General features: G+C 59.9%; 51 protein-coding genes and 6 pseudogenes (1 of these 57 running past the window's edge). 37 read left to right on the forward strand and 20 right to left on the reverse strand.

Going from position 1 to position 57671, the window contains the following annotated elements:
* The 11 genes and pseudogenes from KHO31_RS33155 to speB all read left to right on the forward strand — a co-directional run.
* A pseudogene (locus KHO31_RS33155) lies at positions 1-280 on the forward strand (ABC transporter substrate-binding protein); the annotation flags it as partial.
* The gene (locus tag KHO31_RS33160) at positions 277-1203 is read left to right on the forward strand and encodes an ABC transporter permease (protein ID WP_201074211.1); all 927 of its coding nucleotides are present in this window, start codon (positions 277-279) and stop codon (positions 1201-1203) included. The pseudogene KHO31_RS33155 and the gene KHO31_RS33160, both read left to right, overlap by 4 nt.
* Complete coding sequence (locus KHO31_RS33165) at positions 1200-2069, forward strand: ABC transporter permease (protein ID WP_201074213.1); 870 nt, start codon at positions 1200-1202, stop codon at positions 2067-2069. Before KHO31_RS33160 ends, KHO31_RS33165 begins: the two co-directional genes overlap by 4 nt.
* Positions 2070-2126: 57 nt before the next feature.
* Positions 2127-3200, forward strand: coding sequence for an ABC transporter ATP-binding protein (locus tag KHO31_RS33170; protein ID WP_211625244.1), 1074 nt, complete (start codon positions 2127-2129; stop codon positions 3198-3200).
* 34 nt (positions 3201-3234) lie between these two features.
* Positions 3235-4056: a transporter substrate-binding domain-containing protein gene (locus KHO31_RS33175; protein ID WP_201074216.1), complete on the forward strand. Its 822-nt coding sequence runs from the start codon at positions 3235-3237 to the stop codon at positions 4054-4056.
* 7 nt (positions 4057-4063) lie between these two features.
* Positions 4064-4723: pseudogene (locus tag KHO31_RS33180) on the forward strand (amino acid ABC transporter permease); the annotation flags it as partial.
* Between the two features lie 5 nt (positions 4724-4728).
* The gene (locus tag KHO31_RS33185) at positions 4729-5385 is read left to right on the forward strand and encodes an amino acid ABC transporter permease (protein ID WP_211625246.1); all 657 of its coding nucleotides are present in this window, start codon (positions 4729-4731) and stop codon (positions 5383-5385) included.
* Positions 5386-5463: 78 nt separating this feature from the next.
* Positions 5464-6189, forward strand: coding sequence for an amino acid ABC transporter ATP-binding protein (locus KHO31_RS33190; RefSeq protein WP_211625248.1), 726 nt, complete (start codon positions 5464-5466; stop codon positions 6187-6189).
* Positions 6190-6277: 88 nt separating this feature from the next.
* On the forward strand, positions 6278-7813 hold the full coding sequence (locus KHO31_RS33195) for a methyl-accepting chemotaxis protein (RefSeq protein ID WP_201107787.1): 1536 nt from the start codon (positions 6278-6280) through the stop codon (positions 7811-7813).
* Positions 7814-8090: 277 nt separating this feature from the next.
* Complete coding sequence (locus tag KHO31_RS33200; RefSeq protein ID WP_201074224.1) at positions 8091-8966, forward strand: LysR substrate-binding domain-containing protein; 876 nt, start codon at positions 8091-8093, stop codon at positions 8964-8966.
* Positions 8967-9116: 150 nt separating this feature from the next.
* Positions 9117-10043, forward strand: coding sequence for an agmatinase (gene speB, locus KHO31_RS33205; protein ID WP_201074339.1), 927 nt, complete (start codon positions 9117-9119; stop codon positions 10041-10043).
* Positions 10044-10133: 90 nt separating this feature from the next.
* Here the strand turns inward: speB and KHO31_RS33210 are convergent, their stop codons facing one another.
* Positions 10134-11282, reverse strand: a complete 1149-nt coding sequence (locus tag KHO31_RS33210) for a porin (protein ID WP_201074225.1) — start codon at positions 11280-11282, stop codon at positions 10134-10136.
* Between the two features lie 452 nt (positions 11283-11734).
* Between KHO31_RS33210 and KHO31_RS33215 the strand changes: the two genes are divergently transcribed.
* The 3 genes and pseudogenes from KHO31_RS33215 (at position 11735) to KHO31_RS33225 (ending at position 14810) form a co-directional block, all read left to right on the forward strand.
* Entirely contained in the window at positions 11735-12517 is a 783-nt protein-coding gene (locus KHO31_RS33215) for an ABC transporter substrate-binding protein (RefSeq protein ID WP_201074226.1), read from the forward strand.
* 281 nt (positions 12518-12798) lie between these two features.
* Positions 12799-13689 (forward strand): annotated as a pseudogene (locus tag KHO31_RS33220) (LysR family transcriptional regulator); the annotation flags it as partial.
* Positions 13690-13937: 248 nt separating this feature from the next.
* The gene (locus KHO31_RS33225; protein ID WP_201074228.1) at positions 13938-14810 is read left to right on the forward strand and encodes a type 2 periplasmic-binding domain-containing protein; all 873 of its coding nucleotides are present in this window, start codon (positions 13938-13940) and stop codon (positions 14808-14810) included.
* Between the two features lie 31 nt (positions 14811-14841).
* Here the strand turns inward: KHO31_RS33225 and KHO31_RS33230 are convergent, their stop codons facing one another.
* On the reverse strand, positions 14842-15150 hold the full coding sequence (locus tag KHO31_RS33230) for a hypothetical protein (RefSeq protein WP_201074229.1): 309 nt from the start codon (positions 15148-15150) through the stop codon (positions 14842-14844).
* 365 nt (positions 15151-15515) lie between these two features.
* On the opposite strand from KHO31_RS33230, the gene KHO31_RS33235 reads away from it, so the two are divergent.
* Together KHO31_RS33235 and KHO31_RS33240 are read left to right on the forward strand one after the other, a co-directional pair.
* A complete protein-coding gene (locus KHO31_RS33235) occupies positions 15516-15794 on the forward strand; it encodes a hypothetical protein (RefSeq protein WP_321207304.1) in 279 nt (92 codons plus the stop codon).
* Positions 15787-15996, forward strand: a complete 210-nt coding sequence (locus KHO31_RS33240) for a hypothetical protein (protein ID WP_201074231.1) — start codon at positions 15787-15789, stop codon at positions 15994-15996. Before KHO31_RS33235 ends, KHO31_RS33240 begins: the two co-directional genes overlap by 8 nt.
* Positions 15997-16407: 411 nt before the next feature.
* Here KHO31_RS33240 and KHO31_RS33245 read toward each other — a convergent pair whose 3' ends face one another.
* The 4 genes from KHO31_RS33245 to KHO31_RS33260 all read right to left on the reverse strand — a co-directional run bounded on the left by KHO31_RS33245 (position 16408) and on the right by KHO31_RS33260 (position 20682).
* On the reverse strand, positions 16408-16785 hold the full coding sequence (locus KHO31_RS33245) for a BON domain-containing protein (RefSeq protein WP_201074232.1): 378 nt from the start codon (positions 16783-16785) through the stop codon (positions 16408-16410).
* A gap of 142 nt (positions 16786-16927) precedes the next feature.
* Complete coding sequence (locus tag KHO31_RS33250) at positions 16928-18094, reverse strand: porin (RefSeq protein ID WP_201074233.1); 1167 nt, start codon at positions 18092-18094, stop codon at positions 16928-16930.
* Positions 18095-18252: 158 nt separating this feature from the next.
* Complete coding sequence (locus KHO31_RS33255; protein ID WP_211625255.1) at positions 18253-19554, reverse strand: MFS transporter; 1302 nt, start codon at positions 19552-19554, stop codon at positions 18253-18255.
* Between the two features lie 87 nt (positions 19555-19641).
* On the reverse strand, positions 19642-20682 hold the full coding sequence (locus KHO31_RS33260; RefSeq protein ID WP_236071635.1) for an alpha/beta hydrolase: 1041 nt from the start codon (positions 20680-20682) through the stop codon (positions 19642-19644).
* Positions 20683-20785: 103 nt separating this feature from the next.
* Here KHO31_RS33260 and KHO31_RS33265 point away from each other — a divergent pair, with 103 nt between their 5' ends.
* From KHO31_RS33265 to KHO31_RS33280, 4 genes and pseudogenes are all read left to right on the forward strand, one after another.
* A complete protein-coding gene (locus KHO31_RS33265) occupies positions 20786-21823 on the forward strand; it encodes an AraC family transcriptional regulator (RefSeq protein WP_236071636.1) in 1038 nt (345 codons plus the stop codon).
* A 379-nt stretch (positions 21824-22202) separates the two neighbouring features.
* Entirely contained in the window at positions 22203-23165 is a 963-nt protein-coding gene (locus KHO31_RS33270; RefSeq protein WP_211625259.1) for a TauD/TfdA dioxygenase family protein, read from the forward strand.
* Positions 23166-23272: 107 nt separating this feature from the next.
* Complete coding sequence (locus tag KHO31_RS33275; RefSeq protein WP_201074238.1) at positions 23273-23752, forward strand: 2,4'-dihydroxyacetophenone dioxygenase family protein; 480 nt, start codon at positions 23273-23275, stop codon at positions 23750-23752.
* Between the two features lie 343 nt (positions 23753-24095).
* Positions 24096-25758, forward strand: a pseudogene (locus tag KHO31_RS33280) (3-(methylthio)propionyl-CoA ligase).
* A gap of 560 nt (positions 25759-26318) precedes the next feature.
* On the opposite strand, the gene KHO31_RS33285 reads toward KHO31_RS33280, so the two are convergent.
* The 11 genes and pseudogenes from KHO31_RS33285 to KHO31_RS33330 form a co-directional block, all read right to left on the reverse strand.
* Positions 26319-28712 (reverse strand): mechanosensitive ion channel family protein, encoded by a 2394-nt coding sequence (locus tag KHO31_RS33285; RefSeq protein WP_407945975.1) that lies wholly within the window; start codon positions 28710-28712, stop codon positions 26319-26321.
* A 488-nt stretch (positions 28713-29200) separates the two neighbouring features.
* A pseudogene (locus tag KHO31_RS39585) lies at positions 29201-29395 on the reverse strand (IS5/IS1182 family transposase); the annotation flags it as partial.
* Between the two features lie 15 nt (positions 29396-29410).
* Positions 29411-29617, reverse strand: coding sequence for an HU family DNA-binding protein (locus tag KHO31_RS33290; protein WP_201074243.1), 207 nt, complete (start codon positions 29615-29617; stop codon positions 29411-29413).
* A 101-nt stretch (positions 29618-29718) separates the two neighbouring features.
* A complete protein-coding gene (locus KHO31_RS33295) occupies positions 29719-29988 on the reverse strand; it encodes a hypothetical protein (RefSeq protein WP_201074245.1) in 270 nt (89 codons plus the stop codon).
* A 404-nt stretch (positions 29989-30392) separates the two neighbouring features.
* Positions 30393-30872, reverse strand: a complete 480-nt coding sequence (locus tag KHO31_RS39915) for a recombinase family protein (protein ID WP_328822748.1) — start codon at positions 30870-30872, stop codon at positions 30393-30395.
* A gap of 214 nt (positions 30873-31086) precedes the next feature.
* Entirely contained in the window at positions 31087-31950 is an 864-nt protein-coding gene (locus tag KHO31_RS33305) for an ion transporter (RefSeq protein WP_201074247.1), read from the reverse strand.
* A 1249-nt stretch (positions 31951-33199) separates the two neighbouring features.
* A complete protein-coding gene (locus tag KHO31_RS33310; RefSeq protein WP_201074248.1) occupies positions 33200-33943 on the reverse strand; it encodes a TerC family protein in 744 nt (247 codons plus the stop codon).
* A 300-nt stretch (positions 33944-34243) separates the two neighbouring features.
* On the reverse strand, positions 34244-34828 hold the full coding sequence (locus KHO31_RS33315; RefSeq protein ID WP_201074249.1) for a PqiC family protein: 585 nt from the start codon (positions 34826-34828) through the stop codon (positions 34244-34246).
* The gene (locus KHO31_RS33320; protein ID WP_201074250.1) at positions 34825-36447 is read right to left on the reverse strand and encodes a PqiB family protein; all 1623 of its coding nucleotides are present in this window, start codon (positions 36445-36447) and stop codon (positions 34825-34827) included. Before KHO31_RS33320 ends, KHO31_RS33315 begins: the two co-directional genes overlap by 4 nt.
* Entirely contained in the window at positions 36440-37708 is a 1269-nt protein-coding gene (locus tag KHO31_RS33325) for a paraquat-inducible protein A (protein WP_201074251.1), read from the reverse strand. Before KHO31_RS33325 ends, KHO31_RS33320 begins: the two co-directional genes overlap by 8 nt.
* Positions 37709-38091: 383 nt before the next feature.
* Positions 38092-38853 carry a bestrophin-like domain gene (locus tag KHO31_RS33330; protein WP_201074252.1) on the reverse strand — a complete coding sequence of 254 codons (762 nt, stop codon included), beginning with the start codon at positions 38851-38853 and terminating at the stop codon, positions 38092-38094.
* Positions 38854-39290: 437 nt separating this feature from the next.
* Between KHO31_RS33330 and KHO31_RS33335 the strand changes: the two genes are divergently transcribed.
* Genes KHO31_RS33335 through KHO31_RS33345 form a run of 3 tightly spaced genes read left to right on the forward strand, consistent with a single transcriptional unit; the run spans position 39291 to position 41298 of the window.
* Positions 39291-39590, forward strand: a complete 300-nt coding sequence (locus KHO31_RS33335; RefSeq protein ID WP_201074253.1) for a hypothetical protein — start codon at positions 39291-39293, stop codon at positions 39588-39590.
* Between the two features lie 44 nt (positions 39591-39634).
* On the forward strand, positions 39635-40498 hold the full coding sequence (locus KHO31_RS33340; protein WP_211625263.1) for a DUF2092 domain-containing protein: 864 nt from the start codon (positions 39635-39637) through the stop codon (positions 40496-40498).
* A gap of 11 nt (positions 40499-40509) precedes the next feature.
* Positions 40510-41298 (forward strand): hypothetical protein, encoded by a 789-nt coding sequence (locus KHO31_RS33345; RefSeq protein ID WP_211625265.1) that lies wholly within the window; start codon positions 40510-40512, stop codon positions 41296-41298.
* Between the two features lie 230 nt (positions 41299-41528).
* Here the strand turns inward: KHO31_RS33345 and KHO31_RS33350 are convergent, their stop codons facing one another.
* Positions 41529-41906, reverse strand: coding sequence for a hypothetical protein (locus KHO31_RS33350; RefSeq protein WP_211625267.1), 378 nt, complete (start codon positions 41904-41906; stop codon positions 41529-41531).
* A gap of 221 nt (positions 41907-42127) precedes the next feature.
* On the reverse strand, positions 42128-42688 hold the full coding sequence (locus KHO31_RS33355) for a lipid-binding SYLF domain-containing protein (protein ID WP_211625270.1): 561 nt from the start codon (positions 42686-42688) through the stop codon (positions 42128-42130).
* 805 nt (positions 42689-43493) lie between these two features.
* Here KHO31_RS33355 and KHO31_RS33360 point away from each other — a divergent pair.
* The 5 genes from KHO31_RS33360 (at position 43494) to KHO31_RS33380 (ending at position 47772) form a co-directional block, all read left to right on the forward strand.
* Positions 43494-43823, forward strand: coding sequence for a hypothetical protein (locus KHO31_RS33360; protein ID WP_211625291.1), 330 nt, complete (start codon positions 43494-43496; stop codon positions 43821-43823).
* 60 nt (positions 43824-43883) lie between these two features.
* Complete coding sequence (locus KHO31_RS33365; RefSeq protein ID WP_201074264.1) at positions 43884-44042, forward strand: hypothetical protein; 159 nt, start codon at positions 43884-43886, stop codon at positions 44040-44042.
* A gap of 46 nt (positions 44043-44088) precedes the next feature.
* Positions 44089-45381, forward strand: coding sequence for an LssY C-terminal domain-containing protein (locus KHO31_RS33370; protein WP_201074265.1), 1293 nt, complete (start codon positions 44089-44091; stop codon positions 45379-45381).
* A complete protein-coding gene (locus tag KHO31_RS33375; protein ID WP_211625294.1) occupies positions 45378-46631 on the forward strand; it encodes an LssY C-terminal domain-containing protein in 1254 nt (417 codons plus the stop codon). The genes KHO31_RS33370 and KHO31_RS33375 overlap by 4 nt, the downstream gene beginning before the upstream one ends.
* 250 nt (positions 46632-46881) lie before the next feature.
* A complete protein-coding gene (locus KHO31_RS33380) occupies positions 46882-47772 on the forward strand; it encodes a lipase family protein (RefSeq protein WP_236060748.1) in 891 nt (296 codons plus the stop codon).
* Here KHO31_RS33380 and KHO31_RS39590 read toward each other — a convergent pair.
* Positions 47700-47912: pseudogene (locus tag KHO31_RS39590) on the reverse strand (transposase domain-containing protein); the annotation flags it as partial. The gene KHO31_RS33380 and the pseudogene KHO31_RS39590 sit on opposite strands and share 73 nt — an antisense overlap.
* A gap of 541 nt (positions 47913-48453) precedes the next feature.
* On the opposite strand from KHO31_RS39590, the gene KHO31_RS33390 reads away from it, so the two are divergent.
* From KHO31_RS33390 to KHO31_RS33430, 9 genes are all read left to right on the forward strand, one after another.
* Positions 48454-48783, forward strand: coding sequence for a hypothetical protein (locus tag KHO31_RS33390; protein WP_211625297.1), 330 nt, complete (start codon positions 48454-48456; stop codon positions 48781-48783).
* Positions 48784-48843: 60 nt separating this feature from the next.
* Positions 48844-49404 (forward strand): lipid-binding SYLF domain-containing protein, encoded by a 561-nt coding sequence (locus KHO31_RS33395; protein ID WP_201074268.1) that lies wholly within the window; start codon positions 48844-48846, stop codon positions 49402-49404.
* 314 nt (positions 49405-49718) lie between these two features.
* The gene (locus KHO31_RS33400) at positions 49719-50822 is read left to right on the forward strand and encodes an AI-2E family transporter (protein WP_201074269.1); all 1104 of its coding nucleotides are present in this window, start codon (positions 49719-49721) and stop codon (positions 50820-50822) included.
* Between the two features lie 18 nt (positions 50823-50840).
* Entirely contained in the window at positions 50841-52397 is a 1557-nt protein-coding gene (locus KHO31_RS33405; protein WP_201074270.1) for a TolC family protein, read from the forward strand.
* Positions 52390-53517 (forward strand): HlyD family secretion protein, encoded by a 1128-nt coding sequence (locus KHO31_RS33410; RefSeq protein WP_211625299.1) that lies wholly within the window; start codon positions 52390-52392, stop codon positions 53515-53517. The genes KHO31_RS33405 and KHO31_RS33410 overlap by 8 nt, the downstream gene beginning before the upstream one ends.
* The gene (locus KHO31_RS33415) at positions 53517-54539 is read left to right on the forward strand and encodes a DUF2955 domain-containing protein (protein WP_201107786.1); all 1023 of its coding nucleotides are present in this window, start codon (positions 53517-53519) and stop codon (positions 54537-54539) included. The genes KHO31_RS33410 and KHO31_RS33415 overlap by 1 nt, the downstream gene beginning before the upstream one ends.
* Positions 54540-54686: 147 nt before the next feature.
* On the forward strand, positions 54687-55067 hold the full coding sequence (locus KHO31_RS33420; RefSeq protein ID WP_201074275.1) for a potassium channel family protein: 381 nt from the start codon (positions 54687-54689) through the stop codon (positions 55065-55067).
* Positions 55068-55280: 213 nt separating this feature from the next.
* Positions 55281-56702, forward strand: a complete 1422-nt coding sequence (locus KHO31_RS33425; protein WP_211625301.1) for a DUF2252 domain-containing protein — start codon at positions 55281-55283, stop codon at positions 56700-56702.
* 708 nt (positions 56703-57410) lie between these two features.
* Positions 57411-57671, forward strand: partial view of an ATP-binding protein gene (locus tag KHO31_RS33430; RefSeq protein WP_236071638.1) — the beginning only. Its footprint extends 981 nt past the window's final position; the window shows 261 of its 1242 coding nt (coding positions 1-261); the start codon lies at positions 57411-57413; its stop codon lies off the right edge, out of view.

Consider the following 57671-nt stretch of genomic DNA (forward strand, 5'->3'; position numbering starts at 1 on the left):
ACAGCTCATGTTCACGGTGATCCCGAAGTCGCATCCCGCTGACAGCGATCTGATCCACGCCTTCATTAACCATTCGCTTGATGCCGGCGTGCAAGGCCGCATGGCTGCCGACGTGCTGAACGGCCCGGTCAATTCGAAGGCGGTGATTCCCGCCGAGAGCCGCGCGTTCGTGCCGAGTCCGAAGCAGATCGCCGAAAAGGCTGTCCTGCACGACGACAAGTCCCTCGCCGCGGTTCAAGCTGCGTGGATCAAGCGCTACACCGAGATCTTCGCAGCATGACCACGATGCCCGCGCTCTCCTCGCGGCGCGCTTCCGGTGCGCCGGACGAGCCGGCATCCGCCGCGCCCGGCGCCGCGTTGGCAAACGCGCGGCCGTGGTTGCTGCTGACGCCGATCCTCGTGTTTCTTGCTGTGCTCGCGGCGGCTGCGCTCGTGGTGTTGCGGATGAGTTTCGGCACCACCGGCAACGAGTGGCACGGCTTCACCTTGCAGAACTACGCGGATCTGGCCGACAGCTACTTCATGAAGTCGCTTTGGATCACGCTCAAGCTCGCGTTTCAGAGCATGGTCTACGCGGTGCTGCTGGCGATCCCGGTCGCGCTCGCGATGGCGCGCACCGAGTCGCGCCTCGCGCGGCGGCTGCTGTTGGCCGGCGTGCTGTTGCCGCTCCTCGTCAATCTGCTGTTGCAAGGCTATGGCTGGCTGGTGATTCTGGGTCCGGCCGGGTTGCTCAATCACGCACTGCTCGCAGCCCGGCTGATCGACCGGCCGGTGCTGTGGCTGTATCGCGAGCACGGCGTGTTGCTCGGCTTGATCCAGACTGCGTTTCCGCTGGCCGTGCTGCCGCTGTCGAGCGCGATGCGCGCCGTGTCACGCTCGTACGAAGAAGCCGCGGCGACGCTGGGTGCGACTCGCTGGCAAACCCTGCGCCACGTCCTGTTACCGCTCGCGATGCCCGGTCTGGTGTCGGGCGCACTGCTGGTGTTCGCCTACAACGCCAGCGCATTCGCCGTGCCGCTGCTGCTTGGCGGACGCCGTGTGCCGATGCTCGCCGTGCTGGTGCACGACCAGGTCGCGCCGCTTCTGAACTGGCCCGCCGCGTCGGCATCCGGCGTCGTGCTCATGGTCGCGACGCTGACCGTGATGACAATCTCGCAGCGCCTCGTGCGTCGCACGCAACATCTCGAGGAGACTTCCGCATGAGCACGCCCGCCGCTTCCCTCAGGTTGCGCTCGCCACGTTTGCCCACCACGATGCCGGGCCAGCTTGGCAAGCCCGCCGCGTTGCTCGCCGCGATCGTCCTGTTCCTCGCCGCGATGCCGATCCTGACGATGATCACGATGTCGTTCAGTGCCTCGGACACGCTCGAATTTCCACCGTCCGGCTACAGCCTGCAGTGGTATCGCGCGGCGTGGCACAACTTCGTCTCACCCGAGGCGAGCGATGCGTTGTCGATGGGCAGCGCGCTCAGTACCAGCCTGATCGTCGCCGTCTCGACGATGATCATCGCCACACTCGTCTCCGTGCCGGCCGCGTATGCATTGAGCCGTTATCGCTTTCGCGGCAAGTCGGCGGTCGAACAACTGGTTGCGCTGCCGCTCGTCTATCCGCTGGTGATGCTCGGGCTGTCGCTGCTACTGGTGTTTAACGTCCTGCCTGTCGAGCTGGGCGTGTTTCGCCTGATCATCGCGCATGTGATTCTCGCGCTGCCGTTCACGGTGAAGAACTGCGCGGCTTCGGTGGCCGCGATTGGCCCGGAGTTCGAGGAAGCCGCCTGCGTGATGGGCGCAAGCCCGCGCCGAGCGCTCTTTGACGTCGTGTTGCCGTTGATGCGTCCGGGCATCCTCGCCGGCATGTTGTTCGCCTTCATCATCTCGTTCAACGAATTCACGGTGACGTTCTTTCTCTACGGCATCAACACGATGACGCTGCCAGTGTGGCTGTATAGCCGCACCGTCTCGTCGCTCGATCCGACTGTGTTTTCGTTCGCGGTATTTATCGTCGCGATCGACTTCGCACTGATCTGGCTGCTCGAGAAGTTGATCGGCGATGAAGGCGTTGCTCTCTGATTCCGTTTTGATTGCGCTTCGATTCCGTGGCGATACTGGTTCAAGCAGGAAATCTTCATGACTCATTTGACATTGCAGGCCGTGACCAAGCGCTTTAATGCCGCGTATGCCGTCGACCACGTCGACCTGAGCGTGCCGGACGGCAAACTGGTTTGCTTCCTCGGCCCGTCGGGCTGCGGCAAGACCACTTTGCTGCGCATGATCGCGGGACTCGAAACGCCAAGCTCCGGCAGCATCAATTTTGCCGGCCGCGACATCACGCATCTGCCGGCCAACCAGCGCGACTTCGGCATGGTGTTTCAGTCGCTTGCGCTGTTTCCGCATATGACGGTTGCGCAGAACGTCGCGTATCCGCTGCGATTGCGCAAAACGGACAAGGCGGCGCAAAGCCGCCGCGTCACGGAACTGCTTGAGTTGATCCAGTTGCCGCATATGGCAAACCGGCAGGTCACCCAGCTATCCGGCGGCCAGCGTCAGCGCGTGGCGATTGCACGCGCGATTGCTTCATCGCCGAAACTGCTTTTGCTCGACGAACCGCTCTCCGCGCTCGACGCCAAGCTGCGCGAAGCGATGCAGGTCGAGATCCGTCTGCTGCAACAACGCCTGGGCATCACCACAATCATGGTCACGCACGACCAGCGCGAAGCAATGACGATGGCCGACGAAATCGTCGTCATGGAAAAGGGCCGTATTGCGCAGGTGGGCAAGCCGCTCGATATCTACCGCGATCCAGTCAGCGAGTTCGTCGCGGACTTTATCGGCCTGGGCAACATCCTGCCGGTCACCCACGATGGGCGCGGCGGTGTGAGCTTGCCTGGTGGCCAGCAGATCGTCGTCACCCAATCGGAGCGGAAAGCGGACGCCACCTCGGACGTCCGTCTGCTGATCCGTCCTGAAGACGTTTGCGTCAAGACCGCGTCGGCTGAAGCCGGCCCGAATCGGCTGAGCGGCACCGTGACTTTCATCCGCGACGTGGGCGCTTCGCTCGAAGCGACCATCGACTGTTCCGGTTTCTCACTGACAGTCGCAACGACGTCCCGGGAGACACCGGGTCTTGCTCTCGGCATGCCCGTACTTGCGGAATTGCCGGCTCACGCGTGCAAGCTGGTTGCCGCGCGCCAGATACATTGAATTCAACACAAAACTATCCATAGAGGAGCACACCATGAATGCTTTATCCCTTTCCAGCGTCGCGAATCGCCTTTTCGGCAACACGGTCTTTACGCTGTCGGTCACCTGCGGCGCTGTGCTGACGATGCTGGCGCCTGTTGCGCATGCCGATGCGCTCGATTCGATCGCCAAATCGGGTGTCGTTCGAATTGGCGTTTTCGAAGACTATCCGCCGTTCGGCTCGATCGGTCCTGATATGAAGCCGGTTGGCTACGACATCGAAATGGCCGACCTGATCGGCAAGGGGCTGAACGCGAAGGTGGAACTCGTTCAGGTGACGGGCGACAACCGCATGGCGTACCTCGCCGATCACAAGGCAGACATGCTGCTATCCGTCGGCCAAACGCCGGAGCGCGCGAAAGTGATCGATTTCTCGCAGCCCTACGCGCCGTATTACCTGGCCGTGTTCGGTCCGAAGAATCTGCCCGTCAAGAGCGCGGCAGACCTTGCAGGCAAGACCATCTCGGTTGCGCGCGGCACGCTTGAAGACCTGAGCATCTCAAAGGTTGCGCCGGCGAGCGCGACGATCAAACGATTCGACGATCCGAACGGCGCAATCTCGGCGTTTCTTTCTGGTCAGGTGCAGCTGATGGTGGTGGGCAACGACGTCGGCGCGACTATTCTCGCGCGCCACCCGGCCATTGAACCCGAGCAGAAATTCGAATTGTTCAGCTCGCCCGACCACGTTGGCCTGAATAAAAACGAAGTGCGACTGATGCAAAAGGTTGACGCGACGATTGATCACGCAAAGAAGGACGGCTCGCTGAACGCAATCTCGCAGAAGTGGCTGAAGACCTCGTTGCCGGCGAACCTGTGAGTACGTAATGAGTTATGCATTCAATTTCAGTGATCTGCACACTTACACAGAAGTCCTTGTGCGAGGTGTCGCGGTAACGCTGGGACTCACGGCAGTCTCGACGGTGCTCGGCGGCGTAGTTGGCGTTGCCGGTGCTGCCGTCGGTGCGGCTGGCCCTCGTTGGGCGCGTGCGCTCGTCGGGGCCTATGTCGAGTTGATCCGGAACACGCCGTTTCTGGTGCAGCTATTCTTCGTGTTCTTCGGATTGCCAGGGCTCGGTATTCATATCGACGAAATGCAGGCAGCGGTGCTCGCCATGACCGTCAACCTGGGCGCGTACGCGATTGAAATAGTCCGTGCGGGGATCGACTCGATTCCGCGCGGGCAGGTCCAGGCGGCGGTCGCGCTTGGCTTGCCTGGGCGGCAGGTGTTTCGCTATATCGTGCTGCCGCAGGCGCTCGCGAACGTGTTCCCCGCGTTACTCGGGCAAGTCATGATCGTCATGCTCGGATCCGCCGTCGTATCGCAAATCTCGGTGCCGGATCTCACTTACGCGGCCAACTTCATCCAGTCGCGCAACTTCCGGTCGTTTGAAATCTATCTGGTGATCACGGCGATCTATCTGGGCCTGGCAATCGTGTTGCGACGCATGTTGAACCAGCTTGGCTCCGGTCTCTTTGCGGGGCGTAAGCGATGAGCGATTTCACTCTATGGGACATTGCGCGCAATCTGATTATCGGCGCGCGCTGGACTGTCCTGCTTTCCTTTATCGCCTTTGTCGGCGGTGGGGCCGTTGGCATGGTGCTGCTGGCGATGCGCGTATCGAAAAGCACTGCGCTTCAGCACGGTGTTGCGTGGTATGTCGAACTCTTCCAGGGTACACCGCTGGTGCTGCAACTGTTTCTTGGTTTCTTCGGCCTGCCTTTGCTCGGCGTCGATGTGTCTCCGTGGAGCGCCGCAGCAGTGACGCTAACGCTCTATACGAGCGCTTATCTTGTCGACATCTGGCGAGGTTGCGTCGATGCCGTGCCGCGAGGCCAGTGGGGTGCGGGCGCCAGTCTCGGCATGACATATGGCCAGCAGCTGCGATACATCATTTGGCCCCAGGCGCTGCAGATCGCAGTGGCGCCGACCGTCGGGTTTCTGGTGCAAGTCGTTAAGAGCACTTCGTTGACGTCGATTATTGGCTTTGTCGAATTGACGAAGACGGGGTCGATGATCACCAATACAGCGTTTCGTCCGTTTCCGATTTATGGAATGGTTGCGGTGCTGTACTTCGCGATGTGTTTTCCACTGACCCGGTACGCCCGCTTGCTCGAAAACAGGTATCAGGTCGCGCGGCCCCGCTGATGTGGCCATCAGACGCGACCGACACACAGCGCTCAATAGAGCAGTGGATGCGGTGGCATAACGTTGACAGGTGTAGAAATGATTTCCATCAATGAAGTTTCGAAGTGGTACGGGCAGTTTCAGGTGTTGACCAACTGCACGACCGAAGTAAAGAAAGGTGAGGTGGTCGTGGTGTGCGGCCCGTCGGGTTCGGGCAAGTCGACGCTCATCAAGACGGTGAATGGCCTGGAACCGTTCCAGAACGGGCAGATTTCGATCAACGGCCAGTCAGTCGGTGACAAGAAGACCAATCTGTCGAAGTTGCGCGCGAAAGTCGGCATGGTGTTCCAGCATTTCGAGTTGTTCCCGCATCTGTCGATCACCCAGAACCTGACGCTTGCCCAGGTCAAGGTGCTGGGTCGTTCGAAGGATGAGGCGGCCGGGAAGGCGCTGAAACTGCTTGATCGAGTCGGCCTGCGTGCGCATGCGGACAAGTTTCCCGCGCAATTGTCCGGCGGTCAGCAACAACGTGTGGCGATTGCACGTGCTCTCTCGATGGACCCGATCGCGATGCTATTTGACGAGCCGACCTCGGCGCTCGACCCCGAGATGATCAACGAGGTGCTCGACGTGATGGTCGAACTCGCGCAGGAAGGCATGACGATGATGTGCGTCACGCACGAAATGGGTTTCGCAAAGAAGGTCGCGCACCGTGTGATCTTCATGGACAAAGGGCTGATTGTGGAAGACGACCGCAAGGAAGACTTCTTCGCCAATCCGAAGTCCGCTCGGGCCAAGGATTTTCTGGCGAAGATCCTGCACTAGTCAGGCTTTGTCACAGCGTCGCGCAACCGGGGCGCCGCGGGCGGGAAAGCGTTTAACAGCCAGGCCGCAAGCACACGGGCACAGAAAAATGAACTTGACGATTAGGGCGCGCCTTGGTGTTGCCATGCTGTTTCTGGGCGGGCTTCTGTTGCTCGTGGGAGCGCTTGGGCAGGTGGGCATGGATCAGGCAATCAGCGCAAATAGCCAGACTTACGCCGTTCAGTTGCCGGGTGCAATAGCCATTGCCAACGCGGACCTGTACTCGTCGCGCTCACGCACGGCACTCGATCGAGCGGCAATGGTTGTCGGTACGCCGCAAGTGGCCTCTTTCCTGAATACCTCACATTCCATGAGGGCGCTGTCTGACGAATGGTGGAAAAAATATCTCGATATGCCGCGTGATGCGGAAGAGAATCGTCTTGCGCAGAGTCTCGCCGCCAGACGAGGTGACATGCAACATGCGTTGGACGCGCTCGAGGTGGCGGTCCGGAGCAGCGATTACGGCAGGATAGGCGAGAGCGAGACCGCAGTCTCGGCGGTTGCCGCGGCGATGGGCGCGAGCGGCGATGCGCTGAAGCGATTCCAGGACGAGGCAGCGAAACAACGCAACGACGCCGCACAGAAGATGTTCAGGACATCCCGCCTCGTTAGTCTGGTAGCGATCACGCTGGGACTCGTAGCCGCCTGCTACGCCTGGTTTGCATTGGATCGGGCGATCGGACGGCCACTCGACATTGCGCTCGGCCACTTCAGCGACATCGCTGCCGGTGACCTGCGCAAGCTGGTCGTGGTGTCGTCGCGGGATGAAATGGGGCGCTTGCTGAATGGACTCGCAAAGATGCAACGCGGTCTCGTCGAGACGGTGAAAACCGTGCGCGCCGGCAGCGAGTCAATCGCGGCGGCGACACGGCAAATCGCGGCTGGCAACATCGATCTGTCGTCCCGTACCGAGCAGCAGGCGGCCTCGCTTGAAGAGACCGCGGCCGGCATGGACGAGCTGAGCGGCACGGTCAGACAGAATGCCGACAATGCGAATCAGGCCAGTGGGCTGGTGTCGAAAGCGTCTGAGATCGCGTACAGAGGCAACGAAGTGGTGAGCCGGGTCGTCGAGACGATGGCCGAGATAAGCCATAGCTCGACGAAGATCGTCGACATCATTGACATCATCGAAAGTATTGCGTTTCAAACCAATATTCTCGCGCTGAACGCTGCCGTGGAGGCGGCTCGCGCGGGCGAGCAAGGGCGCGGGTTCGCGGTGGTGGCAAGTGAGGTGCGCGGCCTTGCACAACGATCGTCGTCCGCGGCGAAGGAAATCAGGGAGTTGATCGGCGACTCGGTTCAGCGCGTGCAACGCGGCTCGCAACTAGCCGATCAGGCGGGCCAAACGATGAACGACATTATCGGGGCAGTGCAGCGCGTCACCGACATCATGGCCGAGATCGGCGCGGCGTCGATGGAACAGAGTATGGGGATAGATCAGGCTTCCCGCGCCGTCGTGCAGATGGACGAAGCGACGCAACAAAATGCTGCGCTCGTAGAGCAGGCCGCAGCTGCGGCGCAATCGCTGCAGGATCAAGCGCTCAAGTTGCAAGGCGCGGTCGCTGTGTTCCGTATTGACGCTTAGCATTCACTGAAGCCGTTACCCGAATTTACGAAGATCTGGTGGCCTGTATGGACGGGTTCTACGTTCTTGTACTTCCGGCGCAGGTGGGTGCGCATCAGCGCTGCGGACCCATCACACCATTTCAACTGCCGGGCGGAATTGGATTGCATGGCTTGCGGGCAAGTCCGCATCGCGTAATCCCATTTACCGGCGTATCTTGATAGCCTGCACGCGTTACGTCCGCCTGAGCGGCCGGCGGTGCGCGACGGCTGATTCCAAATTTCGTTTCTGGAACACCATGCGACGACTTCCACCCTTGAACGCGCTGCAGGTCTTCGAGACCGTCGCGCGGCACCGCAGCTTCACGCGCGCGGCGGAGCATCTGTGTCTGACGCAAGGCGCGGTCAGTCGGCAGATCCTCACACTTGAGGAATATTACAAGTTCCCGCTCTTTAAGCGGCACGCGAAGGGGCTCACGCTGACTGCAGAAGGTGAACTGCTGCTGCCGGCGGTGAAGGAAAGCTTCGCGCGAATCGAAGAGATCTCGCTGCGCCTCACCCGTCAGCGCACGGATCTCGCACTGAAGGTGCCGACCTGCGTCATGCGCTGGATGTTGCCGAAGATCATGCGCTTTCAAGGCGGCCACCCAGGCGTCCAGGTGCAAATCACGACGACATGGCAGCACGACGTCAATTTCGAGTCCGAGCCGTTCGATGCGGCGATCATTTATGGCTCGTCGCCCGGCGCCAACGTGCGTGCGGTGCCGCTCTTTGAAGAGCGGCTGACTCCCGTATGCGCGCCCGATCTTCTGAAAAACAAACCGCTCGCCAGCGCGGCCGACTTGATCGAGCACACGCTGCTGCATCCGACTCGCGATCATCGTGACTGGAAGCTATGGCTCGACCGTGTCGGCGCGCAGGCAATCGACGCCAACCTCGGCGCGAGCTTCGACACCCTCGATATGGCGACCAATGCCGCTATGCAGGGCTTTGGCGTTGCGATCAGCGACCTGACTCTGGTCGGTGAAGACATTGCGGCGAAGCGTCTGACGATGCCGTTCGATACCGTGATAGGGACAGGCTCGCGTTATTACCTGGTGTACCCCGAGTGCCTTGCGGACCAGCATAAGGTAAAGCTCTTTAGCGAGTGGATCGCGGAACATCGCGACGAATGAAATTGCATCGATAAGTGCTGACGTGAACATCCCGAAATCGTTATTTCACTTTCCTTTGAAGTACGTATAAATACGATCAGAGTCGTAGCGGATGGGACGGCCGGAACAATTCAAGTGGAGAAATCAATCGTGTCGGAATACTTTCAACCAATGGGCGGCAATGAGATGCCGCGCTGTGGCGGCATCGCAACTATGATGCGTCTGCCGAATGTTGCGTCGGCCGAAGGGCTCGACGCATGTTTCGTCGGCGTGCCATTTGATCTGGGGACGTCGAATCGCACCGGTGCGCGGTTCGGGCCGCGCCAGATTCGCAACGAATCGGTGCTGCTGCGGCCTTACAACATGGCAACGCGCGCCGCGCCATTTGATTCGCTGCAGGTCGCCGATATCGGCGATGTTGCGATCAATCCCTACAATCTTCTCGATTCGATCAAGCGCATCGAAGTGGCGTATGACGAGATTCTGCAGCACGGCACCAAGCCGATCACGCTCGGCGGCGACCACACGATCACGCTGCCGATCCTGCGGGCGATCCACCGCAAGCACGGCAAGGTTGGTCTGATTCACGTCGACGCGCACGCGGATGTCAACGACACGATGATGGGCGAAAAGATTGCGCATGGCACGCCGTTCCGCCGGGCGGCTGAAGAGGGCTTGCTGGACTGTGAGCGTGTCGTGCAGATTGGCCTGCGTGGCACCGGCTACGAGGCGGAAGATTTCGACTGGTGCCGTGACCAGGGCTTCCGGGTCGTGCAGGCTGAGGAGTGCTGGAACCGTTCTCTCGAACCACTGATGAAGGAAGTGCGGGAAAAAATCGGCGACGGTCCGGCTTACCTGACTTTCGATATCGACGGTATCGACCCCGCCTATGCGCCCGGCACTGGCACGCCGGAAATTGCCGGTCTCACTGTGCCGCAAGCTCTCGAGATTATTCGTGGTTGTTGGGGCCTGAATCTCGTGGGCGCTGACCTGGTCGAAGTTGCGCCGCCGTACGACCCGTTTGGCACCACCGCTTTGCTTGGCGCGAATCTCGCATACGAGATGCTCTGCGTTCTACCGCAGGTTAAGCGCCGTTAAGCCCGCCGCGCGAGGCCTCGAAGCAGAACTCGAACGGCGCTTGCATACCATCACGCGACGCTTATCGCGTCGCGTGATGCAGTGTGGCAGTTAAAACTTGTGACGAATTGCCAGGCGAAACACCAACTGGTTCGCCGTCGACGAAGCATCCGCTGCACCCGGCACATACGCGTGATCCAATGCGGTGCCAGTCTGGTCGCCAGCGACCTTCTGGTAAGCACCCTGAACATAGAAGTCTGTGCGCTTCGAGATGTTGTAGTCTGCCATCAGACCAACCGAGTGGATCTTCGGCTTGGCGCTACCCGACGACGCATCGTAGCTCTCCAACGTGTACACATATTGCGCACCAACAAAGAACGCCGGCGTGATCTGATACTTGCCGTTGATTTCGAAGTTCTGGAACTTGAGCGCGTTGAGTGTGCCGGTAGCTGGAAGGATCGACCCCGAGATGTAAGTCGTTGAGAGGGGCGAGGTGATGTCGGTGTTCGTGTACACGAAACCCGCAGTCGCCGACCCGAACGTATAGTTGATGCCACCGCCGAAAACGCGCAAGCGCTTGGCCAGGAAGTTCTCGTCTCCACCGTTATTGATTGCGCCACTCGCGCTCGACGAAGGATTATTAGCCTGCAAGTAAGCTGCAGCGACAAGCAGGCTGCCGTTCGCATATTGGCCGCCGATGCTGTATTGGCGGTTATTCGCGAAGTTCGTGTCGTTGCTGAAACTATACGTACCCCCTGCCTGGAATCCGGCGAAACTCGGGCTAGCGTATTTGACTGTGTTGTTCACACGGAACGAGTTATCTGTGTTGTCGTTGTCATACGGATGCGAGAACAGATAGCCGGCCCAGTTGCCGTTGGCGGTTGTTTGCGCGAGGTAGTCGACCAGCGAGTCATACTGGCGGCCCACCGTGACCGTACCGTACTTGTCGTTGGTCAAACCAACATAGGCCTGGCGGCCGAACATGAGGCCACCCTGGCCAAGTTTGCCGTTGTTGACGTTAAAACCGTTTTCCAGCTGGAAGATTGCCTTCAGACCGCCGCCCAGATCTTCCGAGCCCTTGAGGCCCCAGCGACTACCCTGCGCATAGCCGCTTTGCAGTTCGGAGAGCGATTTCCCACCGACGTTGTTCGTATAGTCGAAACCCTCGTCAACGAGTCCATACAGCGTGACGGTGTTTTGCGCCAGGACGGGTGCTGCGAATGCGGCGGACACCGCCAACGCGATGACTTGCTTCTTCATTAAGATCTCCTGCATTAATTAGTAATTCGTATCATATTTGTAGGGTTACATTCCGAAAAATGCAACGGACGTGATGCTGGCACACCGACCGCATGGCGTCTATTGGCGAAGACGCGAAAGTTGCAGTGCGTTGCTAAATGAATACGCCCACAACAGATAGTTTGCGTGATGGGGCGCGAGGCACCCGGACATGAAACGAGTCTGCTCTCTGAATTTAAGGGGGATTTCGAGTGTCTTCGTAGACGAACCAAAGTCATGATGCCGGCGCATGCTGCGCATGAAAATTTTTCGATGGTGACGCGGGGAGAGTTGACGTTTAATCGACGAACCGCATGAAAGCGTTTTGCGGAAGCAGGGCGTAGATCCTGATAGATGTGACGCGCCCGGTGGAGTCACCGTACATGCTCGGCATCCGCGTCACGTAGCCAAACACAAAGTAAAGGAGATCATCCATGAAGCAGCTGAAAAACTTGCTGGTATTCGCCTGCGCGTTCGCGTCTATGTCTGCGATGGCCACTGATGCGGGGGCGTTGCGCTTCGGCCTCGAAGCGCAATATCCGCCGTTCGAATCCAAGGGGCCGAACGGTAAGTTACAAGGTCTCGATATCGACATCGGCAATGCTGTCTGCGCAACCGCACATCTGACGTGCAATTGGGTCGAGACTTCGTTTGATGGCTTGATTCCCGCTCTTCAGGGCCGCAAGTTCGATGCGATCAATTCGGCAATGAATGCTACCGAGAAGCGCCGCCAGGCAATCGATTTCACGTCGGTGATTTATCGCGTGCCGACACGATTGATCGCGAAGAGCAGCAGCGGCCTGGAGTCGACACCCGAATCGCTGAAGGGGAAACGCGTCGGCGTCCTGCAGGCATCGATTCAGGAAACCTACGCGAAGGCGCATTGGGAAGGTGCGGACGTGAACGTCGTGTCGTATCAGGATCAGAACCAGATCTACGCGGACCTCGTTGCGGGGCGGCTCGATGCGACGCTCGTGCTCGCACCAGCAGGGCAGACTGGATTTCTGTCGCGTCAGGAAGGCAATGGGTTCGCGTTTGTCGGTGCACCAGTGCGTGACGACAAGATCCTGGGTAGTGGTATCGCGTTTGGTGTCCGCAAGGGAGACGCGGCGCTTCTCAACGAGTTGAATGCGGCGATCGCGAAAGTTCAGGACGACGGTACCGTGAAGAGACTGGCGCAGAAGTACTTCGGCACTGTCGACGTGTCGGCGAAGTAATCAGCCGGCGGCTTGAAGATGGATGCGACCGTGACGAATGACTGGATGCCGCTTAGCCAACGAAACACCGCGGACCTGCGACCCGCACGTCTGCGCGGAAGAAGAATGCATGCGCGTTGGCGGCGCCGTGCGAGGTCGCAGCACATGCGCTGCGGGCAGGATCGTTGAAGGCAGAGTTCCAGAGCGAGGCGTGACCGGCGCCTCGATAGCAAGATTTAACGGTTGAGATTGAATGCTTGGTTTGACGTCTCTGAATAGAATGCTGCGAAAGGGGAAGAGCCGTGCTGCGGGCGTTATTTGATCTCGATCTGCGGCTCGTTCGCGTTTTTGTTGCGGTTGCCGACGCGGGCGGCGTGACCATCGCGCAAGCGAAGCTCAACATCACCCAGCCGACCATTAGCACGCTGTTGTCCACGCTTGAGACGCGTCTTGGCTATCGACTGTGTGAGCGTGGCCGGAGCGGCTTCAAGCTCACTGACCAGGGCGAGCGCTTCCACGCGCTGTGCAAAACCTTCCTCACGACCGTCGACGAGTTCACTGCGGTAGCGAGGAACATGGATAAGGCACTGTCGGGCATGCTGAAAATCGGCCTGATCGGACACATGTCAATTAGCCAGAATGCACGGATCAGTGACGCGATTGCGCTCTTTCGACAGCGCGACGAAGCGGTGCACTTTTCGATGTCGGTCAAACCGCCAGGTGAGATTGAAGAGCATTTACTAAGCGGTGCGATTGAAATTGCGATCGGCTATTTTGGGCGTCGTGTACCGACGCTAGACTACACGCCGCTTTTCAACGAGCGCCAGCTTGCCTATTGCGGGCGCGGCCATTCGCTTTTTGGACGTGCCGGTAAGCTGGAGCCGGCGGAGGTCGCGAATTTCGACTGGGCCTGGCGTAGCTATCCGTTGCCGGAGGCGCAATTGCCCGCAACATCTGGCCGCGTTACTGCGCAGGCGGACAACATGGAGGCCGTTTCATTGCTGGTGCTGTCGGGCTGTCACCTAGGTTACCTCCCCGAACACTTTGCCGCGCCTTATGTTGCGCAAGGCTTGCTTGCCGCGCTCAATCCGCAGCAACTTGGCTACGAAGTGACGTTTTTGATGGTCACGCAAAAGCAGATCAGACAGCGTCCGATTGTCGACGCATTTGTCGAGGATCTGAAGCAGGCGCACATGGACTTAGGGCATGGTAGCGCTCGTGCGCATCGCGACGATGAATCAGTTTGCCGGCCGGCAAACCCTGTTCAGCGTTGACGTCGCGTTGAACCCCAGAGCGCAACCAGCCGTGCGCTGCGCCAGCGGGAAAACACGGTTTGCCAGTAAGCGTAACGCATGGCACGATGGAAAATCGTTCAGATGGGAGCCTGTGCAAACATGCGCCGATCCGGGCGCACCATTCCGTGTCAGGAAACCATCCATTTATGCATCGCAGGCGCTTTGTATTGGCTGCGCTGGGTGCCGCAGGTGTGACACTCGGCGCGCGCGCTGTGCCTGCAGAACCCTTCGATATCGTCTATCCGCGCATTCGTCCGGGCGGTGATGTGCATGCTGCGTTCGCGCTCGCTGTCCTCGATCTGGCGATGAAAACGGCGAATGCCGCCTATACGGTGCGGCAGGCCGAAATCGTCATGGAACGCGGCCGTGCGCTCGCCGAGCTCGCACACGGCCACAATACGATCAATCTGCACTGGACGAGCATGGAAGCTGCGGCCGAACGCGGCCTGAACGTGGTCCGGATTCCAATACACCGCGGGCTGATTGGATACCGGGTGTTCGTCATAAGAAAGGACCGGCAGCGGGATTTCGACAAGATCGAGCGCTTTTCCGATCTGAAGGCGTTCACCTGTGGTCAGGGGCTAGGATGGATCGACGCCGATATCCTGAAAGCTGCGGGTCTGGATGTGCAGACCTCGACCTACGAGACGATGTTCAAGATGACCCAGAGCGGACGGGTCGACTATTTTCCGCGAGGTGTCGTCGAAGCGTTCGCCGAACTCGATGGGCGCCAGCACCGTGAGCCTGATCTGGTGGTCGAGAACCGTCTGATGCTGAAGTATCGTTCCGATTTTATTTTTTATGTCGCGACGGGCCAGGAAGTCCTGGCAGATACGATTGAGAAGGGGCTCGTGCAGGCGTATCGCGACGGTACTTACCTGAGACTGTTCAACTCCCATCCGTACATTCAGGATGCTCTGGTTCGTACAAAACCCGCTTCCCGGAAGACCTTCCACCTGGAAAATCCCTACCTCTCGGAAGCGGACCGCAGAATTCCGCGCGACTACTGGATGAGTTGACGCTGCGACGGACAGATAAGCCCGGATCGGGCTACCCGTTGTTCATCGTCCACGTTGCCATGGACGACAGGATAAGCAGGTCCTCGACGCAATCCGATAACTCGCAGAGTTCGTGAAATGACGCGCCGTTAGGGTCAAGCACATGATGTCGTCTGAGATCGCGCAGCGCGTTGCCGAGGCGCCGGATGGCCTCGGGATCACTGTTCGTCAGCGGCCAGCCTTTTAACAAATGAGCCAGCGGCACAACACTTCTGCTTTCGCACCACAGATCGAACAGGTGCATGCACATCGCGTTGATATGTTCAACCGCATTTTCTCGCTCAGACAGATACGGAACCATGGCGACGCTCAGAAACCGGACGATTTAAGTGTGTTCATCCTATGTGGACAGTTATCGCGGCGCTGTCAGGACATCTAGAAAAGAAGGCTGGTCGATGCTGAACTTCATGTAAGGAAATCCCTAGGCGCTGCTTGTATTTTCTCTGTTGGCTCGGCTTAACGGCAGTCTGAACTGACCCGCTGCGCGCTCAGACAAGGCTTCGCCGCCAAATAACTGAAGTTGTATCGGTCGGCGCGGAGGTCGGGTTAGGGTAATCCTGACGTACGAATCAGCCTTCCCTTAATGAACTATCCGTGGCTCCCGACGGAACCGCCGCGGAGGGCGCCTTACGATGACTTCACTTGCATCGTGGAGCGCAGAAAATCGTGGCCGAAAAATCGTTGCGTGGACTGGTTGGGAAGCTGCTTGGCACGCAAAGCGGCCAGTCGATCCGCGTGCTGTCGATACATCGGTCACGATCTGGCCGGACTCGCCGTGTGTGCCTCGAAGTGCAACGGCCGGGTGGTTCGCTCGCCCTGTTTCTCTTTCGCCACGGCGATGGAGTCTGGCATGTGTTTCCGCCGGGAGACGCTCGTCCTTCGATGAGCTCCGCCGTGTTGCCGCAAACCGGCCAGATAATGGCGAAGGAGACGGCGCATGGCTGAAAACGTATCGGATGGACCTTCGCAGGACGATTCAGGTCTGCGTGCATGGATGTTGGCATGGTACGACCATGCCGTTTCGGTCGGCTTCGTCCGCCCGCCATTCGTCCTGAACGACGTGACGGCTGAACGGCTGGAGGGCTATTTCAGAGTGGGACTCACGCCGGCCGAAGGCGCGGAAGCATTTTTTGGCACCGCGCACTGATTTCGGACATTCACTACGCGGCGCAGTTTTGGGCCATCTGGTTATGGGTGATTCGTCACCTGTCGAATAAAGCACAACGCGAACAAGTTTAAATAAGAAACTGAACGGTAGGTGGTAGTTAAATTTCGGTGCTCGCACGGGTATTTAAACCAGAAATCGATCAAATTTCGCGGTAGTTAGGGAAACGATACCCCTCCATGCGCCGTCTCCCAGCCTTTATACCTGCTTCGTTCAACAGCTGATGAGGGCGGAGCTCGTCAGCATGCTGGCGAGTCTCAAGGAAGGCTGGGCGGCAAGGAAAAACCTGAGCAGCAGCGCGAGGCCGCCAGCGCGGAACTCGACATGATATGTGTCGGTGAGGACTGACTTTTGAATCTTCCCCCGCCGCACTCCCGTTCCGACTACGGCGGCTTACATGCCGCCAAAGGGTTTTTGCACGCTCAACTTGTTGGTGACCGAAGTCACTCCGGGAACGCTCCTTGCAATGTCCGCCACCTTGTCTACCTGGGAAGCGTCTGTGACCGTCCCATTCAGTGTCACCGCGCCGTCTTTCGCGGCGACGCTGATATTACCTGCACTGATCTCCTTGTGCTTCGCAATGGTGTTATAGACCTGCCGACGCAGAGCACGATTCGCCTTTCTTCCTGTGGCCGATGCCGCTGAGCCCGACGCCGTCATCGTAGATGTGCTAGGCGTACTGGCCGTCTGATCGGTCTGTGACCATGCGGTCATGGACGTTGCGACGATTAGGACTCCAACAGCCAGCCTGAATGCCTGAATGCTCTTCATTGAATACTCCCCATTATCGATTGTGGAATCAGAAGGTGAGGCGGATGCCGATCATCGCTGCCGTTGTTGACACGAACAGCGCAACAGGGACTCATAGATGATCGTCTGGTTCATGGTCCCGTTGTAGTCGACACACCCGACTTTAGAAGTTGTGGCGGACCCCGACCATCGCGGCCGTCGTATTCGCATCCGGTGCCACGAACTGACCATAGACGATCATCTGATTCATGATGCCACGGTTGTCGACATGCCCGACTTCCGCATAGAGCGTCGTCTGTTTCGAGATTTTGTAATCGGCTCCCAGCGAAACCTCGGTCGAATGCCCTGGAACCTGCTCGGATTTGCTGTGCAGGTAGTAAATGCCCGACGAAATTGAGAATTGAGGCGAAAACGCGTAGCCCAGACCACCTGAAACAAGATCGAGGTTGGCCTTGTTGCTATTCGAAGGGTTCTTGCCGAGCGAGTAGGACACGGATGCCTCGAAACCCTGGAGCTGGTAGCGCGCACCGAGGTAATAGAAGCGGTTGTTGTCGTTCCCGGTCGCCGGCGTGACCGGAGTGCCCGTGGCGGTGGGCGCGAACGGGTTCGTGTCGTGGCCGTTGTAGTACACCGCAGCCAGATGCAGGCCATTGTAGGCATACCTCAGCACCGCAGACTCACGTGTTCCGCCCTGAATCTGCCCCGCGACACCGCCTGGCGCATACTCCAGCTCGGCCGTCACACCATGGAAGTTCGGCGAATGGTACACAAGCGCGTTGCTGTCATAGAGTGCCCCGATCGGCGCGTTGGTGCTCGTGGGGACCCAGCCGGCGGCCTGATTCATGCCGATCCACGCGGTCAGGATACTGCCGAAGTACTGCGCGCCTCGCACGTCGGTGTCCTGCATCGCCCAGATCATCGGGACGATCTGGCGTCCAGCGTCGAAACTGCCGAACGGGCCCGATAGGCCAATCGTGGAGTACTGGTTGAATATGGCGCTCACACCAGGCGTATCGCTGAGCTGCAGGGCACCGCTGGTGCTTTGGAACGAGCCCTGCAGCTTGAAGTTGACCTTGTAGCCACCGCCGATATCTTCGGTACCCTTAATGCCCCAGCCGCTCGAATAAATGCCTCCGTCCTTGAGCGCGAACACACTGCCCGGGGACTTGAATTTCGCAGCGGCCGCCGCACTGGGAACCAGTACCGGTCCCGATGTGCTCTGATATAACAGACCCGAATCGACTACGCCATACAGCGTCACCGACGATTGCGCGTAAGCCGAGCTGGCAAACGCGGCCAGTGCCGCTAATGCGGCGAGTTTTACTTTCATGAGGTCCCCTCGAGTTTTTGTGGCCACCGTTCGGCGCGCGCTCGACTGACGTCGGTCGTCCACGGGGCCAACGAACTAAACAACAATTTTGGTTTTTAGGTTCTGGTGCAAAGAGCTCGTGTGGTCGAGACCGCCTCGATCAGATTGTTCAGGTAGCTCTAGCTATTTGCGCCACGACTCCGCTCTCCGCGCAGATGACGCACGCCAATCAACAGGACGACAGCGGACGCGACACTGACGAGTGGCAATAGCCGCAAGGCGGGGGCGAGGCCCAGTCGGTCTGCCAATACGCCCGTCACAAAGGCACCTGGCGCGAGCCCAAGGATGTTGAAGGCCAAGGCGAGCGTGGCCATGGCTGTACTGTGAATCGCCTTGGGCGTCAGATTCGCAACCATCGTACCGGCGGGGCCCATCACGCCAGCGCTAAAGAACAGCGCCAATGCAATCAGAGCGAGTTGGGCTGAACCGGCGGGAAACTGAAATGCCGCGAACAGCAATGCTGCGCAGGTCAGGTTAAAGGTGATCGCCAGGAGCATTTTCCGTCGTGGCGAATCACGGCCCAGACGATCGGACAGTGCGCCGCATAGGGGCATGCCGCATGCGCCGCAAAGGACAAAGATGGCCGCGACGCCGCCCGCCTTGCTCAACGGCATGTCATAGACCCGATTCAGGAAACTCGGCAGCCAGGCAAGCAGGCCGCCGTTGATGAAGAGCTGCAGCCCGCTGCCGATGTACACGCAGATCAACACCCGGGAGGAGAACAGATCTTTAAACACCTGCCTGACGCGGACGGTCGCCAGCGAATCAGTTTGCCCGATGCCGCTTGCTTGAGCTTTCGCCCTTTCGATCCGCGCCGGACTGGCGACTATCATATAGAGCACGGTCAGCGCGATACCAAAGACCGCCATGCCAACGAACGCACTGCGCCAACCGAAATGGCTTGCCAGTGAACCGCCAAACCCGATCCCCATGACCGACCCAACCATGCTGCCCGCCATAAACGCGCCAGCTACCGTGGAGGTGTGCCGTGCCGGGAACATGCTGATGAGAATGGCCATGCCAACGCTGGCATAAGCGGCTTCTCCGACACCGACCAGAAAGCGCGCCGACAGTAACGTGAAGTAGTTGTGCGACAGGCCGCAGAGCAAGGTGGCAATGCTCCAAATGGCCGCCATGATGGTCACGCTGCGTACACGACCCCATCGGTCGGCGGCAAGCGAGATTGGGAACGCCAGGATGCCGACAGCCAGCGAGACAATGCCGCTGAGCGCTCCGAGCCGGGTGTCGGACAGTCCCCACTCGGCCTTGATTTGTGGAAACACTGCGCTGAGCACTTGCCGCGACATGTAGTCGGACAGGAGCAGTCCGAATGTCAGCGCAAAAATGACGCATGCATAGCCGCGAATGGCTTGCGGCCGCGCATCATCCTTGCACACTGTGTCTTGCATATTCACTGCCATAATTCGGCATCCTATTAATTGCTGCCGCCGTTGCCATCTGTGCGCTGGATGCCCCGATCGGGGCACCGCAGCCGAACAACCTGGACGCTAGCTCTTGAACTGCTCGAGAAATTCCAGCAGCAATTCGTTAACCTGATCGACGCTCTCTTCCGCCGCAGCATGCCCCACGCCCGGTAACAGGACCTTCTTCTGAAGTCCGGGCAGATAAGTGTCGAGCCGGTCGTAGATACCGCGGATTTCGACCGGTTCGAGGGAAGGGTCGGCCGCGCCACCGATGAACAGACTCGGCTGGCGAACCACCGCACCGTCCAGAAACGCGGTGATTTCCCAGTTCCGGTCGCGACAGCGGTAGTAGTTAATGGCACCGGTAAATCCCGTGCGCGTGTATTCATCGACGTAGTAGTCGATCGCCCGTGCGCTCAACCATGACGGGAACTCCTTCGGATCAGTGAAGGCGTTGAGAATCGGCTCACCGGCTTCGACGAACAGGCGCCAGCGTTCGTCGCCGACGGCGCTGCCGGAGACCGAGTAGTAGATGCTGCGCAATGTCTTGCGCGGGTCACTGGCGAACTCGCGATCCGGCTTGTCGATCTGCTGGAAGTACAGGTGGTGGTACACCCGGCCTTTCGCCATTTCCCGCAAGCCGACGGTTGGTTTGACCTTTCCGCGCGGTGGCACTGGGGTATTGAACATCGCGAGGCCACGGAACAGATCCGGCCTCAGCATGGCCGCTGCCTGAGCCACCCACGCACCCAAGTCGTGCCCGACGATGACCGCGGAGGTTTCACCGAGGGCCGCCATCAAGCCGACCATGTCTCCGACTGACTGGCTCATGTCGTAGGCTTCAATGGAATCTGGCCGATTGGATTGCCCGAATCCCCGTTGATCGGGGACGACGACCCGAAAACCGGCCGTTGCCAAAGCGATGATCTGGCGCCGCCACATGTACCAGAGGTAGGGAAATCCGTGCAGCAGAATGACGAGCGGGCCTTTCCCCTCGTCGATGTAGTGCATGCGAATGCCATTGACTTCGGCAAAGCAGTGGTTGAATGCGGCGGGGTCGTCAGCGTCCACTTGCGCGAATGCGGCGCGCGGCTGACCAATGTGCGTTGCAGCACGGGTGTCCATTGTCTGTCTCCATCTTTTGAAGTTCTTGGACTGTAAGATAGCGCTGGCAGGCGGTTCCGTACTAAGCTTGCCAGGACATAATTTTGTGAAATTGGGACAGTCCGTGCATACCCTTACGCGAAGTGCCAGCCTTACCGACTTTGAGCAGGTTGCCCGTTCGGTGGGGCTCGATCCGTTTCGTATGCTGCGGATGGCAAGGCTGCCAGCCACCGTCCTCGACGATCCGAATATGATGATCAGCGCCGATTCGGTCGGGTGGCTGCTGGAGGAGTCTGCGCGACTGTCCGGTCAGGAGGCCTTCGGACTGTTGCTCGCGGAAACGAGAAGCCTGGCCAATCTCGGGATGCTGGCACTGGTGCTTCGCGAAGAACCAACGTTGCGTACAGCAATGCAATCTGGCATCCGCTATCTGCGATTGCACAACGCTGGCGTGCAATTGCGGCTTGAAGATGCCGGCGACGTCGTGTTGCTGCATGTCGGTGCGAATATGCAGGGAGGGCACGGCGTCTGGCGCCAGACTGTCGAAATGTCGACCGGGATCGTATTGCGGGTGTTCAGGGCACTGAGCGGCAATGCCTTCCGGCCGGTCAGGGTCACTTTCACTCACGAGCGTCCTGCCAGTCTTGAAGTGCGCCATCGCGTGCTGGGTACGGCTATCGAGTTTTCACAGGAATGCAATGCCCTGGTTTGCCGGACGCGCGACCTGGATCTGCCCATCCCTGCGGCAGACCTGACGCTGAATCGCGAGGTGAAGCGGTGGCTCGACCTGCAGTTGGTCAACCTCCGCGACGAGCCGGCACAGCGGGCGCGCCAGATCGTCAGGATGCTGCTGCCAAGCGGACTTTGTTCGGTCGACCAGGTCGCCCGGCACCTTGGCATGCATCGGCGCACGCTTAACCGGCACCTGGCGGCCGAGGGCGAGAGTGTCACAACGGTCATCAATGCGGTACGTGCTGAACTCGCCGAGGAGTATCTGGCTAGCAGCAAACGCAGGTTGTATGAAGTCGCCGAACTCCTCGGCTTTTCCTCCGGCGCTGACTTTTCGCGCTGGTTCCGCGGTCAGTTTGGCAAGACACCCTCGGAGTGGGCCGCCCATTATCGCCAGAGCACGCAGGCAGCCGATCCTGTCTCGCACAAATAGGAAGCGGGAAGGCAGATTCAGAGTCGGCTCGCGAACCCCCTCCGTCATCCGGGCCTGCCGCACTGCCCGAACCTGCCACACCCTGCATCTTCCTGGCGTCACGGATCCCCGTCTGATCGCCGCTATTACCCGACTACCTGCATGGCCGCCCGGAAGCACGCGAGCGTTGTTGCTATCCGCTTTTCGGCCATGGCACGGCGGCTCGTGTCCCAATATGCAAACAAAATGTCCGGTCATGCTAATGGTCTTGCGGGCGCAATGCGTAGTATTGGATCCGTGGCAGACGAAACGTGGCCTGTCCTCCTGCTGACAGGGGGCAGCTACATCTGCCGGACGCACACATGGCTCGCCGCCGCACAAACACAGATTGGAGACATCAATGACAGTAACCGCCGCACCTCAAGACACTACGTCACAAGCCACACCCGTGTCGCCGGCCATTATCCGACCATCGGTGCGCCAGCATTCGATCAAGGTGGAGATTTGCACGCCCGCCATCGGCGCCGAACTCAGCAACATCAGCCTGGCTGATGCCGCCCTGGACCCTGACGCCATTGCCGAAATCCGGGCGCTGTGGCTGAAGCACAAAGTCCTGTTCTTTCGCGATCAGAACATTACGCCGATGGAGCAACAGAATTTCGCCGCGCAATTCGCCGAACTGGAACCCCATCCCCTTGCGCCGAGCCATCCGGAAGCGGACAAGCTGCTGATGCTGTACCGCAATCTCGACCCGGGCAAGCCCAAGAGCTTCGTCGAAAAAGCCAGCCGCGAAAACCTCTGGCATGTCGATGTCACCTTCAAGAAGGCGCCGCCCCGCGGCGCGGTGTTGCGCTGCGAACTGGGTCCGGAATCCGGTGGAGACACCATGTGGTCCAACATGGTGATGGCCTACGAAAAGCTGCCCGACACCATCAAACGACGGATCGACGGCCTGTACGCCAAGCACAGTTCCGAGCACACGTTTGGCGCCCAGATGCCGATCGAGGAACGTCATGCGATGGCTGCGAGGAACCCCGCCGCTGAGCACCCGGTCGTGCTCACCCATCCCGAGACGGGCGAAAAGGTGTTGTTCGTCAACTCGACGTTCACGACGCATTTCTCGAATTTCTTCAACTTCGAGGACATCCGGTACGGCCAGGACTTCATGCCGGAGGCTCATCACCTGATGAACTATCTGACCTCTCAGGCCGCGATTCCGGAATACCAGGTACGCCTGAAGTGGAAAACCAACACGGTTGCCATGTGGGACAACCTGCAGGTTCAGCACTACGCTGTGGCGGACTACGACAGCTCGCCAAGAAAAATGCTGCGCGCCACCCTCGCGGGCACGCCGCTGGTCTAAGGCGAACAGTTTCCTCCAGCGTATCCAGCGCACCCGCCCATCAGGGACAGGCGGGCAGCCTTGGCACGCTTACCACTTTTCGACCCCACTACAAAATGGAGACAGATATGCTTTACGAACACGTCGACACCTCACTCATCGATGGCGAATCGCTGCCGTGGGTACCTTTTGCACCCTATGCAGAAAACGTCCTGCTGAAGTACTTCAAGCTTGATCCGATCCGGGGTGAATGGATCGTGCTGATGAAGTCCCCGATCGACATGCAACTGCCCAAGCACCACCACACCGGTACGGTCATGGTCTACACGATCGAAGGTAAGTGGAAATACAAGGAGCACGACTGGATCGCCGGACCCGGCAGCGTCGTGTACGAGACCGCCGCGTCGACCCACACGCCTGAAGTCGTCAGCACGGGAAGCGGAGACGGCTATGTGGTCACGTTTATCCAGGTGACCGGCGATCTGCTTTTCCTCGACGGGAACGACAACGTCGTCGCGATCGAAAACTGGAAGTCCGGGCTGAAGCGCTATCTTGACTATTGCGAGCAGCACGGCATCGAGCCGAAAGATCTGACGGCTTTCAACTGATCTGAAATTCATGGGGACTCCCGATATCCACCGGGGTCCTCGTGACACTCACTGCGTCGCCCGCAAGACGCAATAGACGGTCCGGCCATATCAGGACTTCAGCACCACGCCGGGTCATCGCAGGTCATTGGCGCCGAGAAGCAGGCTGCGTGCAAACAACCACGCAGCCCCAATTTCACATCGCGCGCGCTCCCTCCTGTCGCCAGAGCCGTTGCCTGATCACAAAGACCCTGGAGAGTGGAAACACCTGGTCCCGGTTCGCGGCCTTGAAGCGGAACCTGACAGAGGGGTATGGCCATCTGCCCGCTCCCCGATCACAGACTTTACGAAACGGAACGACGCCATGAATGGCTTGATGATGCAAAAGCAGTTGTTGATCTCCTCACTCATTGTGCATGCCGACCGCCATCATGGCGATACGGAGATCGTGTCCCGGCGGGTGGAGGGTGATATCCATCGCTACACTTTCCGTGATTGCCACCGTCGCGCGCGGCAGATGGCCAACGCGCTGACCAGCCTCGGTGTCAAGCCCTCCGACCGGATCGGCTCGCTGGCATGGAATGGCTACCGCCACCTGGAGTTGTACTACGGCGTCTCCGGTATGGGTGCCATTCTGCATACCATCAACCCCCGCCTGCATGAAGACCAGGTCGCTTACATCGCGAATCACGCCGAAGACCAGTACATTTTCTTCGACCTGACCTTCCTGCCGTTGATCAAGGCCGTCGCCGACCGCTGCAAAACGGTCAAGGCGTTCATCGCCATGACCGATCGCGCCCACATGCCCAAAGACGCTGGCATTGACAACCTGCTGTGCTATGAAGATGTGATCGAGCAGTGTTCATCCGACTACTCCTGGCCGATTCTCGACGAGGACGCCGCCAGTACGCTCTGCTACACCTCTGGCACGACGGGCAACCCGAAAGGAGTCCTGTACAGCCATCGCTCATCGATGCTGCACACCTATGCGGCGGCGCTGCCTGATGCGCTGAACTGTTCGGCGCGCGACGTGATCCTGCCCGTTGTGCCGATGTTTCATGTCAATGCCTGGGGACTTCCGTACATCGCGTGCATGGTCGGGGCCAAACTTGTATTCCCCGGGCCGGCTCTTGACGGAAAATCGCTGTATGACCTGCTCGAAGCCGAGCAGGTCACGCTCTCCGCTGGCGTGCCGACTGTCTGGCAAGGCCTGCTTGGTCATGTTGAGGAAACAGGTCAGCCATTCTCGAGCATGAGACGCACCATCATAGGTGGCGCGGCCTGTACCCCGGCCATGTTGCGCAAGTTCCAGGAAACATATGGCGTAGCGGTATTGCACGCCTTGGGGGATGACTGAACTGAGCCCTATGGGAACCATCGGCACCATAAAGGCCAGGCATATCGGGATGTCAGAGAAAGAGCGTCAAGCCGTGCAATCCAAACAAGGCCGTGTGGTGTTTGGCGTCGACATGAAAATCGTTGACGCTGACTGCATGGAGTTGCCTTGGGACGGCGCGACTTCCGGCGACCTGCTGGTGCGTGGGCCAACGGTGGTGTGCGACTACTTCAGGAACGAAGGAGATAGCCCGCTGCAGTTCGATGACGGAGGACAGGGATGGTTCCCGACCGGCGATGTTGCGACCATCGATGCCGATGGCTTCATGCAAATCACCGATCGCAGCAAAGATGTGATCAAGTCTGGTGGCGAATGGATAGGCTCAATCGACCTGGAAAACATCGCGATGGCACATCCGGCAGTCTCTCAGGCAGCATGCATTGCCGGGAAACACCCGAAGTGGGATGAGCGTCCATTGCTGATCGTCGTCAGGAAGCCGCAAGCAGAACTGACGCGGGAAGAACTGCTCGCTTTTTACGAAGGCAAGATCGCGAAATGGTGGATGCCGGATGATGTGATCTTCGTCGACGAGATCCCGTTGGGCGCAACAGGGAAGATTCTGAAAAATCAGTTGCGAGAGCGCTTCGGCGACTTTCTGATGCAGCCAGCGGAACGTCAACGCATTGCCTGACCCGGCGCGCCACGCCCCTATGGCTGCGGCACCTCAATGAGTCATCCGATCGGGGGCCACGGGCGCAATGATAACCGTGCTCCGCGTGATCTGACATCCTGCTGCCTCCGCTCATGGCGATTCAGCAGGACCTGCACATATCGGCTAGCTCCGTGCCGCAAAAGGTGCCGCCCTTTTTTGTGGCGAATGCTTTTATATGTCTTTGGCATGGCGTCATTTCAGACGCCTAGCCGCAGCACGCGGGGGCCAGAAGATCGAAATAGCCCTCTGACAGGTGTGCCGGTGACGGATACAACTAAGGGTCAACGGGCAATCCTGAGTCGGGAGAGTCAATGTCAGCACTACGACCAATGGCATGGACAGACGCAGGTATAAAGATCATCAATTTCGATGGAAAAGCCCAAAATGAGCTACGACGCAAACGGAAGACTACCGCTATACCCCAGCGATGACGTGAACCGGCAGGTTGGCGATGGCCGCTCGAACAACAGGAGCCGCAGCCGCAGGGGCAGGGGCAGGGGCTGGCCTGTGCCGGAGGAATGGGCCGTCGGTTTGAAAACTCAGCCCACCGGTGGCTCCGGCGCTGGTGGCTCCTTGAGCACGCGCAGGTCCACTGGCGTCGTGCGAGCCGGCCTGCGGCGGGGCTCACTGTTCGCGTCTTTCGACTGTCTGCTCTCGTCCTCGGCGGCATCGTCAGGCTGCAACCCGGCATTGGTTGCGCTCAACGGGGTGTGAAGCCGCATATGCGGCACTGGAATCTCAATACCCGCCTCGTCCATCTTGCGTTTGAGCCGCGCGTTAAAAGCGCGCGCCACGCTCCACTGCTGCAGAGGCCGCGTCTTGAACTGCCCTTTCACAACCATCCAGTTAGCCTCAAAGCGGTCGAGCCCCCACACTTCGACCGGAGCTAGTATGTCGTTGCGCAGGCGAGCGTCCGCCTGCAGATCGGCGCCCACTTCCACAATCATGCGCGTGGCTTCATCGAGGTCAACGGAGAACGGCACTCGTACCTCAAATAGCGCGTTGGCGAAGTCGCGCGACAGGTTCTTCACAATCTTGATCTGCGAGAAGGGAATGGTGTGAACCGCGCCTTGTCCGTCCCGTAGCCGGACAGTGCGGATCGTCAGGTCCATGACGATGCCGGCGTGGCTGCCGTCAATCTCAATCCAGTCACCGACAGAGATCGTCTCCTCGACAATGATGAAGAGCCCCGTGATCAGATCGGTGACGAGCGCCTTCGCACCGAAGCCGACGGCGAGACCGATCACGCCTGCGCCTGCAAGGAGAGGCGTCAGATTGACGCCCAGAGTGGCGGCGGCGCCGATGGCAGCGAGGGTGGCAATCGTCGTGAAAACTGCGTTGCGCACGAGCGGCAACATCGTGCGTGCACGCACGCCGGGGTCGAGTGCCCTGTTGCGCGAACTGCTTGGGCCCAACGCGTTGAGAATTGCGGTGTCGCAAAGTATCCATATGAACCAGGCGCCGAAGATCGTCGCGATGACTGTAATCAGCGCGTGCTCGAAACTAGGCGTCATCGCACTGTGCTTGAGCATCCGCGCGATCGGACCGCTCCACAGGTCCAGTTCGAGTTGAATGAACGCGAGCCACATCAGAAGGACGAGCAGCGTGCTCGCGAAACGCAAGAGTCTCATCAGGTGCGGTGCGCGGCGGTGCGCACGGGTGTCCCTTCGACGTGTCACGTGCATCAGCAGCGCCGACGCGAACAGCGTGAGCACGAGCAACAGCGCACTGAGAAGCGACGGCTGCAATACGTTCTTTTCCGACCCGCGCGCATCGATGATCGCAACGACTGACACGATCGCGATTAAAAGGATCGGAATGTGCCACAGCGATGCGAGGATATCGAGCGCTTCCGTGGCGAGTTTGTGATCACGCCTTCGCGCATACGGGCGATTGCGTATCAGATGCGTGACGGGCCGCCGGTAAGCGAGTGCGAAATAACCGATCAGGACGGCCGCCGCCACGTTTGCGCATGCCGAGACGAGCCCGGCGAGATTCATGCCGAGCAGGCGTGTGACGCCCGGATTGGCCGTCGCGTCGCCGAGGGCGCCACATGCACCGATTGCGAAAAGCGGCCAGCGGCTTTGCGCGAGCAGCTGATGAACTGCGACACGCCGGTGTGCCGTGTTGAACGCCGAGAACACGATCAGGCAGATCGCCGAGAATATCGAGCCCGCGACTATGGCATAGACGACAACAAGCCCCAGCGTACTGCCGAGCGCGTCGGGCATTCCCCGCATGAGCAGTGCTACCGTTACGAATGCGACGATCCATGGCGCCGTCCGCCAAAATGCAAAGCTCAACAGTTCGAACGAAGTTGGACTCGGTTCCAGCGCGACCTTCCATCCGTAGCGCGCACTGATGCGCCGCCGCAGGTAGATCAGCAAGCCAGCGCACGCGCCCCAGCCCGCAAGCGACGCCATCATGCCAAGCAGGATCCGGCCGAGCGACTCCCCACTGCCGCCTCTGAGAATGATCCACAGTTCGCTGGCCGCCGCGCTCGAACGGGCCGCCCAGTAATGCAAAGGTGTGCGGCCCTCCTTCAGATCCGTCTCGACAGACGCAATGCCTGACGCAATCACGCCGAGCAGATCGCTGTCGCCCTGTCCGGATGATGCCGGCGACGCGGGGGCGGAGCTTTGGGTACCTTCACGAAGCCCCTTCAGGTGGGCGACGAGCGCATTGCGTTGTGTGTCGTTCTCGAGCGTGCCGATCAGGCTGTCTAACGAGCGCGCCTGTTCGGCCTGACTGGCGGGCGACGGCGCCGATGCTGCCTGCGCCGCCGAGGCTGCTGCCTGCGCCGCCGAGGCTGCTGGCGGCGCGGAACTACCCGTCACATTGTTGATGACATTTTGAAGCCCGGCGGGCAGAGGCGCAATTGCCGTCCAGCCGGTGTCCATTGCAGACAGCGCGAGAACGCTGGCCAGAGCCATCCGTGTGCAGACGTACCGAATGGCGCGCCATCCAATAAGGAAAGCGCGGCTCCGCGCACTGGCGAAGACCACGGCATGCCTAGATTCACGCCGCATGAAAGCGTGCATGGAGACTCCTTTCGAAGCACCTCTGCGAGAGTCGATTAACCCAACCGGCGCCCCTGTTATAAACGGCGCTCCCGCGCTCAACCTGCGCTTCGTCCCGCGACTTTCGGGCCAAAACCCTGCCGCCAAAAGCGATACTGCTTTGCCTCTAGCGCAAAGATTGGCGCATCGCACGCGGCGGTGTCTTTTGCATCCAGTCCCGGCGACAGCCATGTTTGGCGGTGGCGCTGTCATGCGCGGGCGCTGCGGGTCTGCAACGCGCGCGCCACGCAGGATGCGTTGATACGTCAGCTTAGCCCGTTGACTCGAGGCGAGCCCAGTACCAGAATCCTACAGCAAGATCGTAGGCCATAAATCCCGCAGGCGTATCTGTTGCAACGGCATCGTGCGATGCTCTCATCAATCTGCTGCAGGCGCGCCCGGACCTTCCCATTCGTAAAGTTGCGATAACGATTGTTGACAGCCTTGAACTTGCTGCCGTCAATCGCCACTATCGACTTCGAGAAGATGTCCAGGTTTCGGCACAGCACGATGAACTGCGTGCAGACATTACGGATCGCCTTGCCGTCGTGCCGTTTCACTCGCGGTAACTGTCAGACGGAGTTGACAGCTTTGCCGGCCGTGAACTTCACGGTCTTCGCGGCTGGGATCTGAATTTCTGCACCGGTCGCAGGATTAGGACCAACTCGTGCGGCGCGGGATCCCGGCGAAAACGAGCCGAACCCGACTAACTTGACCGTGTCACCCTTCGTGATGGCAGCAGCGATCGTATCGATCACCGCGTCGATAGTCTCAGCCATTACCTGAGATACCCGCCACCGTAAATTCGGGGGCAGCGTACCAGGCGGCTCTCCGCGGGCGGCGACCTGTTGCGGGACGACGACCGTTTCTGCAGGTTCCATCAGTACTTGATGTCCCGCTTTGCCTGGCGGCCACTTTGCTTCGTGTCGCGCTTGTCCTGCCGACACTGGGAGTTGCTCTTTTCGTTTGCGGCCCGGCAGTCAACCTTGTTCGAGCGCGCCTCATGTTTGGCGCTCTGATTGACGTTCCTGCCTGCTTGCCGCTGTTGCGACTGGTTGGTGGCGAATGCTGAGCCGGATAGCGCCAGGAGTCCGGCTGCGGCGAGTATCGCGCCCGACCGCCTCCAGATCCCGCTTCTTGATTTGACCATTTTCACTCTCCTTTGTGTTTGGTTGAAACGGCGGTCAGTTGTCTCGTCATGCCGCCTTCGTCTGCTCGTTCCGAGATGGTGTGAAGTTGGACCAAGCGGCCGGTCACCAAGGTTTATCCACCATAGCGGTCCCTTAGACTCATTCGAATGCGATGACGGTGGTCCACCGCCTTTCGTCGATGCGAGTATGGATTCGAAGAACTTATGGACCTTTCGATCGGCGTGCGGATTCGCAATATTTGAAACGTTCCGTCGCTGATGCAAGCCCAGTAACCCAGCCGTCTTTTCGTCACAAATGGGCCGGACTACGTACTGCATGCTTTGCTGATGGCCGCCATTCGAGCAATCGAAACGCCACGCGCGGCCGGTATGCCGTAGCTGGTGCGCTCCTAATTCCTAATGTACTAGGAAAGCGAAACGCGTGCGATGTTGTAGGCTCCGTCATCGGCTTTGCGTCCACGGATATGGGCGTCCTCATAGTCCCGAACGATCCGGATGTTGTGAGCCGCAGCGTACCCGGCAATCGCCTGTCTCTGAAAAATCGGGGAGCATTGCTGGTGGTCGGTAGACATGCGCACGTATTGCGCGGCGCGTATCGGAGCGGTGAGGCTGGACCAACGGTTCTGGGGGGACGCCATTCGGCTTGCTGGCCGACAGCAATGTTCTTTGATAGCGTTGCTGCCGCGATAGTCAAGACAAGTCGACTGCCGGACTCGCAGGATCGACACTTCATGCGCGCGCGAGCCTCGTCCGGCAAGAGATGGCGGCCCAATCCATTTGATCGCGACAAAGACGATTGTACTGGCCTGTTTTCGCGGCCCTGCGAATGCTCGGTCGAATTGAGGTAGCGAATTGATGGTCCGTGTCAGGCAGCGGTCGGCCATCAAGCGTCATTCAGAAGTGCCGCGGGGTGGCCGCTCAGACGTCGGCTTCGGTCTCTCAAAACGGTCATTGGACTTCGGAAGATGGAGCGTTCGTTGATCGGCGGATAAAACCAATATGGCGCAAGCGGCCGGTGGTGCCATTTTCGCGAGCGCAGCTGGGCGGTCAGAGAAGTCTCGTCCATTGCATCAGAGCCGCTCGCTGTTGGTGACCCGGCTATCGACCGTCAATTGGCGGAAGTTGTGCGCCACAGTGCTTGCAATAGATTGCATCACCGTCGTGCCCTTCGGTCCGGCATTGCGGACAGGCGCGGGCGGGCTGCTGCCTCTGTCGCATCGCCGTTACCATTTCTCCACCGACCATCCCCGCCGGGAACGCAATTACGCCATAGCCGAGCAGGATGGCCAACGACGTGACGAATTGCCCGAGCGGCGTCTTCGGATGAATGTCACCGTAGCCTGTGGTGGTCATGGTGACCACAGCCCAGTACATGCTGACCGGGATGCTGGTGAAGCCGTTCGACGGTCCCTCGACAAGATACATAACCGTGCCGAGTACCACGATTAGAATCAGCACGACACCGAGGAACACCATGATCCTGTGCCGGCTCTTGACGAACGCGCGCCAGAGCGCCTGGGACTCGTCGAAGTACAATGGCAGCTTCAGGATGCGGAAGATGCGCAGCATGCGCAACAGCCTGACGTCGACAAGGACATGAAAGCCTGGCAGGAGAATGGCCAGATAGGTTGGCAGGATCGATATGAGGTCGACGAGACCGAAAAAGCTCAATGCATAACGCAACGGACGTTGCACGCAAAGGAGCCGGAGAATGTATTCGGCGGTGAACAGCAGCGTAAAGAGCCACTCTAGAATATCGAATACTACCAATTCACGGGCACGAACAGCCTCGACACTGTCCAGCATTACGACAGCGACGCTGAGTATGATTGCCGAGAGCAGCAAGGCATCGAAGCGCCGCCCGGCGTCCGTCTCGGCTTCAACAACGATGGCGTACAGGCGCCGCCGCCAGCCATGATCGGGCCTGCCAAAGTCGCGTTTAAGTGGGCGGACGACGTTCATGAGCAAGATCGAGTGTTTAGACAAGAGTAGTCGAACTGGGGCGATACCGCTGGTCGCAGTGGTCGCACCCGCTACCGCAACTGACCGGTGCGGGTGGGCGTGGGGCAATTATTGTCGCCGAGACGGCCATAACGCCCTCTGCCCGTCGCAGACGGCACGCCCGCGGTGCCCGCGGCCACAGATTTTCCCTAACCGCGTCGGCAGTTTTTCACGGCGCGCCGCGCCAAGCCGGTGATAGTGGCGGGTGATTCCGTATGCCACTCACATCAGGCTGTCCGTGAAGACAGCCCACGAGAACTGATCCCGCTATCTTGGTGAACACCGCAAGGCCCGTCGCGTCCTGGAATGATAGCCAGATGCCAGCTCTACCGCGACGCCTGGCCGCGATACCAGCCGTCGACACATTCCGTCCGTAAGGAGGGTGCAATGGACCCCGCGACGGGCGCCATCATCGTTGCGCTTTCGGCAGGTGCAAGCAGTGCGACTGCTGAGGTAGCCAAAAAACCATCTCGGAGGGTTACGACGGCCTGAAGGGCCTGCTGAAAAGGAAGTTCGGGACTGAGAGTGAGGTTGGCACGGTGGTAGACAAACTCGAGAGCAAACCTGATTCCGATGGACGCCAGAAAGTCCTGGCCGAGGAACTGTCTGCGGCCGGTGCGCCAGAAGACGCAGAGCTAGTGCGCGAGCGACCGCACTCCTCGAACCGATCAGGACGCTGCCGGGTGGCACCCAACCAGATGCTCACAAGCAACGATTAGGAGGCGCCAGCTATCCGGCTCGTTCGCCATCACCGAACAACGTTCAATAGCCACTTCGATGCTTGGCCAAATCGAGCAAGCAGGCACCCCCCATGACAGTGCATCCGTTTTATGTGCGCTACGCTCCAACAAGCCGCGTTTGCTTTCCCCTGTCGCCCCGGGCGTTTCTTTTCGGCTGCACTTCGACAGGCCGCTCGAGGCCCCGGCACAGCGGTAATGGATATGGTTCCGACTAGATGCATTACGTTCGTGAGTCGGGCATACGGGCTGCGGAGCTATGGTCCGATATCCGTCGGCAACCATGGGGTGACGACGCAATTTCAGTTGGGTGAGCGGTACCTAGGGTCGAGCCGGCCGCATGTACGCGAAGGCCGATATCGCCAATATTCATTGCCCCCTAGGTTAAACGTCCGGGCAACGGAGGCTATTAGCGCGGGGTTGCATCCGCCGTCCAAGTCGTCGGCCGACTGGTCGTAGGTCTACCCCGGTCATCAGTCTGCGCGCTTCGTCGCCCTGGCCCGTCGCGCGAGCATGTTCATACCCTCGACGAACGCTGAGAACGCCATCGCCGCGTAAATGTAGCCTTTTGGGACGTGGGTGCCGAAGCCCTCGGCAATCAGTGTCATGCCGATCACGAGCAGGAAGCTGAGCGCAAGCAGTACTATCGTCGGGTTCCGGTCGATGAAACGCGACAAGGGTCCAGCGGCGAACAGCATCGCCGCCACCGCCACGATCACGGCGATGAACATGATCGGAATATGCTCGGTCATGCCTACTGCGGTGATGATGCTGTCGATCGAGAACACGAGGTCGAGAACAAGAATCTGTCCGATGGCGGCCCAAGGTGTTAGCGAGGCCGCCCGTCCTTGGCCTGAACCGGTCTCCTCATCGTGGCCGACATGATGATGAATTTCCGCCGTCGCCTTCCAGACGAGAAACAGGCCGCCACCGATCAGGATCAGATCGCGCCATGAGAAACCGTGGCCGAACAGTTCGAACAGCGGCTGCGTGAGTCGCACGATTAACGCGATGGTGCCGAGCAGACCGAGTCGCATCACGAGCGCGAGCGCGATGCCGATGCGCTGGGTACGCGTGCGCTGCGCAGGCGGAAGCTTGTTGCTGAGAATTGAAATGAAGACGAGATTGTCTATGCCGAGCACCACTTCCATCACGATCAGCGCTGCAAGTGCAGCCCAGGCAGTGGGATCGGCCGCGAGTATGAGGAAAGAATCCATGGGTGCGATCGTTGACCGACAGGAAAATGGGATGTGCGCAGGGCCCGACTCTTGCCAGTGCAAGGATCCGAAGGATGACGAACTCCACGGGGCGACCGTCAAGCGGCACCGGATGTCGCGGGCCGAAGCAAAACAGCAACCGGACGTGCCACGGATACTCCACGCGGGCCGACACCACAGCCTCTCGAAATCTGGTCGAACGGAATGCGATCAGCAGATCTTCCATACCGCGTCCGCCGCAACCGATGCCACGCCATCGGACCGACAGGGATCCAGCTTATGCGCCGGGACGCTGACGATTTATCGCGGTAGTGTTTGTCGTGTGGCTGCGGCAACGTCTCGGCTCACCGCAGCCAGTGCGCGGCTGTGGGCCGCCGCGATGGCGTCGTAGCCCGATCCCGTCACCGGTTCGTGCGCGACGGTATGACCGGTTACCGGCGCAGCCTGTTTAGGAGGATGCACGGTCCACAACGCATCGATGGTGACCGAGTCACCGGGCACCGAATCGAAGCGCAGAATAGCGACGCTAATCTGGTAGCCGCCCGCCTCCCCACCTTGCGGAAAAACGGACACATTTTCCGTACCCAGCAACTGTACAAGATTGCCCGCAATTACCCGCGGGATATTGCTCTTGAGCGATTCGCCCCAGCGTGCGAATTCGTTCACCGCGACCTCATTGTCCGAGACGCGCGTCACCATCTGCGGACGGTCGACGACTTCCGGCACTGTTACCGGACCAACCACGATGCTGATCGGTACGACGGGTCCACTGCGCTCGAGCGTTGCATCGGAACTCAGCGTGTAGAAGCCAGCCCTCGGCGAACTGCAGCCTCCAAGCGTCCCGATCGCGAGCGCAGCAAGCAGGAACCGGATCGAACGCGTCATTTCTGGTCCTCCGGTTTTCCTCGAAGCAGCGCTTCCGGATGCCGTTCGAGATAATCCGCGAGCGTCCGGAAGGCGGCCGCCGTGCGCGCCACTTCACTCAATGCGTCCCCTGCGCCCTGCTGCAACGGCGAGTTGGGCTGCAACGCGCTGTTCGCCGAGTCGAGCGCCTTTTGGGCCGCGACGAGCGTATCGCGAGCCTGCGGTGCAACTTCTGTATCGAGCCCCTTGAGCAACGTGTTCGCCTCGGCCAGAGTCTGTTGCGCACCCTTGCCGATCGCCTCGAACGGGATCTTGTTCAGCTTGGTCATCACATTCGTCAACGAGTCCTGCAGCGATTGCAGATTGCCCGGCGTGGTCGGAAATTCAGGCGGCGTTTTGTCCCAGTTCATTTCGGCCTTCGGAGCATTGGGGAAAAATTCGAGCGCGATGTATAACTGCCCGGTAATCAGGCTTCCTGTTCGCAATTGCGCCCGCAGCCCACGGTCGACGAGCAGGGTCGAGAGCCTCCGGGGGTCCCTTGAGATTCTGCCGGCTCCTGCTGCGCCCGACTCGTAGCGCGAAGTGAAACGCTCCGGATAGAAGTGAATCTCGACCGGAATGCTGAACTGCCTCGTGACCGGATCGAAGCGGGTATAGATCGCCGTCACCTCGCCCACGGTGATCCCGCGGAAGTCGACCGGCGCGCCGATCGTCAGCCCGCGCACCGATTCGGTGAAATTCATCACGTAGGTATCCACGATGCTGTCATGGCGCTTCATCGCATCGGCAAAGTTATCGAACAGTTCGAATTGCGTCTTCACGGCGGCCTCCGAGATGTCTGCCGTATCCGGAGGCGTCTGAAACGCGAGGCCACCGATCACGATGGATACCAGCGACTGGGTATTGACCTTGACGCCCGTGGCATCAAGGGAGACGTTGACACCGCTTGCGTGCCAGAACCGCGTATTACTCGTCACAAACCTGTCGTAGGGGGCGTTGACAAACACGTTGAGTGTCACGCCCTTGCCGTCGCTATCAAGCTTGTAGGCCGTGACCTGACCAACCTGAAGGCGTCTGAAGAAGATGGGAGAGCCCACATCGAGAGAGCCCATGTCCTCCGCTTTCAACACGAACTCCCGCCCCGGAACGTCGCTCGCAAATACAGGCGGCGTTTCGAGACCCACGAAGTCGCGCTTGCCGGTTGTCGATTTGCCCACATCCGTGCCGATAAACGAGCCGCTCAGCAGCGTTCCAATGCCGGACACCGTGCCGCCCGAAATACGCGGACGCACGACCCAGAAGCGCGTGTTGTCGACAAGCATATCCGTGGCATCCTTGACAATCTCCGCGGTCGCGACGACGTGTGTGTGGTCTCTCGTCAGCCTCACGCTTTTGACGACCCCGATGTCCACGTTCTTGTATTTGATCTTGGTCTTGCCTGCCTCCAGCCCTTCGCCGCTTGCAAAGGTGATCGTGATGGTCGGGCCCTGCTCGATGACCGCCTTCACGGCGAGCCAGCAGCCGATCAGCACTGCGACGATCGGCACCAGCCAGATCAGTTGCAGCCGCCAGCGCGGGCGCTGCGTAGCGACCGCCTCGGGGATGTCCGGTGAAGCGGGTCGGTCGGGCGGTCTAGCCATGATTCTTCTCCGCCAGATCCCAGATCAGGCGCGGGTCAAACGACATCGCGGCAAACATGGTAAGAACGACGACCGAGCCAAAGGCAATCGCTGCCGGGCCGGCCTGGATCGTCGCGAGCGCATTGAACTGAACAAGAGCGACGAGCATCGTGATGACATAGATGTCGAGCATCGACCAGCGTCCGACCAGCTCGACTACACGATAAATGCGCGTCCTTTGCTCTGGTTGCCATCCCGAGTGCAACTGGGTTGAAACCGTCAGGTACAGGAGCGCGATGATCTTCAGCATCGGCACCGCGACACTCGCGATGAACACGACGATTGCGAGTGGCCAGGAGCCTGACGTCCAAAGGTAGACGACACCGCTCATGATCGTGTCTTTTTCGCTACCGAACAGGGAACTGGTGTTCATGACCGGCAGCACGTTCGCCGGAATGTATAGCACCATCGCGGCAATCAGAAACGCCCAGGTGCGGGTGATGCTGTCCGGCTTGCGAAAATGAAGATGGGCGTCGCAACGCGGGCAGCGCGCATCATGCGCATGTGCGGCAGGTTTCGACATCAATCCGCAGCTATGACAGACCATCAAGCCACAACCGGCCGCGGTGCAGCTGGCAGTGCTGGTCCCGACGTCTGCCTCCGGGCCGACACTGTGCTCACCATGATTGATCCGCGCCCACAGCGCGCGGGGATCGAACGCCGCGCTGGCAGCGGCGAGCAACAGCATTAAAGCGCCGAACGACCATAGCGCCACACCGGGCACTACACTCGCGATATGCGCGAGCTTGACGAGCGCGACCAGCAGCCCGAGGATCAACACCTCAGTCATGCCCCATGGCTCAGCCAGGCGCAGGAGGCGAAAAGCCAGGTCCGCCCGATACGGAACACGCCTGAGTCTCAATGGCACCAGTAGGTACGCCATCGCAACGGTCTGCACCGCGGGCATCAGGATGGTGGTAACGAACACTAGGCCGGCGAGCGGCCAGATCCCGTCGAGGTACAGCACGCGCACCGCACCGATCAACGTGGTCTGGACGAGGTCACCGTTCACCGCCAGGCCGACGATCGGGTACGCGTTAGCGATCGCAAACAGGACAATCGACGTGAACGTGAAGGACAGCGCGCGATCGAGACTGTCGGGATGACTCCGGTACAACTCGGCACGACACCGACAACAGCGGAGCACTCCGTTGGGTGGCAACGGCGCCTCCCGCTGCAACAGGTCACATTCGTGGCAGGCGAGAAGACGTCCGGTTGTCATCGAGCCAGCTCCGCAACTGCCCGGTTCACCAGCGGCGCGCATTTCATGGCATCACCCTTTCTCGGCTAATCGGGCGTGTAAGCTAAACCGGGCCAGCAGGGCGAGCCCGACGCGAAGCGCAGGCATCTTTTTGTTCATGGGTGCTTCTCCCGCAACAATCGATGTCTACTGGACCGTATAGCCGCGGCCAGACAAGTAAGCCGCCACAACAGCACTGGTCGTCGGACCGACAGGACTCGCCTACGATCCGCCACGCGACGTACTCTACGTCGCGTCGACCGCCGACAACGCGGTCTTCGCGGTATTTGGCGCGGGCAACTCGCAGCACGACAGTCACCTCGATTGGCCGAAGTTTGGCCAATCCGGTCGTTCGCGGATCGCCGCTACTGACCGAGCATCGCGAGCGCGTCGCGCAAAGGCGCGAGCGAGACAGTGATCGTCCCGTCGAGCGGTGTGTTCATCTCGAGAATCAGAAATATTGCGCACGAAGTGGACAGCGCGCCAAGAAACAACCCAAAAATGACGGTAGCGTTGGCAGAAGCGAACAGGCCAAACGAACAAAAGATGATGGAGAGCCAAAACACCAGGCATATCAGCAATGGAGCGGGGGTCGAGCCCATCGCTTGCAGCATCGTAAGTTGGCGGGCAGCCAGCACCTCGTTCGCAATCTGAATGGCACGTGCCTGAAGTTGACGTTGCGCGTCGCTGCGCGGCGACAATGCCTCCAGCTTGAGTACAAGGCCTTCCACCCGCCTGATTGCCTCGATGCCACCAAGTTCTGCGATCTGCGCAGGTTTGCCAGACGCTATTATCTGAATCGACATGCCGACCCTCTGCTTAAGCAGATCACGAACCTCCTTCGTTTCCGGGCCATACTCGGCCAGAACGCGATCGAGGAGGATGATACTGGCGGCATTGCGCACGACCTCGCCGTTCACAGCATCGAATGAACTCTTCGCCGACGAAATGAGTAGGCCAAGCACCAACGCGGCCATCGTGGCTATCAGACCGACCGCCAGCTTTAAAACACCGGTTGATTCATCGCTAAGGTGGTGCCTGGGCAAAATGGTGCGCACACGCAAGCCAACCAACGCGCTGCCAAATACACAGGCAAACACGATCAACGCGATCTCGACGTGGCTCACTCTTTTACCCTCCTTCTCCGCTCGCAAGGAGAAGTCCGGCATGCGTCGCGGCCTGATCTTCTCCATTGCCTCGTGCCCGGCGGCATAACACCGGGCTGGGCGCTCGCCAGCCGGTAAAACGGGCCGGTCAGGGATCGTCGCATTCGGGAGTGATGACGTGGTTACTGATCTGCGCGTGCGCGTGTCTTCGAACACACGATAACCGCCACTCGTTTATGAAGCAGGGTACAGGTTGGCTTGGAATAGCGGTATGAGCCCTTGGTCCCATATCGGCCTGCATCTTAATCATCTATTCTACGTTGCGCGAATGCCGTTGATCCTGCGTTCCGAGGGAAGTTGCGTGGAGAAGGCCAAGAGCCACGCCATCCTTGCGGAAGCGATGGTCCCGGCACTTTTTGTGACGGATGACCGACTGATAACGATATGAGGGCAAACCTATGAACAAGCGCTTCTGGCGGTTTGCGATGGTGCCGGCGCTGTTGCTGGCGGGTGCCGCAATCGGCCAACAATTTCCGATGCTGGATATGGTGGCCAACAGGGTCGTCCAAAAGTATCAGCAATCAAGTTGCGAGCAGTTGTGGCAGGAACGAGCCGCGAAACAAGGGCAGCCGAAATCCGAGAGAGAGCAGCAGGCCGTGCAATTGCTGCACACCGATCCGCAGATGCGTGCGGCGTTCATCGATAGGGTGGCAGCGCCGATTGCCAACAAGATGTTTGAGTGCGGCATGATTCCTTGAATGCGACTGGGCGCCGCTAAACCGGGCTATTTACCGAGGTCGCGATGACCTGCGAGAAATTGAAGTGGGGCGTTACCGTCGTCGTGCTGGGTGTGTTCCTGGCCGCAAGCGGCAACGCCCAGCAGCCGCAACAAACGCAGCATGCGGCCAAGCCGACGGCGAAGGTTGCCGCACTGGCGTTCCAGCCCGGCCTCGAGCCGCGCGCGATCGACATCCTCAAGGCGGCGAGCGCCCGTCTTTCCGCCGCGAAGTCGATGTCCTTTACGGCGGTCGTCTCCTATGAGAGTCCGAGCCGTCTCGGTCTTCCGCTTGTCTATTCCACCAGGTCGGAGGTAACGCTACAGCGACCTGACAAGCTCAAGGTCATCACGCCCGGCGACGGGCCAGCCTCGGAGTTTTACTACGACGGCAAGACCATGACCGCGTTTTCACCGCGGGAGAATCTCGTCGCCATCGCCGACGCGCCTCCGACTATCGACGCCGCGCTGGAGGCGGCTTATCACACTGGCGCGATCTATTTCCCGTTTTCCGACGTGATCGTCGCGGATCCGTACAAGGACATCGCTGACGGACTCAAGATTGCTTTCTATATCGGTCAATCGAGCGTGGTCGGCGGTACGACGACTGACATGGTGGCATATGTCACGGGGGATGTGTTCGTGCAGATATGGATCGGTGCGCAGGACAAGCTGCCGCGCCGCGTCTATGCCATTTACCTGAACGACCGCGCGCGGTTGCGCCATGTATTGGAGCTGTCCAACTGGGAACTGGATACGGCCATTCCAGCGGATGCGTTTGTTCCAGCCAAGACTGCTGGTGCGGCACGCATTGCTTTCGCACGCCCCGACGCAGAGGACACGACCGCAATGAAGCCCCCGCCGAAGACCATGCCGGCCAAGGCTCAATGAGGAGATGCATCATGAAACGAGCCTTCATCCATCTGGTGGGGCTTGTCATCCTGGCCCTCGTAGCGGGTCCAGCTGGCGCGTGGTCGCATGCCGACGCCTACGGGGGTACTGCGTCGCATACTGCCGGATCGCGGTCTTTGACCCGCACCGACGCTGCGGGTGGCAGCCTGACGCAAACCGCAGGTGGGGGCGCGACCGCAACCAGCCGCTATGGCGGCACGGCAACGCACCAGCAAGGATCCGATCAGACAACCGCGACCAATCGCTATGGCGGCAGTGCGACCCACACCTACGGGCAAGGGACGACTGCCACCAGCGCAAACGGGGGTACGGCAAGTCACACAACCGGATCGGGTTACTCGACTTACACGAGCGCTTCAGGCTCCACCGCATACCACAGCGCTTACTACGGAGCCCGGTACCCCGCCTACCACCCGCCCGTCACGGTGAACAATTACGGCTCATCGTGCTACAACTGCGGCGGCTGGTCCACCGCGGGGGCAGCGGCCGCAGGCGCCGCGGTCGGTGCCGTGGCCGGCGCGGCCGTGGCGTCGGCCAACACGGCCGCGGTCGCATCGAACGCTTACAACGCCGGCTATGTTGCGGGGACAACGACAGCGCCTCCTGCGCCCGCACCCGTCAATACGGCGTTTGCAATGGGCGCGATCTACGCGGCGCTGCCGGCCGGCTGCGTCTCGACCCAGGTTCGGGGCAGCACATACTACCTGTACGGCAATACATGGTTTCAACCTGCCTATGGCGCGAACGGCGTTTACTACCGCGTGGTGCCGACGCCTTGAGAGAGCTCTGATGCGCTGGCTCTCGCCACGAAGCGCAGCGCCCAATCCACGTTAAGGCGCAAGTGCAAGGCACCGCCAAGCGTGACGATGTGAGGGCAGGCACTGCAATCGATTGCTCAATGATTAAACCAGCGGTATCGCTCGTGCCGAGAATAGTGGCGGGCTTACTCCGCGCGAACTCCTCCGGTGTGAGTGCGGGATCTCCCACCAGATTGAACGGCGAACCTGAATTACGCGTCGTCCAGGCCTGATCGATCGGCCTGCTCAGGCATCCCCTCGACGTCGCCCGTCACATTTGCATTGGCGTAGGGCGCTGACACCGCGACGCTCGCAGTGTGTCCGGCGAGCCCAAGGCTGTGCGAATAGCCGAACGAATAGGTATTGATTTTCGCTTCGACATCCGTAATCGGCAGCGAAGGGTCGAACGAGAAGCCGCCGCTTGATCGGGCGTAGTCCACCACCACGAAGTTCGTTCCGATCGAAACAGCCGAATAGGTGCGCGGCTCCATTTCCTGCGCATACGCTAGCGCGGACCAGAGTAGTGCCGTGCCTGCACTCGTTTGGCGAACGCACCAGATAGTTCGCACGGCTGACTTGATCCGTCGCACGGCCAGCTCCGTCTGTGCGACGTGAGACGCCCGGTGCTTGCGGCATCGTCACGACGGTCGTCCCTCGTCAGGTGGCGGAACTCGTTGAGCATCGTCTTGTGGAGACGCATCAAAGCGACTCTTCCAATCGTGCGCCGCCAGCGCTCTGGACACGTTAGCGGAGATGTGGCGCGCTCGCTGAACGATGTTGTTTGACGCTCGACCGGGTGCCGCTGCTCGTGTCAAGGATTGAACTGGCTGATTTTCTGACCTTGCAAGCCGAGACCGGCCATCAAGCCCTCCTGGCCAAATATGAATGCGTAGACATCGGACTGCAAGTTGGTGGAGGTCATCTCCTTGGCCTTGCCCTCATCAACCAGGACAACGCTCGGGCCCACCCCAACTGACAGGCCGTCGCTACTTTTAAGGTAGCTGATTGCTGCGTCGGTCATGAGAAACATGACCTGCGAAAACGATTGTCCACCCGCCTGCAGGCCATATGAAATCGCTCTGATTGTGTAGTAACCAAGGACTTGGCCGTCGGGAGAAAGCATGACGCCTTTGCCGCCTTCCGCACCCGCAATGAACCCCGCTTTCACTACTTCCGGGAATACCAGAACTGCCTTCGCTAGATTTTGAAGGTTCCTGGCTCTGGGTTCCGTGTTAAACAGTTGCTGTAAAGCCGCGCGTGCCTTCGCATCCAGTTCGGGGTCTCCAGACGAGGTTGAAGTCTGCTGCGTCGAACAGCCGACGGAGAGCAGCAAAAGTGGAATTGCGAGAATAAGCCGAAGGTACTTGATCATGATGCGCGCTCCTGTCAGAAAATGCCGCCTCCGTACGAAGGACGTTCCCGCCGAAAATTCTCCCAAGTCAATAATGATATTTCCGTACCGGTTGAACAATGGGACTTTGGCCCTATCCCTTGCCAGCATTCTCGGCGCATCGACGGTGCGGATGTCAATCTTTTGCAGCAAAGCGTACGAGACCCGCCAATGGCCTTCCGAATCATTGACGGCGATAGACGCAGTTTTTGCGTTGAGCCGGACGATGATGCCGACTGTTCGCTCAGATGTTTGTCAGTGAAGCCAACGGTGTCGCCAATGAAGCGTTCCTCCCACTGTACTCGCGATGGCGGCGACGCAGATGCCCGGACAGCAGGACTGTTGGCAATGTCCGCTGAGAGAGTCGGAGTGACCAGAACTGTCGCGGTTGCCATGCCGCCGTGTAAGACTAAAGTCCAATTGAGTCATGGTACCCGCGTAGTACGATGTACTTGCAAGCCTGTGATGCGATTGCGCTACGTTGGGGCCGGAGCAACTGCCATTCGGAACACGAGGTGCAACCGACCTGCTGCAGGTATCGAGGCCCCTCGTACTGAATGGCCGCGCGTTACGCACAGCTCGAATTTACGCGTTAGGCACTCGAACTATTTTGTGCTGCTGCAGGCGGACCAAGACCCATTCGGCACATCAGGAGCACTCTGCACGCGCAAAACGTACTGGCCTACTCCCGAGTCACTTGTTAGATCGACGTTATCGCGCTGTAGCTGGCGAACTGCCTTCGATGAAGTCATCCCTGCTTTATGCGCTTTGATATGGAGTGGATAACATGAAATATCCCTTCATCGCGTTGGTGGTTGTAGTTTCCGCATGCGCCAGCGAGCCACCGCCAGATGTTCACGCCGTCGGCCAAAGCCAGCTTCCCCCTAAGGCGGTCGCTCAATGCATCGCGGTGAAATGGGCAAACAACTCTGGGCAGACCGTTTATTTGCAGTACGTGCTCGCCAACGAACAGGCATTCGATGTCTACGTTCCAGGCCAGCAGCCACCCGGTGGCGCCTCCGCCGTCGTGCGGCAGGCCTCAGGAGGTTCTGGTTCTTCGGTGGGTTTTCGCGGCGCAGACAGCAATGTGACCAGCAGCATCAACCAGTGCCTGTAAGTCTGAAGATCACCGTTAGTCCACTACCGAGGCGGCATTCCAGTTTAATCAGGGGCTCTCATGAATCGTCGCATGGTGATCCTGGCGTTGGCCTGTTCGCTGACCCTGCCTGCCGTCGCGTTCGGCGCAAGCAAGGAAGAGAAGCAGGCGGAAGTGCGCAAATCGGCACGCTCGAACTTACCGCTAAACGGACGAAGTACTACAAGGATGACGACCTGAACTGAGTTTATATGCACAGGTATGAACCAATGCGTTCAATTTGCAAATGGCGACTTCTATCGTAAATCGGCTGCTTGCGGCAGTTGTCGTCACCTGCATCCTGTCTGGTTGCGCCACAACGCCGCCTTCCGCGGGTGGGCTCGCATATAAAAGCCGCGCTGTGACACGCACTAACGGCGGCGTGCGGGTGTCGGCGGCGGTGCTTTCGGCTGAAGAAAGCGAGGCGGTCTATGGTGTGCCGCTCGCGAAAAAAATGATCCAGCCCGTCTGGATAGAGGTCCGGAACGACGACACCCACACCTATTTTCTGATGTCGCCGGGCCTTGACCCAAATTTCTTTCCTGCTTCGGAAGCGGCCGAGGCGTTTGTCCACGCCGATTCGCCTGGCGAGAGGGACGAACTGTACCGGCGCTTCCGCCGGCTTGCGTTTCACAACCCCGTGCTGCCCGGCCAGATCATATCGGGGTTCGTGCTGGCAAACCTCAGCGAGGGCGTGAAGCTCGTCCAGCTTGACCTGATTGCGAGCATGCAGGCAAGGACATTCTCAATCCTCATGGTCGTGCCCGGCTTCTATGCCGATTACCTCGTAAGCGAAGTTTTTCGGCGCGAGATCTATCAGCCCGGGCAAATCGTGAACTATACCGATGACGATGCATTCCGCGTCGCACTCGAAGCTCTTCCATGCTGTGCAACGAATCAGGACGGTTCGAAGAACGGTGATCCGCTCAATCTGGTTATCGTGGGTGGCCGTGACGACGCCTTCCCCGCACTGGTGCGTCGCGGGTGGACTCCGACCGAGCAAAGGTGGTCGGGCGCGATCATGAAGGTGATTACGTCCGCGCTCTCTGGTGAGCGTTACGTCAACGCGCCGGTGAGCGATCTTTACCTGTTTGGCCGACCGCAAGATCTCGCGTTGCAGAAAGCACGTGACACGATTCACCAGCGCAATCATTTACGACTCTGGCTAAGCCCCATGCGCTACCACGACAAGCCCGTGTGGATTGGTCAGATCAGCCGGGATATCGGCGTCCGCTTCACGTTTCACTCGCCGACGTTGACAACGCACAAGATCGATCCGGATGTGGACGAGGCGCGCACAGCGCTAACGGGGGACATGGCCTATTCCGAGAACCTCGCAGAGATCGGGTTCGTAAAAGGAGTAGGCGCTACTCCGAAAAGTGCACCGCGCGAAAATCTGACGACCGATCCGTACTACACCGATGGATACCGTCAGATACTCATATTTGACCGCTATCCCTCGTCGCTCTCAGAGATCGAATTCTTCCCTTCGGAGGCGGGCACCAGTCGCATTAGTGTGCCTCTCGGAGGAGAACGATGAGCGGGCTGTCATCGTTACGGCGTGCATTGAAGAATACCGCGGGCGGGGTTGTCCTCTCGCTCGTTTTCGCGGGCTGCGCAACGTGGTCGGCCCCAACCAGTGTCAACGATGCGCCGCTACGTGAACGCGCGGTCAGCGCTAGCAAGCAGGATGTACGGGTGAGCGCGGCCGTGCTGGGATCTGAAGACAGCAAGCGCGTGTTCGGCGCCGACATCAACAAGACCAAAGTACAGCCGTTATGGATCGAAGTTGAGAACCGGACTTCGCAACCGTTATGGCTGCTGCAGTCAGGAACCGATCCGGATTATTTTTCTCCACTCGAAGTGGCATGGTCCTTGCACACGCTTGTCGGGGGAGTCACGAATACGAGCATCGACAATTACTTCAACACGCTAGGGTTCAAGAACCCGATTCCGCCGGGCGAGACGGACGCCGGTTTTCTGTTCACGAACCCGGATCGAAATCCCAAACTCGTGAATATCGATCTGTTCGGCGCCAGGACGCTCATTCCCTTCACGCTTTTTGTGCCCGTGCCCGACGATGTTCCGGACTCACGTCTCGCGCTAACCCTGTTCCAGTATCCCGACTCGGCGGTCACCGACTGTCGCGACCTTGCTTCGCTACGTGCCGCGCTCGAGCGGTTGCCATGTTGCGCTAGCGACCAGCACGTGACGGCCAGCGCGGATCCGCTGAATGTGATCGTCGTTGGGAAACTTGAAGACATCGGCGCGGCGATGGTGCGACGTGGTTATCACCGCGAATTGCGCGAGAGCGATCTCGCGCAATGGGTCTTAGGACGGAAGCCGGACGTCGTCCTGCGCAAGGAGGCGCAGGCTGGCGCGCCCTTGACCTCAATCCGCGCGTGGCTCGCGCCCATTCGTTTCAATGACGAGAGCGTGTATGTGGCGCAGGTCGGACGGCCAGTCGGCGGCCGCTTCGCGCGCCGGGGAACGGGTGACGACGTACTGTACGCAGACGTCGATGAGGCAAGAAATTTTCTTGTTCAGGACATGACTTATTCGAGTGGTCTGGAAAAACTCGGTTTCGTGAGCGGCGTCGGTCCGGCGACGCAGTCGAGTCCCCGGACAACGCTCAACGGTGCGCATTACTTCACCGACGGGTTGCGTGTGGTGATGTTTTTCGTCACGCGACCGCTGAGTTTTTCAAAAGTGGAAATCCTCGACTGGGCGCCTTTCATGGAATTGCGTGATCCCGCTGTACGTGAGGAGAATGGCGATGCACGCAAGTAATCCAGTCAAGGGGTCTCACGGTACCGATGCACGGCAATCCATCCGTTATCGGCGTGTGTGGTGGAATCGGGCCGTCAGGAGCGCTCTCGTCGCGACCTGTCTCTCACTTGCGGCATGCGCCACGAAACCACTCATTCCCTACTCGACCGACACGCCTCCGCTTGTTCTCGTTCCGACATCTCGGGCGGGCGTTCTGGACAAAAGGGCGCGATTCCGCGAGATCTATTGTGCGGTGTTGGAAGCGCGTGGCGTGACGCTTCCTGATTACCGTCCCTGCGAAGACGCGCTTACACGTGTCGGCGCCGAGCCTGCTGGCACCAACGTGCCTGTCGATCTGGGGCAATCCAGGCGGCACCTCATTGCGGTCGTGGTGCCAGGAATCGGCTACGACTGCTTCAAGACGTGGCTGAAATCGCCTGGCACCGTCACGAAGCACCTTCAGCAATTTGGATACGACGCGATCATGCTTGATGTCGGCGGGTTGTCGAGTTCCGCGCACAACGCACGCCAGATTCGCGACGCTATCATGGCCATGCAACCGCCCACAGACGCATCGCGGCTCGTGCTGGTCGGTTATTCCAAGGGTGCTCCGGACATTCTGGAGGCGGTGGTCGCGTATCCGGAGATCCGTAGCCGCGTGGCGGCGGTAGTCAGCGTAGCCGGAGCGGTCGGCGGTTCGCCGCTCGCCAACGACGCCGAGCAATACCAGGCGGACCTGCTGAGGCACTTCCCCGGCGCGACCTGCACCTCGGGAGACGGAGGCGCAGTGCAAAGCTTGCGACCCGAAACGCGCAAGGCATGGATGGCGCAGAACCCGCTCCCCCCCGAACTGCGCTACTACTCGCTCGTGACGTTCCCTGAGCCCGAGCGCATTTCGTCGATCCTCAAATCGAGCTACGACAAACTCTCGCGCGTCGATGCACGCAATGACAGCCAAGTGATCTTCTATGATCAGGTCGTGCCCGGCAGCACCCTTGTGGCCTACGTCAATGCTGACCACTGGGCACTGGCTGTGCCGGTTGCCCGAACCCATACGACGATCGGCTCACTGTTCGTTACGCAGAACGCCTACCCGCGCGAGGCGCTGACTGAGGCGCTTCTGCGCTTTGTGGAGGAAGATCTGGCGACGTCGTCGAAGTGATACGGCGCACGCCTGGCGGCGAACGTCAGCAGGTCTCTGAGGTCAGCGTCCGGTGCGCCCTCTAGCCGTTCGGTCAGCACATGCAGCAAATATGCATACGTTTCGACGCCGCATGCGCGACACGTCAACATCAGGCGATACGCGCGGTCGCAGTCACACGGCAACCTGACGGATCCGCAGTCGGCGGATCAACGGTGGCGAGCCATCCATTGGCAGATGCCCGGATAGCAGGACTGTTGGCAATGTCCGCTGAGAGAGTCGGAGTGACCAGAACTGTCGCGGTTGCCATGCCGCCGTGTAAGACTAAAGTCCAATTGAGTCATGGTACCCGCGTAGTACGATGTACTTGCGAGCCTGTGATGCGATTGCGCTACGTTGGGGCCGGAGCAACTGCCATTCGGAACACGAGGTGCAACCGACCTGCTGCAGGTATCGAGGCCCCTTGTACTGAATGGCCGCGCGTTACGCATAGCTCGAATTTACGCGTTAGGCGCTCGAACTATTTTGTGCTGCTGCAGGCGGACCAAGACCCATTCGGCACATCAGGAGCACTCTGCACGCGCAAAACGTACTGGCCTGCTCCCGAGTCACTTGTTAGATCGACGTTATCGCGCTGTAGCTGGCGAGCTGCCTTCGATGAAGTCATCCCTGCTTTATGCGATTTGATATGGAGTCTCTAACATGAAATATCCCTTCATCGCGTTGGTCGTTGTAGTTTCCGCATGCGCCAGCGAGCCACCACCAGATGTTCACGCCGTCGGCCAAAGCCAGCTTCCCCCTAAGGTGGTCGCTCAATGCATCGCGGTGAAATGGGCAAACAACTCTGGGCAGACCGTTTATTCGCAGTACGTGCTCGCCAACGAACAGGCATTCGATGTCTACGTTCCAGGCCAGCAACCACCCGGCGGCGCCTCCGCCGTCGTGCGGCAGGCCGCAGGAGGTTCTGGTTCTTCGGTGGGTTTCCGCGGCACAGACAGCAGTGTGACCAGCAGCATCAACCAGTGCCTGTAAGTCTGAAAATCACCGTTAGTCCACTACCGAGGCAGCATTCCAGTTTAATCAGGGGCTCTCATGAATCGTCGCATGGTGATCCTGGCGTTGGCCTGTTCGCTGACCCTGCCTGCCGTCGCGTTCGGCGCAAGTAAGGAAGAGAAGCAGGCGGCAGTGCGCAAAGCGGCACAAGGCGCGCTAGCCGCCCTCTACAGGGCGCAACCATCGGCGCGCAAGGCCGTAGAGTCAGCGGCAGGCTACGCCGCGTTCAGCAACTTCGGCATGAAGATCCTTCTTGCCGGCGGCGGGTCGGGCGAGGGCATCGCGGTAAACAAAAAGACCAAGGCCGTGACCTACATGAAAATGGCCGAGATCCAGGCCGGCCTGGGCATGGGCGTCAAGAAGTTCCAACTGGTCTGGGTGTTTGAGAATGAGCGTGCGCTGGACGATTTCATCACCTCCGGGTGGACGTTGGGTGGGCAGGCGACTGCCGCGGCGAAAACCGGTGACGCGGGCAGCGCGTACCAGGGAGCGATAGCCGCGGGGCCTGGCGTCTGGCTCTATCAGATTACCAGTACAGGCCTGGCGCTCGAACTTACCGCTAAAGGGACGAAGTACTACAAGGACGAAGACCTGAACTGAGTTTGTACGCACAGCCATATCCGACGCGTTCGATGTGCAGATGATGACTTCGCCGGTGAATTTCACTTGGCGCTGTACATGGCGGCCCTGCGCGAGCGGGCCGGAGGTAGCGTGTTGCCTGAGGTTTATATCGACACGCATCGGCGCTGCATGCGGAGCGTCCAGGAAATGCTGGCACGCTGAGCCTGTCCCGGCTCGATCAGATGCATCGCCCGAGGGGCACGGATCATCGCATCGCGCCGGCTCGACACGTTTGACTGGCTAGTTTGGCATACATCTCCGATTCCTGGTGCCAACCTGCAAGGAGACAACTGATGTTGCCGATGCGCACTTCCGAAAGGGCGCTGTCCCGCGGGCTGCTCGATGTACTGATCCGCGCCGGGTTGATAGCCGTTCTCGCGATTTTCTGTTTCCGGATCTTCTTCCCGTTTCTCAACCTGATGGTCTGGTCCCTGATCCTGGCGATCACCCTCTATCCCCTGCAGGTCAAACTCCGGAACGGGGTGCTCAGGAAGGACGGCTATGCGGCGACGCTGATCGTTCTGGTTGCCTTCATCATCATTCTTGTGCCGACCTGGCTGTTGGGCAGCGCGATGGCCGACTCGCTGGATAATGCGGTGGCCATCGCGAAGAGCGGTAGCTTCCAGATTCCACCGCCGGCTGAGTCGGTGGCGGCCTGGCCCCTGGTGGGCAAGCGGCTGTACGATTTCTGGCTGCAGGCCGCCACTGATCTGACCGGTCTCGCGCTGAAGTTCACCCCGCAGTTGAAGGATCTCGGCGTCGTGCTGCTGGGAGCGGTTACGAGCCTCGGCTCGGGGCTGCTGGTCTTCTTCCTTGCCCTGATCGTCGCCGGCATTTTCATGGCATTTGGGGAGGAGGGGAGCCACAGCGCAGTGCAGATTGCTTCACGCATCTCAGGCCCGGAACACGGCCCGAAGATCGCAGAATTGTGCACCGCCACCATCCGCGCAGTCGCGCAAGGCGTGGTCGGCATCGCGTTCATCCAGATGCTGCTGGTAGGCGTCGGTTTTGTCGTGATGGGTATTCCAGCTGCTGGCCTGCTGGCGCTCGGGGTGCTGTTGCTCGGGATCATGCAACTGCCGGCCACGCTGATCACCATCCCCGTGATCGCCTTCGTGATTGCCACCAAAGGGGTAGGGGCGGCGACGATCATCTTCTCGATCTACGTGTTTGTGGCGGGACTGGCCGATAACGTGCTCAAGCCCTTGCTGCTGGGTCGCGGCGTTGACGTGCCGATGCCGGTGGTGCTGATCGGCGCGCTGGGCGGCATGGTCACCGGTGGCGTGATCGGCCTGTTTATTGGTCCGGTAGTGCTTGCGGTGGGTTATCAACTGTTCTGGCATTGGGTGGAGGACCGGTCGAAAGCCGAGCTGTCACAAGACGAACAACAGCCTTGATGCCACGAGGGTCGCCCCGTGCCACGCTTAGCCCGTCCCGAACGCCTTGTGCTGATCGGCGCAGTGTGCTTGGGTGGCTGCATCCAGCTGGGGCCCGACTTTCATCCCCAGCGCGAGGCCTGGACCGAACACTGGAGCAGCCCGGCTATCGAGCAGGCCACCGTCCAGGGGGTACAGCCCGATGCCCGGCAATGGTGGCAGGTATTCGCGGATCAGAATCTCGAGCGTCTGATTGCTGAGGCAGACGCCCACAATGGTGACCTGAAGATCGCTGGCCTGCGCGTGATGGAGGCCCGAGCCCAACTGGGGATTGCCTTGAGCGGGCGCTATCCGCAAATGCAGCAGATCAACGGCGACGTTCTGTACGGCGATGAAAGGCACTCCGGCGGAAGCCACCCGCACTACGGCGGCTTCCTGCAATACAGCGCGGGCTTCAGCGTAGGCTGGGAACTCGATTTCTGGGGGCGTTTCAGCCGCGCAATCGAGTCGGCCGATGCCGCGTTTTTTGCCGCAAGAGCGAATCACGACGATGTGCTGGTGCTGCTGCACGCCCAGGTGGCCAACACCTACTACGCCTTCCGCACGGCTGAAGCGCGCCTGCGCATCGCCCGCGACAACGCCAAACTGCAAAAGCGTAGCTATGAGATCACGGAGCGTCTGTTCAAGAGCGGCGAAACCGACGAGCTGGATCTCCAACAGGCGAAGACGCAGTACCTGGGTACGCTCGCGACCATCCCCGATTTCGAGAATCAGATCATGGTTGCTCGCCATGCGTTGTCCGTCCTGATCGGCCGCCCGCCTGGCCCGCTGCCCGAACTGGACGAACAGCCGGGCAAGGAAGGCATGATTCCGCTCGTCGACCGTGCGGTGTTGCAGGACGTACCCGCCAACCTGCTGCTGCGCCGTCCCGACGTTCGCGCCGCCGAACTGCAGGTTGCTGCCCAGTCGGCGCTGATCGGCGTGGCCGAGGCCGATCTATATCCTTCGGTGACCCTGTTGGGGAGCCTCGCCTGGACCGCCACTTCGGTGGCGGGCGCGCCCGCCACCCTGGCGCTGGTCGGCGGTCCCAGCCTGAGCTGGAACGTGTTCGACTATGGCAAGATCAGGAACAACGTGCGCGTACAGGACGCGCGTCTGCAAGAACTGATCGTTGCGTATCAGAATACCGTACGCGAGGCTGCGCGCGAGGCCGACGATGCCGCCACGGGTCTCGTCACGGCACTCGAGCGCGAGAGCATCCTGCACAATGCAGAAGTCGCCGCGCGGCGCTCGCTGACGCTCGCCAATACCATCTATCGCGAGGGCTACTCGGACTTCCAGCGGGTACTGGATGCCCAGCGTGCACTCTCCGCGCAGCAGGACGCTTATGTGGTGAACCGCGGCAATGCCGTGTCCAGTCTGATTACCCTTTACGCGGCCGTCGGCGGCGGTTGGCACAGCGGGGAGCCGCTCGTCGACGCGGCCACGCGCCAACAGATGGAGCAACGCACCAACTGGGGCGATCTGCTGAAAGCGCCGGAGCCGCCGTCCGTGACGACACGCCACGCGTTGCCAGAGGGCAGTCCCGATGAGTGAGACCCCGAAACCTCCTGCCACGCCGCCGCCGGAGCCGCCGGCGCCCGCCGCCGACCCGGCCGGCAAGGGTGTCAAGTGGGTCGCCGCGGTGATCGGTGTGAGCCTTGTCTGGTACCTGCTGGCCGACCGCTTCACGCCATACACCCAACAGGCGCGGGTGCAGGCTTTCGTTGTCGCGGTGGCGCCGGAAGTGTCGGGGCGGGTGATTCGGGTGCTCGTGCATGACAATCAGGAAGTGAAGCCTGGCGCCGTGCTGTTCGAAGTGGATCCGCTGCAGTACCAGATCGCTCTTGACCGCGCGCGTGCCGACCTCGAATCGACACGGCGTCAGATAGGCGCGAGCACCGCAGGCATCGATTCCGCGCAGGCATCGTTGCGCGCCGCCATCGCGAACGAAGTCAAGGCGCGACAGGATAGCGAACGTCTCGAAAGGCTGTACCGCGAAGATGAGGGGACCGTTTCGCTGCGCCGCCTCGAGGTAGCGCGAGCGACCCACGAACAGGCCATCAGTCAGGTCACCGCGGCCCGTGCCGAGGTGGAGCGCGCGCGCGAACAGCAAGGCGGTGGCGACGCGGACAACGCGCAATTGCGCAGCGCTGCCGCCGCAGTGAAAAAAGCGGAACTGGATCTGGCCAATACGCAGATACGCGCACGCTCAGGCGGCCTGATCACCGATCTGCGCACCGACGTCGGCCAGTTCGCCGCCGCGGGCGGCCCCGTGATGACGCTGATCTCCATGCGTGATGTATGGGTGAGCGCGGATATGACCGAAAACAACCTGGGCCATGTCGAGCCCGGCACGCCGGTCGCCATCGTGCTTGATGCGCTACCGGGCGAGATATTCGAAGGACGCGTTCGCAGCATCGGCTATGGTGTCAGCGTCGGCCAAAGCGCGCCGCCAGGCAGCCTGCCGACCATTCAGAACAGCCGCGACTGGCTGCGGCCGGCGCAGCGCTTCCCGGTGATTGTCGAGTTTGCCTCGGGTGCGGCACCCGTGGCTCGCGGCATCCGTGTTGGCGGGCAGGCGGAAGTCATGGCATTTCCCAGACCGGGCAACCTGCTCAACCTGCCGGGCCGGGTGTTCCTGCGTCTGATGAGCTGGCTTTCCTACGTCTACTGATGGCGACCGTGTTCAAAGAACGTGAACCTCTCAGCCAGCGTCCGCTGCGCCTCGCGAGCGGCACTGCCCTGTGTCTTGCGGCCAGTTTCGCACTCGACCTGCCGATTCCCGTGGTCGCGCCGGTATTCGCCGTCTTTCTGCTCGCTACGCTCAACCAGCCGCTTTCGCTAAAGGCGGCGCTTGGCCTCGCGCTGGTGGTGATGTTGACCACCGGCTGCGGCCTGCTGCTCATCCCGTTGCTGCGCTACTACCCTGTCTCGGGCGTGCTGCTGATCGGCCTGGGTCTTTTCCTTGCCTTTCGCTACGGTCTGCGCGGCGGCAACAATCTGGTCGCGACTTTTCTGGTGGCTGGGCTGACCATGATCTCCGCTGCGGGCACCGCAGATTATCAACTAGCCGTCACGGTCGTGGGTGCGCTCGTCAAGGGACTGCTGCTCGCCGTGCTGGTGCTGGCTGTTAGCCACTGGCTGTTTCCCGAACCCGCCAGGGATCGCGCGCAGCCTCCTGCCCGGGTGCTGCCGGATGCCGAGGCCGGCCGGATCGCACTACGCGCGGCACTGGTGGTGATGCCGGCCTTCGTGCTGGCCCTGACCGATCCAGCCAGCTACATGCCGATCATCATGAAGTCGGTCAGTCTTGGCAGACAAAGCTGTACGACGACGGCTCGCGGCGCGGCACGCGAACTCCTCGGTTCTACGCTGTTCGGCGGCCTGCTGGCAATCGTGTTCTGGTTTGCACTCAGGCTCTTCGTGGATCTATGGATGTTCTTCCTGTGGATGTTGCTGTTTGGCCTGCTACTGGGGCGCAGGCTCTATGCCGTCAGGTCACAGCGATACCGTCCCGGCTTCTGGCTCAATAGTCTCGTCACCCTGATCATCCTGCTCGGGCAGTCAGTACAGGACAGCGTGGCGGGAAAGGATGTCTATAGTGCATTTGCGGTGCGTATGGGGCTTTTCATTGCCGTCACCCTCTATGCCTGCCTGATGCTCCAGCTTCTCGATCAGCCCCGCCGTGTGCCGTAACCCGCACGAGGCGTGCGAGACGGGTTGTTTGAATGCCAACGTCATGCAGTTGATGGTCTGACGGTGATGCCAAGCCAGCCCTCGGTCCGTATCCTTCCAGGGCCGGACACGTTGCTGGACGCTTTCTGATCGCAAGAGGATCGCGCCATGGAGAATGCCGGAAAAGCTGCGGATGCCCCACTGAGGGCCCGCCACGTATTTATGGAGTTTGCCAGGACACTCTGGTATCTGCGTGTGTTTCTCGCCAGTCTGCTGGCGATTTTCATCGTGCTTTCGGCTGCCATGTACTATGCCGGCGGTCCAATGGAGGCGGGGACCCGAACGCCGGCGTCGCCTGAACTAACGCTGTACTTCTGCTCGATTACGGCGCTCACCATCGGGTATGGCGACGTGATCCCCACGACTACTGTGGGCCGAATCGACTCTATCCTGCTCGGCCTGGTGGGGCTGCTGATAACGGGCATCATCATCGCAGCATCCGTTCGCGCTATCCAGGAATCCTCGCAACGGACGCCAAATCATGACTAGGCTTCTGGCATCAGCAGCCATTCGTGAGTACCGGGGACGCGTCGGACTGCGAACAGGTTCCGTGTCCTGAGATTCTAGTAGCTTGAACAGACGGTCAAGCGATCTGGCGCCATACGACCAGAATGCGTTTGCCCGAGCGCCGCCGTCGCCGTAGACTTAAACGCAGGTCACTGAGACGTTTGAACGGCATGAGCCGGACAGCGGAGGATAACCATGCGCAACGCCCGCAGCGATCCCCGTAAGATTGCAGCGTCACAAAGCTCGGGAACGTACCTGACCGCAGATGAGCGCGCACACAACGGACGGCTGCTCCGCGACGCCGTGCCACGAACGTCGCAGGCCGGATGGACGGTGCCCGCGGATCGCGAAGATCCGATCGAACTGCTCATCAAGTCCAATGAGGGCCGCATTCCGGCGCTTATACCCATCCGCTTCGAGCGCATGTCGGCTTCTCCATTCGCGTTCTATCGCGGCGCTGCAATGCTGATGGCAGGCGATCTGGCCAGGACCCCGACCAGCGGCATCCGCGTGCAGGCGTGCGGAGACGCGCATCTGATGAACTTTGGCGGATTCGCGACGCCTGAGCGGAATATCATCTTCGACATCAACGATCTCGACGAAACGCTGCCGGCACCTTTTGAGTGGGACCTTAAACGGCTCGCCGCAAGCGTCGTGATTGCCGGACAGCATCTCGGGATCCCACGCAGCGACGAAGCACGTGTTTCCAGGGATCTCGTGCGTGCATACCGTGAACGGATGATGGACTATGCATCGATGCGCGCACTCGACGTCTGGTATGACCGGATCGACTTGCAGAAATATAACGATCGCGACGGCGATCCGCGGATGGTCGAAGTAGCGCGCAGGCGCCTCGCCGAGCGGGTCGATGCCGAGAGGCAAAGGTCGGTTCCTGATTATTTCTATCCGAAGCTGGTTTCTCTGGACGGCGCGAGACCCAGAATCAAGGACGAGCCACCGCTGATCTACCATCCTGACGCGGATGCGGCCCCTGGCCTCGAATCCAGCTATGCCGACGCAATCGCGTCTTACCGCGAGACGTTACCCGAGCACACCCGTACTCTTTTCGACCGCTTTCACTTTCTCGATATGGCGATCAAGGTCGTAGGCGTGGGCAGCGTCGGGACGATGTGCGGCGTGGGGCTCTTCATGGCGGCGGATTACGATCCGATCTTTTTGCAAGTGAAGGAGGCGCGTGCTTCGGCACTCGAACCTTATGCCGGCAAAAGCTTGCACGCGAATCATGGTCAGCGGGTGATAGCGGGGCAACGAATCATGCAGGCCGCAACCGACGTGTTCCTCGGATGGACACGAGGAAAGAATGGCCGCGATTTCTATATCCGTCAGCTTCGCGATATGAAGATCACCGCCGTGATCGATGACTGGGATACAGGTATGTTGCGTCAGTACGCGAGAATGTGCGCGCATGCACTTGCGCGTGCGCATGCCCGCTCCGGCGATGCTGCAATGATTGCAGGATACATGGGTTCGGGAAGAACTTTAGATGACGCAATTAGCGAATTCGCGACAGAGTATAGCTCGCAGAACCGGCATGATTACCGCAGGTTCGTTGGTGCGATCCGTGACGGGCGTATCGATGCGTTGATTAGCGGATGAATGGTTACGGTTAATGCATATGTAACGCCCCGGTTCATCTGGCTTGTCACGAGCAAGAAGCGCCCTCAGCTTGTCCGGTAATTATTTCGCACTTCTTTTGACGCCGCCAATACGACTGACATTGTAATTATGGTGCGGTGCCAGCTATCCAGGGCCGTGACTGCTGTAGAGAATACAGTTGCGTTGAGCATCATCGTGCGCGCATGAAGTTTGCCATCCGTCTGAAGCCCGCAGTCGCCAACCGGTCTGGACGGCATCGTGTTAATTAACCAGATGTGAAAAGCGTCGGAAAAAACGGAAGCGCTTTTCGCAAATGGATATCGTTGCGCAGAAAAAAATACTGCAGTTCCATTGTAAATGACTCCAGGCGGCCTATACTTGCGGTGACGTTGCTGATAGGTGCAGAAGTTAGATCGTGAACTCGAACCAGACGGTTCGATGCGTGGGACCTGACTTATCAGGCGTGCTGAATCTGCCTGTATTGAAGATGCTGATGAGCAATCTGCTCATGCACGGCGGAGATCTGGCGATGTACGTAGTTACAATTTCAATACGCTGGCTCCTTCGGCCATGCCGTTTTTTCAACGTATTCCCTCCCACTTGCATTGGATTCCGATCCGGAGGCGGTTCGGTTCTCAAGCGCGTCCGCGTCAGTTTGATGATATTGAGGCAGGCCCCACTGCCTATCTTTCCTGGTGAACCGGCATGTTGAACAAGCAGACCATCGCCGATGTGGGTGAGATCGCGGAGTCGACGCTGAGATTGAAGCGGTACGTTGTTGCGTGCGTGTCATGGTTGCGGGGAGGCGGCCGCGGCAAGCACTGGATGCTGGATGCAAAGCTTCCGCTGAAGGAGGTTCTTGAAATGATGCCGGTTCCGATGCTCACGATCGATTATCGGAGTCGGATTACGTTTGCGAATGCCGAAACAATGAAAATGTTCGGTTACAGTAGGGAGGAACTGGCTGGC

Source organism: Paraburkholderia domus, assembly GCF_905220705.1.
Lineage (GTDB): Bacteria > Pseudomonadota > Gammaproteobacteria > Burkholderiales > Burkholderiaceae > Paraburkholderia > Paraburkholderia domus.

Excerpts from the sequence above, each read along its gene's own strand:
- speB (WP_201074339.1), top strand. The coding sequence starts at position 9,117 with ATGGGCGGCAATGAGATGCCGCGCTGTGGCGGCATCGCAACTATGATG.
- KHO31_RS33400 (WP_201074269.1), top strand. The coding sequence starts at position 49,719 with ATGTTGCCGATGCGCACTTCCGAAAGGGCGCTGTCCCGCGGGCTGCTC.
- KHO31_RS33290 (WP_201074243.1), bottom strand. The coding sequence starts at position 29,617 with ATGGCTGAGACTATCGACGCGGTGATCGATACGATCGCTGCTGCCATC.
- KHO31_RS33315 (WP_201074249.1), bottom strand. The coding sequence starts at position 34,828 with ATGACGCGTTCGATCCGGTTCCTGCTTGCTGCGCTCGCGATCGGGACG.
- KHO31_RS33200 (WP_201074224.1), top strand. The coding sequence starts at position 8,091 with ATGCGACGACTTCCACCCTTGAACGCGCTGCAGGTCTTCGAGACCGTC.
- KHO31_RS33325 (WP_201074251.1), bottom strand. The coding sequence starts at position 37,708 with ATGACAACCGGACGTCTTCTCGCCTGCCACGAATGTGACCTGTTGCAG.
- KHO31_RS33355 (WP_211625270.1), bottom strand. The coding sequence starts at position 42,688 with ATGATCAAGTACCTTCGGCTTATTCTCGCAATTCCACTTTTGCTGCTC.
- KHO31_RS39915 (WP_328822748.1), bottom strand. The coding sequence starts at position 30,872 with ATGGCCGACCGCTGCCTGACACGGACCATCAATTCGCTACCTCAATTC.
- KHO31_RS33320 (WP_201074250.1), bottom strand. The coding sequence starts at position 36,447 with ATGGCTAGACCGCCCGACCGACCCGCTTCACCGGACATCCCCGAGGCG.
- KHO31_RS33270 (WP_211625259.1), top strand. The coding sequence starts at position 22,203 with ATGACAGTAACCGCCGCACCTCAAGACACTACGTCACAAGCCACACCC.
- KHO31_RS33370 (WP_201074265.1), top strand. The coding sequence starts at position 44,089 with ATGGCGACTTCTATCGTAAATCGGCTGCTTGCGGCAGTTGTCGTCACC.
- KHO31_RS33410 (WP_211625299.1), top strand. The coding sequence starts at position 52,390 with ATGAGTGAGACCCCGAAACCTCCTGCCACGCCGCCGCCGGAGCCGCCG.
- KHO31_RS33210 (WP_201074225.1), bottom strand. The coding sequence starts at position 11,282 with ATGAAGAAGCAAGTCATCGCGTTGGCGGTGTCCGCCGCATTCGCAGCA.
- KHO31_RS33395 (WP_201074268.1), top strand. The coding sequence starts at position 48,844 with ATGAATCGTCGCATGGTGATCCTGGCGTTGGCCTGTTCGCTGACCCTG.
- KHO31_RS33190 (WP_211625248.1), top strand. The coding sequence starts at position 5,464 with ATGATTTCCATCAATGAAGTTTCGAAGTGGTACGGGCAGTTTCAGGTG.
- KHO31_RS33250 (WP_201074233.1), bottom strand. The coding sequence starts at position 18,094 with ATGAAAGTAAAACTCGCCGCATTAGCGGCACTGGCCGCGTTTGCCAGC.
- KHO31_RS33310 (WP_201074248.1), bottom strand. The coding sequence starts at position 33,943 with ATGGATTCTTTCCTCATACTCGCGGCCGATCCCACTGCCTGGGCTGCA.
- KHO31_RS33275 (WP_201074238.1), top strand. The coding sequence starts at position 23,273 with ATGCTTTACGAACACGTCGACACCTCACTCATCGATGGCGAATCGCTG.
- KHO31_RS33230 (WP_201074229.1), bottom strand. The coding sequence starts at position 15,150 with ATGGTTCCGTATCTGTCTGAGCGAGAAAATGCGGTTGAACATATCAAC.
- KHO31_RS33420 (WP_201074275.1), top strand. The coding sequence starts at position 54,687 with ATGGAGAATGCCGGAAAAGCTGCGGATGCCCCACTGAGGGCCCGCCAC.
- KHO31_RS33225 (WP_201074228.1), top strand. The coding sequence starts at position 13,938 with ATGCATCGCAGGCGCTTTGTATTGGCTGCGCTGGGTGCCGCAGGTGTG.
- KHO31_RS33245 (WP_201074232.1), bottom strand. The coding sequence starts at position 16,785 with ATGAAGAGCATTCAGGCATTCAGGCTGGCTGTTGGAGTCCTAATCGTC.
- KHO31_RS33255 (WP_211625255.1), bottom strand. The coding sequence starts at position 19,554 with ATGGCAGTGAATATGCAAGACACAGTGTGCAAGGATGATGCGCGGCCG.
- KHO31_RS33295 (WP_201074245.1), bottom strand. The coding sequence starts at position 29,988 with ATGGTCAAATCAAGAAGCGGGATCTGGAGGCGGTCGGGCGCGATACTC.
- KHO31_RS33165 (WP_201074213.1), top strand. The coding sequence starts at position 1,200 with ATGAGCACGCCCGCCGCTTCCCTCAGGTTGCGCTCGCCACGTTTGCCC.
- KHO31_RS33345 (WP_211625265.1), top strand. The coding sequence starts at position 40,510 with ATGAAACGAGCCTTCATCCATCTGGTGGGGCTTGTCATCCTGGCCCTC.
- KHO31_RS33170 (WP_211625244.1), top strand. The coding sequence starts at position 2,127 with ATGACTCATTTGACATTGCAGGCCGTGACCAAGCGCTTTAATGCCGCG.
- KHO31_RS33285 (WP_407945975.1), bottom strand. The coding sequence starts at position 28,712 with ATGGCTCTGGCCAGCGTTCTCGCGCTGTCTGCAATGGACACCGGCTGG.
- KHO31_RS33260 (WP_236071635.1), bottom strand. The coding sequence starts at position 20,682 with ATGGACACCCGTGCTGCAACGCACATTGGTCAGCCGCGCGCCGCATTC.
- KHO31_RS33185 (WP_211625246.1), top strand. The coding sequence starts at position 4,729 with ATGAGCGATTTCACTCTATGGGACATTGCGCGCAATCTGATTATCGGC.
- KHO31_RS33365 (WP_201074264.1), top strand. The coding sequence starts at position 43,884 with ATGAATCGTCGCATGGTGATCCTGGCGTTGGCCTGTTCGCTGACCCTG.
- KHO31_RS33340 (WP_211625263.1), top strand. The coding sequence starts at position 39,635 with ATGACCTGCGAGAAATTGAAGTGGGGCGTTACCGTCGTCGTGCTGGGT.
- KHO31_RS33175 (WP_201074216.1), top strand. The coding sequence starts at position 3,235 with ATGAATGCTTTATCCCTTTCCAGCGTCGCGAATCGCCTTTTCGGCAAC.
- KHO31_RS33415 (WP_201107786.1), top strand. The coding sequence starts at position 53,517 with ATGGCGACCGTGTTCAAAGAACGTGAACCTCTCAGCCAGCGTCCGCTG.
- KHO31_RS33335 (WP_201074253.1), top strand. The coding sequence starts at position 39,291 with ATGAACAAGCGCTTCTGGCGGTTTGCGATGGTGCCGGCGCTGTTGCTG.
- KHO31_RS33215 (WP_201074226.1), top strand. The coding sequence starts at position 11,735 with ATGAAGCAGCTGAAAAACTTGCTGGTATTCGCCTGCGCGTTCGCGTCT.
- KHO31_RS33195 (WP_201107787.1), top strand. The coding sequence starts at position 6,278 with ATGAACTTGACGATTAGGGCGCGCCTTGGTGTTGCCATGCTGTTTCTG.
- KHO31_RS33390 (WP_211625297.1), top strand. The coding sequence starts at position 48,454 with ATGAAATATCCCTTCATCGCGTTGGTCGTTGTAGTTTCCGCATGCGCC.
- KHO31_RS33160 (WP_201074211.1), top strand. The coding sequence starts at position 277 with ATGACCACGATGCCCGCGCTCTCCTCGCGGCGCGCTTCCGGTGCGCCG.
- KHO31_RS33375 (WP_211625294.1), top strand. The coding sequence starts at position 45,378 with ATGAGCGGGCTGTCATCGTTACGGCGTGCATTGAAGAATACCGCGGGC.
- KHO31_RS33425 (WP_211625301.1), top strand. The coding sequence starts at position 55,281 with ATGCGCAACGCCCGCAGCGATCCCCGTAAGATTGCAGCGTCACAAAGC.
- KHO31_RS33360 (WP_211625291.1), top strand. The coding sequence starts at position 43,494 with ATGAAATATCCCTTCATCGCGTTGGTGGTTGTAGTTTCCGCATGCGCC.
- KHO31_RS33305 (WP_201074247.1), bottom strand. The coding sequence starts at position 31,950 with ATGAACGTCGTCCGCCCACTTAAACGCGACTTTGGCAGGCCCGATCAT.
- KHO31_RS33240 (WP_201074231.1), top strand. The coding sequence starts at position 15,787 with ATGGCTGAAAACGTATCGGATGGACCTTCGCAGGACGATTCAGGTCTG.